Below are 55,530 nucleotides of genomic sequence, written 5' to 3'. Positions count from 1 at the left end.
GGAGACGGCCCGAACCAGGCCGATGTCCGGCTACGGGCAGAGCAAGCTCAGCGCGGAGAACTACCTGGCGCTCTACACCCGCCTGCACGGGCTCTCGACCGTCGCCCTCCGATTCGCGAACGTCTACGGCCCCCGTCAGCGGAGCTCCGGCGAGGGCGGCATCGTCGCCATCCTCTGCGAGCGCGCGCGCAACGGCGACCTCACGCGCGTCTTCGGGGACGGGTTGCAGACGCGCGACTTCGTGTACGTCTCCGACGTCGTCGACGCCGTCCTGGCGGCGACGACGAGCAGGGCGACCGGAGCGCTGAACATCGGCACCGGCACGGAGACGTCCGTCCGTCGCCTCGTCGACCTGCTCGGAGAGGTCACCGGCAAACCCGTCCGCACCCGTCGCGCGCCGGCGCGCCCGGGCGAGGTGCTGCGCTCCTGTCTCGACCCGTCGCGAGCGGGTCGGGTACTGGGGTGGGAGGCCAGGACTCCGCTGACCGAGGGAATCCGCCGCACCTACGAAGCCGCTGTCCCCGAGCTCACCGTCCCGGGGCCCGCCGTCACCGCGTCGACGGGGAGATGACGACGTGCCGCGGATCGGAGTCCTCACGACCGCGGTGCTGGCGGCCGCGTTCACCCTCGGCGTCTCGGTCGCGACGGTCTCGCACTTCGACCTCGAATCTCCGCCGGTCACCGAGGTCCTGGGCGTCGGTTCCCCGACGGAGACAGTGCCGGAGCGGTGGCCGAGCGCCCCCGCGGACGGGCTTCGACTGATCTTCGCCGACGAGTTCGACGGCCCCCGTCTCGACGGCAGCACCTGGCACACGTGCTTCTGGTGGGCGCCGACGACCTGCACCATCGAGACGCACGACGAACTCGGGCTCTACACCAGCGACAACGTCGAGGTCGCGAACGGCGTGCTGCGGCTGCAGGCCCGGCGCGAACGTGCGACCGGCTGGAACGGCCGTACCTTCGAGTACACCTCAGGTGCCGTGAGCACCGGCGGGAGCACCTACAGCGAGCCACCGAAGGAGCCCAGCTTCGTCTTCCGCTACGGCTATGTCGAAGCACGTATGAAGGTGCCCACCGGGCGGGGCCTGGTGTCGGCGTTCTGGTTGCCGACGGCCGATCACAGCTGGCCGCCCGAGATCGACGTCATGGAGATCCTCGGCAGCGACACCAGCCGGACCACCATGCACTACCACTACCTCCGGGCGAACGGCACGCACGTCAACGTCGGAGACGGCTGGCGCGGCCCCGACTTCTCGGCGGACTGGCACGTGTACGGCGTGGACTGGCGCCCGGGCTCGCTCGTCTGGTACGTCGACGGGGTGGAGCGGGCCCGCTACACCGGCCCGACGGTGACCGACAAACCGGCCTATCTGTTGTTCAACCTCGCCGTCGGCGGCACGTGGCCCGGGTCACCGAATGCGAAGACGCCGTTCCCGACCGAGCTGCTCGTGGACTGGGTTCGCGTGCACCAACGCCCCGCGGGCCCCTGATCCGACGGTAAAATCTCCCGCGCGATCCCCGTGATTTCGGGACCTAAGGCCCTGTCACTGGGCCCAAAGCCCTCAAGGCGGCCCGCGCAGCGCCGAGGTTCTCGGCATGAGAGGCCACCTCCGTCGTCGTATCGCCACCTCCGTGATCGGCGCTGCTGCCCTGATTGCCGCGACGGCGGCGCCGTTGGCCGGTCCGGCGTCCTCCGCCGCCGCGGCCGGACCGGTTGACGAGAGCTGGAACCTCGTCTTCGCCGACGAGTTCTCCGCCCCGGCACTCGACAGCTCGCGGTGGCACACGTGCTTCTTCTGGGCGCCGGACACCTGCACGATCGAGACGAACAACGAGCTGGAGCTCTACACACCGAACAACGTCTCGGTCGCGGGCGGCAGTCTGCGGCTGCAGGCCCGCAGGCAGGACGCCGTCGGGTGGAACGGCAAGACCTACCGATACACCTCGGGCATGGTCAGCACCGGCGGCAGCGAGTGGAGCGACCCCGCCAAGCCCGCCGGGTTCACCTTCACGTACGGATACGCCGAGGCGCGCGTGCGTGTGCCGGCCGGCAAGGGCCTGTGGCCGGCGTTCTGGTTGCTGCCGAACGACCACTCGTGGCCACCCGAGATCGACGTCATGGAGATCATCGGCGACCGGCCGACCGAGACCAACATGCACTATCACTACGTGAAGTCGGACGGATCGCACGGCGGCGTCGGCCGGGCGTGGACCGGCCCCGACTTCTCCGCCGGCTGGCACACGTTCGGCGTGAACTGGCAACCAGGTTCGTTGGTCTGGTACGTCGACGGCGTCGAGCGCGCCCGCTTCACCGGGCCCGAGGTCACCTCGAAGGAGTCCTACCTGCTGCTCAACCTCGCGGTGGGCGGGAACTGGCCCGGGGCACCGGACGCCTCCACGATCCTCCCCGCCGACTACCTCGTCGACTACGTGCGCGTCTACCAGCCCAACGGCGACACGGCCGCCCCGCCCGCGGTGGACTCCGCGGCACCTTCGGTGGAGGTCGGGCTGATCGGTTCTTCGCTCGGCGAGGTGGGCATCTCCGGCTCGGCGACGGACAACGTCGGCGTCACGCGCATGCAGGTGCTCATCGACGGCGCGGTGAAGGCGTCGTCGACGACCGACTCGCTGTACTACGCGTGGAACGCCCGCAAGGCCAAAAGGGGTAAGCACACGTTGGTCGTCCGGGCGTGGGACACGGCCGGAAACGTCGGGCAGCAGACCACCACCTACGTGCGCTGACCGTCGGTCAGAAACGCGCCGTTGTCAACGGGCGAACACCACCGGGCAGTGCGAGTGGCGTAGAGCGATCATCTCGACGAGCTCGGAGCCCGGGGGCTCGATGCCCGCCGGCGGCGCCGCCACGACCAGGAGGTCCGCCTGCGCCGAGGACCACAGCAGCGCGTCCCGCGGATCCGCGGGGAGCGAGACACGCCGGACCGGCACGTCCGGGTGCGTGGAGGCGAACCCGGCGAGCTGTTCCGCGACGAGCACGTCGCTCGCGCGCTGGTGCTGATCCTCGAGATTCCCGGCCAGTGCGCTGAAGTCCAGTCCGCGCTCGGGCTCTCGCCACGCGTGCACCACTTCGAGTTCGGACCTGGTGGCGGCCGCCTGGTCGAACGCGAACGCCAGGACCGACCGGTCGGCCGCGTCGCCTCGGACGTTCACCGCCACCCGCCCCGTCGGCTGGTTCGACTCCCCCGGCACGACAACGACTGGACAACGGGCGAAACGACTGACGTGAGCCCCGACCGAGTCGCCGTGCCTCCCGAGTCGCGCGCCGCCGGCGCGGGCTCCCACCACGAGCAGCGCGGCGCCCTCGGAGAGCTCGATCAGCACCGGCCCCGGCGGACGCGCGGTGACGGTCCACCGGACTCCACGGATCCCGTCCTCGCGCGCTCGGGCCGCGGCTTCCGCGAGCAGAGCATCGGCCGCCGCGCGATCCCGGCCGTCGTCCGGTGCATCCACCGGCGGCGCGGCCAGACCGTGCACCAGGTGCAACGACCAGCCGCGAGCTCGCGCCTCGCGGACCGCCCAGCGCAGGGCCGCCCCGGCCTCCGCTGTGGCGTCCAGGCCGACCACGATGACCTCGTTCGTACGCATCGCCGCTTCCTTCCTCAGCTGCTCGACAGAACCAGTCAACGAGACGCCCGTGGACCCCACCACGGTCGATGGGCCCGGTCCGTCGGGCCGACCGGCCCTGACCGTGCCTCAGGCCATCGCCAGCACGTGCACGGCCCGAGCGCCGGCCGGGTCGGGATACACGACGTCCTGACCCGGCCGGGCCCCGATCAGCGCGCGCCCCAGGCCCGAGTCGTGCGCGATCACCGGTAGCCCCCGCTCGTCCAGGGCAGCGAGCAGGAACCAGTGCGCACCGTCGCCCCGGTCGATCTGGACGCAGCAGCTCGGGCACACCGCGGAGTCGGGGTGCGGCTCGTGCACCGTGTCCAGCTCATGCGTGAGCGCGGCGATACGGTAGTTGAGAATCGCGATCGCGCGCCCCAGTGCCGGAAGCTCGCTCTCGGCAGCGGCGTCGAACTGCGCCAGAAGTTCCGGGCGCTCCACCTCCCGCAGCCGAGCATGCTCCTCCTCGACGCGGCTCCGGACCTCCCGGCGCAACGCGTCCCCGACGATCGACTCGGTGGTCAGCAGGGTCGTGACGGTCATCGCCGGCTCCCCTCGCCCACCGGGGCCGCGCCCAGGCGCTGAAGTTCGTCGGCGAAGCTCAGCATCACCAGGACCGCCTCCTCGTGACAGCGGGCCGCGTCCTCGTGCGAAGCAGCCTCGTGCCGGAGGCGGTGAGCGGCCCTCAGATCGGGAGCCGCCGCCCGGGACGGGAGTGTGGCGGCTCGCTGCTCGTGCTCCAGTGCAGCGTGCAGGGCGTCGGCAGCCCGCGCGCGGCAGACGGCGGCCGCGCCGGCCGCCTCGTCGATGAAGTCGTAACCAGTCCGACGAAGTCGGGCACTGGGTTCAGCCAGCATCACAGTCATGGCGGCAGATTCGGTCCGTGCGGTGGACCCCTGAAGGACCGAAGGTCCCGCGCGGGGGTGCTGATGGTCCGGAGTCCTTGCCAGGAGGGGTCTCGTGGGAGATCGAACGGGGTCATTGGTCCCTGGCCGCTCGGACCCGACCGCGGGAGCCTCGAAGCACGAAGGCATCCCTGACGTCCACTCAGCTAGGAGGAAACTCCGATGAACGCACCGCGCCTGATCACCGTCGGCGTCGACGGCTCCGCCGGCGGCCGCCGAGCCCTCGAATGGGCCGTCCACCTGGCCGCCGCGACCGGCGCCACCGTCGAGGTGGTGACCGCCTGGTCCTGGGACGGGATGGCCTTCAGCCCGGGCATGACGGCCGGGCCCGACCAGGAGCGCAACTACCTCGCCGAGCGGCAGGAGCTCGACGTCGACGCGGTCCTGAAGGACCTCGATGGCCCCGCCCCGACAATCGCCAAGCGCCTCGTCGAAGGCTCCCCCACGAAGGTGCTGATCGAGGCCGCCCGCAACGCGGACCTGCTGGTGCTCGGCAGCCACGGCCGTAGCCACCTGCACAACGCGCTGCTCGGTTCGGTCAGTGAGTCCTGTGTGCGCCACGGGTCCACGCCGGTCGTCGTCGTGCCCGCTCACGACCGTTCGGCACACCCAGGTGAAGCGCTCGTGCAGGCCTGACACGGGCCCGTAGAAGGAAGGTCGCGCGTCCGGACGGAGATCTGAGATGACGACAGCAGTTCACCTCGACACCCGCGCGGCCCTGTGGCGGGCAGCCAACCGCGCCCGCTGGGCCCCGTCGATCCACAACACTCAGCCGTGGCGACTGCGCCTGCATCGCGACGCGCTGGACCTGCACCTGGACCCGGAGCGGATCCTCCCCACCGTCGACCCGGACGGCCGCCAGGCGCTGATCAGTTGCGGCTGCGCGTTGTTCAACGCACGCGTCTCACTCGCGTGCGAGGAAGGCGCCGAGGTCACCGTCGCGCGGTTCCCCGAGGGCACCGACTCGACGCTGCTCGCTCGCCTGCACCTGGCGACGCGCTCGGCCGAGGACGCGTTCACCCGCGCCACACGCCTCGCACTGGCCGATCTGGACTTCGCGGTGGCGGTGCGGCGGACGAATCGGAACGCCTTCGAACAGACGTCAATACCGGCTCGATTTCTCGACCGGCTCACCGCGGCGGCGGCGGCGGAAGGCACCGTCCTGTTCGCCGTCCGACTCTCGCACCACCGTGCTGCGCTGGCCCGCCTCACACAGGTTGCAGCCGACGCGCTCGTCGACAATCCCGCGTACCGCGCCGAGGTGGAATCGGTGGACGGAAAGGCGCCGGTGGCGGTGTCCGCCGGTCACGCGCAGACGCTGCTCCTGCTCGGCACGGACACCGACCACCGGCGGGACTGGTTGCGCGCCGGGGAGGCGGTGGAGCGTGTCCTGCTCACGGCCGCGCTCTCGGGCTACGAGTACAGCCCGGTCATGCCGGCGCTCGAAGTTCCGGACGTCCGCGAGATGCTGCGATTCGAACTCGGCGTGACCGTCTATCCCCAGTTCCTGCTGCGCCTCGGACGGGGCGCCCCCGTCGCCTCGACCAGCCGGCGTCCCCTCACGGAGATCCTCACCGAGTCGTGAGGCTCTCCGTCAGTCGACCGGAACCTGCCAGCGAACCCGCGTGCCGAGGTCACGCCTCGCATCCTCGCGCGCCCGTCCGCTTCCCACTGATGTCACTACGTCGAGCTCGACCCAGCCGTAGGCCGGGTCCATCGTGACGGCGACGTCGGTGCTTGACACATCCGGATCGCCGGCCGCCGCGACGAGGGCTGCGCGAGTGGCCGTCAGCAGCTCGTTCACCAGATCGTCCGGGAGCGCGACTCGGGCTCGTCGGGGCCGTGCAGCATCGAGTAGGTCAACCGTGTGTGGAGCACCCGCCCGTCCGGTCGGAGGATGCGTCGATCCTGAGCCGGCGGTACCTCTCCGACCGTGACCAGCGATCGCGCTGCCGCCGCTTGCTGGGCGTCGGCGGGATGGACCAACGTGCGAGGGTCGCGGGCGACGATGTCGTCGTGATCGCGACCGAAGATCTCGACGGCCGCTGCGTTGGCCCGCAGTTCGCCCGGGTCGACGATGATCACGCGAAGTCTCCGATCCTCGGAGCGGCCCCGGGACACCCGACCGGGGCCGCCATCATCAGCATCGGCCGCGCGACGCCGGTTTCGTAGCGCCATCAGTCCCCGAAGGCCGGGACCATGTGCTCTGGCTGCACATACACCGAGGCGAGGACGCTGGTCTCATGAAGCAGATCAGCGCACGCATGAGCATGAACGAGATCCAGCTCGAGATGGAGATTCAGTCGCTGCGGGTCCGCGTGGCCGAGCTCGAAGCGGCCGTCCGCGAACTCCTCGCGGTCCGGGTCACGGCGGGAAGCTGAACGTGTCCCGGCTCTCGGGACTTTCGGCCCCTTGTGACCGCCGAGCGGACTGCCGATGACTTCGGCGTCCCCGTGGGATGCGAGGAGCGAGACATGGATGTCGCAGCGACCGAGCTCGAGAAGCGCGTGACCGAGTTGACGGCCGCGGTCCGGAACGAGCGCGCGGCTCGGCACACCGCCGAGGCCGAGCTGTCCGACCTGCGAGCGCGGGTGGACAACGCCCAACGGCTGGCCCACATGGGCGACTACGACTGGCACATCGCGACCGACACCAACCGGTGGTCGGACCAGTTGTTCCGGATCTACGGCTACGAACCGCAGGCGTTTCATCCGTCGTACGAGCGGTTCCTCGCCCATGTCCACCCGGACGACCGGGATCGAATCACCGCGGTCCACCAGCATGCGTACGAGACGGGTGAACCGTACGAGATGATCGAGCGCATCGTCCGACCGGACGGCGAAGTGCGCTTCCTGGCTTCGAACGGTCAAGTGGTCCGGGACGAGTGCGGTGTTCCCGTCCGGATGCGCGGCACCTGCCTCGACGTCACGGAACGGATCGTGGCGGAGCAGGCCCGCGAACGACTGGCCGCGCGGATCCATCGCCTGGTGGAGTCCAGTCCGGACGCGATCCTGCTCACCGATGCCGGCGGCTCCGTCGTGCTGGCGAACGTCGGCGCACACCGACTGCTCGGCGGCGACCCGGTCGGCACGCCGGCGGACCGGATCTCTCCGCGCCTGCTCGCCGGCGGCCACGAGATCCTGGCGAACGGTCTCGACGGTCGCCCTCTCGAGCTGGACGTGACCGTGGCCCGGCTCTGCGATGCCGACGGCGACGGCCTGGTTGCCGCCTACCTGCGCGACGCGACGGAGCGCCAGGCCGACGAGGCCCGCGCCGCGGCGCTGCGCGAGGCACAGGTCCGGCACCGCCAGGCGCAGGAGATCAACGACGACATCGTGCAGGGACTGACCGCCGCCGTGCTCGCGATGCAGCGACTGGATTCCGCCGACGCCCTCCACTACGTGGAGCAGACCCTCGCCGCCGCCCGACGCCTGATGAACGACTGGACGGGCGAGCCGTTCGCGGCCGACGAGCCGGTCCGACCGGGCGCACTCGTGCGCGCGTGCTCATCGACGACCGCACCACTCGAGGCGTGCCCTCCGAGAACCGGACAGCCGACGGCAGCGGACTTTCACCCGGATCGCCGAATCCTCGTCGTGGACGACAATGCGACGGTGCGTCACCTGCTGTGCGCCCAACTCGAACGTTCTGGGCGCGGCACGGTCGTCGGCGAGGCCGCGGACGGCGAGGAGGCGATCGAGCTCGCGACCGCGTTGCAGCCCGATCTCGTCCTGCTCGACCTCTCGATGCCGCGGATGGACGGTCTCCAGGCGCTTCCCCGAATCCTCGAGGCGGTCGCCGGCGTCAAGGTGATCGTGATGTCCGGATTCGACCAGCGCACCCTCGGCGAGCAGGTCCTCGCCGCGGGGGCCGCGACCTACGTCGAGAAGGGTCTGCAGATGAACCTTCCCGCAGTGATTGACGCCGTCTATCAGGCGGCTTGAGCCGAGGGTGGGCGATGGTCCCATGCCTTGCCCGTCCGTCCGTCCGCCGGCGTACCGGACGTGCGCCAGGACGTGATCGGCCTTGAAGATGATGCCGTTGTCCCCGGCGTCGAGGATGCAGTCCTGGGCGATGGACGCATGCGTGATCGCCTCGATGCCGAGCTGGTCGAAGTACTTTGCGGAGGCTCCAAAGCACGAACCGCCCTGGCCGCGGTGACCACGTGCTGGTCGACGTCGATCGCTGCCGCGGCGTCGTGCACGAACCGAATTTCTTTGCGTTCGTACAGCGGTGCCAGCGGGAACGTGATGTCTGAGGCGTCACGCACCGCGGGCGCGTCAGTGCCCGAAGCGGACGTCGGGGAGGATGCGGGCGAGCCAGCGCGGGGTCCACCAGGCGGCGGTACCCGTGAGCCGGAGCAGGATCGGGACGAGCAACAGGCGCACGAGCAGTGCATCGAGCAGGACCGCGATCCCGAGGATGATGCCCATCTCCTTCGGCGGGAGGGGCCCCGACAGGGCGAAGGTGAAGAACACGGCGACCATGACGGCGGCGGCGGCGAAGATCACCCGCCCGGAGTGGGCCAGCCCGCCGACCATGGCGCCCTTGGCGCCCTCACCGCGGTCCCAGTGTTCCTTGGCGCTGGAGAGCAGGAACACCGTGTAGTCCATCGCGATCGCGAAGATCATCGCGAAGAAGAACACCGGGCCCCACGCGTCCAGGAATCCCTGGGACTCGAAGCCGAGCAGGTCGGCCCCGTGGCCGTCCTGAAAGATGAGCTTCGCGACCCCGAACGCCGCGCCCGTCGCCAGCAGATTGGTGACCGTGCCGATCAACGCGACCAAGGGAGCTTGCAGGGCGACGAGGAGCAGCAGGAATCCGAGGGCGAGCACGACGCCGATCACCAGCGGGGTCTTGGCGGCCAGTTCGCTCTCCAGGTCGTGGTTCTCCGCCACCGCCCCACCGACGAGCACGCTTTCCGGCAGCGCCTCCCGCAGCCGATCGATGGTGTCCCCCGTCGCCGGGTCCGAGGGGTCCGAGGCAGGCACCGCCTGCACCAACGCCTGTCCGCCTCCACCGGGTTGCACCGGCATCACGGCCGCGATGCCCGGGTCCCGGGCGACGGTGGCAGCCGCGGCCTCGACCGCCACGGCCGGGCCGACGATCTGCAGAGCGCCCGGAGCGCCCGGCCCGAATGCCTGCTGGACCAGCACGTAGCCCTGCCGGCTGGAGTCGTCCTCGGGGACCACGGCGATCGAAGGCATCCCGGTGTCGAGAGAGAGCACGGGCACGGCCAGCGCTCCCAGACCGATCACGGCGGCGATCCCCGCCGCCCACGGCCGCCGCCACAACCGCTCACCCCACGCCGCGAACCGCGCCGAGCGGTGCTCGCCCGAGTGCGCCCACGGCAGGGCCAGCCTGTCCACGCGGGCCCCGAGTCGGCCCAGGATGGCCGGCAGCAGCGTCAGCGTCGCGGCCAGCACAAAGACGACCGAGAGCATGATGCCCACCGCCATCGACCGGAAGGCCGGAGAGTCGACCAGCATCACGGCGCTGAGCGAGATCAGCACCGTGACCCCACTGAACAGCACCGCCTTGCCGGCGGTGTCCATCGTCTCCTCGACTGCCCGGTGCACGTGCTTGCGCGAGCCGAACAGCGCCCCGCGGAAGCGGTAGACCACGAACAAGGCGTAGTCGATGCCCAACGCGAGGGCGAACATCAGCGCGAAGTTCATCGCCCAGATCGAGATCGGCGTCAGCTCGGTGAGCAGGAACAGTGACCCCGCCGACGCCACCAGTCCCAGGATCGTCAACAACAGCGGCAGGCCCGCGGCGACCAGCGACCCGAAGGCCAGCACGAGGATGCCCAGCGTCACCGGCCAGCTCATCAACTCCGACTTCATCATCGCGTCGCGGTTGGCCTCGTTGAAGTCCGACCACATCCCCGAGGCACCGGTCAACGCGATCTGCACCTGCGCGGTCCCCAGCGCGGTGATCGGCCCCTTGAGGTCGTCCGCGGCCCGCACCATCTCATTGGCGTCCGCTACGGCACCGGCCATCACGATCGCGGTGTGCCGGTCGGCACTGATCGTGGTCCCCGGCGTCGGCGGCACCACCGCCGCGACGCGATCGTCGGCCGCCAACTCGGTCGAGACCGCCGCGACCGCCCGCGCGAACTCCGGGGAGTCCACGGTCTGCTCCGCACTGTGCAGCACCACCATCAGCCCGGTGCTGTTCAACCCGCCGAACTGCGCCCCGACCAGCTCCCGCACCTGGACCGACTCGGACCCGTTCGCCTGCCACCCGGCACCGGAGAGCGCGTGCTCCACCTTGGGCGCGAACATTCCGAGCCCCACCGTGATCAGCAGCCAGGCCGTGAACACCAGCCGTGCGTGATCCGCCGCCCACCCTCCGAGCCGGCCGACCGGCCCGCTCGCGCCGGCCGCGCGCCCGTCACGGTCGGGCCGGCGGTGACGCGGCCCCGGCACCTGCGTGTTCGAGAAGCTGGTGGTGGTCATCGGATTCCCCGTTTCAGCCCGAACAGCCGGGACAGGACCAGCGAGGCCGGACAGTCGCCGACGAGGACGTAGAGCCACTGGTTGAGCCCGACGAAGGCCACCACCAGCAGGAACCACGAGCTGACGAAGGCGCTCAGCGCCGCCGCGATCAGCACGACGGTGCCCGCCAGCGCGAACAGGACTCGCTCGAGCGGCGCGGTGCGGGTCTCGGAAATGGTGCTCATGAGGTGCCCTCCATCACGGCATTGAGTTCGGAGAGCCGGCTCTGCAGCCCGCCGCAGACCTGCTCACACAGGGCGTAGACGTTCTGATCGGCGACGCGGTAGAAGGAGCTGGTGCCGTCCTTGCGCCGCGACACGATCCCCGCCTGCAGCAGGATTCCGAGGTGCTTGGACGCGTTCTGCTGACTGGTGTCCAGGCGTTCCGTGATTTCCGCGACCGACAGCTCGCCGGCCCGGAGGAGATCGAGAATCCGGATACGCATGGGATCACCGATGACGCGCAGGCGGGCCGCGATCATCTCGGCCAGGTCCACCGGGATCGGGTGCGGGAGAGCCATGGTTCCTCCAGGAACATCTTCACTCGTTCACAACTGTGTAGTGGTTATAGGATACCGAGGCGGCAGCTTGTGCCAACTGCACAACTGTGAAGTGGTGAATGATCCGGGTCACACTGTCAAGACCGGGCCTGCGGACGGTCCGCAGCGCTCAGCAGGGACATGTCGGTCTGGGCGGCTCGGAGCAGACGGTCCGCGAGTTGCCGGAGGGCTCGCGCGACGGCGATCTCGTCGCCGACGACCGGCGCCTCGGGATCGCTGTCCCGGCGCCCCGCCCGCCCGTCGGCGTTCAGCAACGGGCCGTCCCCGACGAGGTAGGCGTGCGCCGTCGTCTGTCCGTCCCGTTCGACGATCGCCAGGTCGACGTGCCAGTTCCGGCGCACGGTCGTGACGGGTGCCTCCGCGACGTCCTGGTTCATGGAAGTGCCTCTCTCCTCGTGCCCACGGCCGGCGCGACTGCGTCCGCCCACTCCGAGCCTGGCCGTGCCGTGGGGACGGCAGCAGGGCCGACGGTCCCGACTGCGACCCACACCGGACCCGAAGATCCCGGGGCGATCGGCTCTGCCGGCGAGCGCACGGTCGGGACGACCCTGAGGGGGAGCCACCGGAGCCGAAGGAGAGCCCGAGATGTCGACCTGCACCTGCACCAGCAAGGACGAGACGACCCGGCCGTGGGCTGGGGTCCAGGACGAGCTACGACGCCCCAGCGCGGAGCTCCGTCGACTGATCCCGGAGGTTTACGCCGGCTTCGCGGACCTGCACGCCAGCGCGCTGGCGCCGGGGAGCCTGGACACGAAGACAAAGGAGCTGATCGCCCTCGCGCTGGCCGTTTCGTCGCAGTGCGACGGCTGTATCGCGTCCCACGCCCGAGGCGCGGCTCGGTTGGGGGCGACCGATCGGGAGGTCGCGGAAACTCTGGGCGTCGTCCTGCTCATGACCGGCGGCCCGGGGACGGTGTACGGCCCCCGCGCGCTCTCGGCCTTCCGCGAGTTCCAGGCCGAGCTGAGCCCGCAGAACTGAGTAACCGTCAGGCGAAGCCTGGGCGATCGGTCAGTGCTGGTCCTTCTTGCGCATCTCGGCACCGAAGACCGCCGCCTGGGCCCGGCGCTCCATGCCGAGCTTGGTGAGCATGACGGAGACATAGTTCTTGACGGTCTTCTCGGCGAGGAAGAGTTGCTCGCCGATCTCCCGGTTCGTCATGCCCTCGGTGACGAGGTCGAGGATCTCGCGCTCGCGGGCGGTCAGCGCCTCCCACCTCGGATCAAGCTTGTCGCCTTCGCGCAGCCGGGTGAGGACCCGTTCGGTCACCGCCGGGTCGAGCAGCGAGTGGCCAGCGGCAACCTGCCGGATCGCGTCGATGAGATTGCTGCCCTTGATCTCCTTGAGCAGGTAGCCCGCAGCGCCGGCCATCACGGAGGCGAGGATCGCGTCGTCGTCGTCGTAGGACGTCAGGATGATGCAGCGCGTGGCGGGGACGGCGGACCGGACGTCGCGACAGACGTCGATGCCACTGCCGTCCGGGAGCCGGCCGTCGAGCACCGCGACCTTCGGCTGCAGCGCCTTGATGCGTGGCAACGCCTGCGCCGCCGTGCCGGCGTCACCGACGACCGTGATGTCCGGAGCAGCCTCGAGCAGATCGGCGATGCCCCGACGCACGATCTCGTGGTCGTCGAGCAGGAACACGGTGATGCGCTCGTCCGCCTCCGGGTTCACAGCGGAATCGTCCATCGCAGGTGTGTCCCTTCGCGGTTCGGTGTCGTGTGCTCGGTTGGGGCGGGTCCCACCTCGAGCGTGCCGCCGTACTGCTCGGCCCGGACGCGCATGTTGTCCAGCCCGCTGCGCCGGGTGATCTCACCCAGCCCGACGCCGTCGTCGACGACCTCCAGCGACAACGCGTCCGCCGCGACCGTCACCGACAGCTCCACCGTAGTCGCCTGCGCGTGCCGAGCGGCGTTGCTCAGCGCCTCCCGGGCGACGGCCACGAGGTCGTCGGCCAGGTCCGGCCCGACCATGGTGTCCACCGGCCCGCCGAACCGCACCCGCGGCTCGAAACCGAGCACCCTCCTGGCCTCACCGACCACTTCGAGCAGGCGGGCGCGGGGGGCGTTCGGCCGCTGCGCCACCGACCCACGCAGGCCGAAGATCGAGGTCCGGATCTGGGCGATGACGTCGTCGATGTCCGTCACCACCCGATCGATCCGCGCCGTCCGTTCGGCTTCTCGCAGCCCGGCCGCTCCTTGCAGCGTCATGCCCGCGGCGAAGAGCCGCTGGATGACGTGGTCGTGCAGATCACGGGCAATCCGGTCCCGGTCCTCCAGCAGGAGCACCCGTTCCTGGTCGTGCCGGGCGTCCGCCAGTTCGAGCGCCACCGCGGCATGGTTCGCGAACGCGAGCGCCATGTCGAGGTCGGCGTCGTCGAACCGGCGGCGCCCGCGCTGCCGTGCCACCGTCAGCGCGCCACGGGTCCCCTCCGCCCCGATGAGCGGGACGACCATGGTCGGCCCCACCTCGATCACGCGGGAGAGGTGCACCACGTGCCGGTCCTCCGCCGCCGCGTCCCCGAGCATGACCGGTTGTCCGGTCTGCAGCGCGAGTCCGACCATCGAGTCCTCGCGGGGATAGGTGTACCCGACGATCTCCGCCGAGTGGTCGCCCGAGGCGACCGCCACGTGCAGCACCTCCGGATCCACCGCCGGCAACACCACCGAGACCAGATCCGCTTCCGCCAGCAACCGAGCCTGACGGGCAATCAGCTTCAGCGGATCCTCGCCGCCCGGCGCCATCAGCCGCTGCTGAATCTGCATCGACGCCTGCAACCAGTCCTGCCGACGCTTGGACTGCTCGAACAGGCGTGCGTTCTCGATGACGACACCGGCGGTCGCGGCGAGGGCGATGACGACGCGTTCGTCGTCCTCGGAGAACCGACCGGACGCCGATTCGGAAAGATAGAGGTTGCCGAACACCTCGTCGCGAACGCGGATCGGCACACCGAGGAAGCTGGCCATCGGCGGATGGTTCGCGGGAAACCCGACCGAACGCGCATCGTCTCCGATGTTGCGGAGCCGGATCGGCTGCGGGTCGTCGATGAGCGCGCCGAGCAGGCCCTTGCCCGCCGGAAGGTGGCCGATGCGCTCGACCGCGTCGTCGTCCATGCCGACGTGGATGAACTCCTCAAGACCGCCGACCGGTGCAAGGACACCGAGCGCCCCGTACCGGGCGTTGACCAGGTCGCACGCCACCTCGACGATGCGCCGGAGCACGACCGGCAGTGCCAGGTTGCCGATGATCGCGGTGTTGGCCGCGAGCAGGCCACGGAGGCGGCTCTGGGTTCCCATCAGTTCCTGCGCGCGGTCGACCAACTGCAACAGCAGCTGGTCGAACTCGAGCAGGGGTGCTTGCGGCAGCGGGGAAGACGGGTCGGCACCGGTCACCTGCCCAGCATGCCGGACCGGTCGGCCCCTGGGCCAGGGACCACCGGCCCCGCGCGTCCCGGCCGAGCGACCCTGTTCCCGACCGCCCAACAGGGGCAGTCTCGAGGTGAGCCGCGCGACACACGAGGAGGCGGGCGTGTCCGAGGAGAGCTTCACCCCGTACGCACAGGTCCACGAGACCCACACCGGTGTGGTGATGCTCGTCGGCGACCGTGCCTACAAGGTGAAGAAGCCGGTTGACCTGGGATTCTGTGACTTCACCTCGGTGGCCGAACGAGCCCGCGTCTGTCGCCGCGAGGTCGAGCTCAATCGGCGCCTCGCGCCCGATGCCTACCTCGGCGTCGCCGAACTGCACCTGCCCGACGGGCAGCAGTGCGAACCGGTGATTGTGATGAATCGCATGCCACCGGAGGCCCGACTGGCGACCCTCGTGCGCCAGGGCCAGGCCGGCGGCCCGGAGATCGCCGAGATCGCGCGCCGGATCGCGGACTTCCACGCCGACTGCGACCGGCGGCCCGACATCGACGCCGACGCGACCGCGGCCGCCGTCCGGGCGCACTGGGCGGCCGGCTTCACCGAGCTGCGCGCCCTGCTCGCGGCCTGGCCCGACGCTCCCCTCGGGGCCGACGTCATCGATGCCGTCGAGGACGCCGCCCTTCGGTACCTGAACGGTCGCGCGCCGCTGTTCGATGCGCGCATCGCCGCCGGTCGCGTCGTCGACGGGCACGGCGACCTGCTCGCCGACGACATCTTCCTGCTGCCCGAAGGGCCGCAGATCCTCGACTGCCTGGAGTTCGACGACCACCTGCGGCACGTCGACCGGATCGACGACATCGCGTTCCTCGCGATGGATCTCGAGCGCCTCGGTGCCCCCGACCTGAGCAGGTCCCTGCTCACCGAGTACCGCCGTCACACCGGCGACGACGCCCCGGCGTCGCTCGTGCACCACTACCAGGCGTACCGGGCGTTCGTCCGCGCGAAGGTCACCTGCGTGCGCGCCCGGCAGGGCGACCCGGAGGCACCCGCCGCCGCGCGAGCCCTCGCACAGTTGTGCCTCGACCACCTGGCGGCGGCCACCGTCCGTCTCATCCTCGTCGGCGGCCTCCCCGGGACGGGTAAGTCGACGCTCGCGCACTCCATCGCCGCCGACCTCGACTGCGCCGTGATCAGCACCGACCGCGTCCGCAAGGAGATCGCCGGGCTCGACCCCGACACCCCCGCCCCCGCCGGCTACGGCGACGGGCTCTACACGCCGGAGCACATCGCGGCGACCTACGCGGCCGTTCTGGACCGCGCCGAGGCGCTGCTCGCGCACGGCCGGTCGGTGATCCTCGACGGGTCGTGGACCTCGGCGGCTCCACGGGACCGGGCCCGCGAACTCGCGGAACGGGCGGCCGCCGTCCTCGTCGGGCTGCAGTGCGTCGCCCCCGCCGAGGTCGCGGACGCGCGGATGGTCGGCCGTCGCGGACCGTCCGACGCGAACGCCGAGATCGCCGCCGCCATGCGCGCGCACGCCGACTCCTGGCCCGACGCGGTCGCCGTCGACACCGGCGGCGAGCTCGCCGACGCCCACAAACATGCCGTCGACGTCGTCCTCGGACGCCTGCGGTGACGCCCCATCAGACCGAAGGAGTTCCGATGACTGCCGCCACGTCCCACCACGCACGCATGGCTCTGCGCCGCGCCGCGGACCGCGCCCGGATGGCCCCCTCGATCCACAACACCCAGCCGTGGCGGATGGAGATCGACGGCGACGCCCTGGTGCTCTCCCTCGACCCGGAGCGCCTCGTGCCGGCGATCGATCCCCACGCGCGGCAGTCCTGGATCAGCTGCGGTTGTGCCCTGTTCAACGCCCGCGCCTCGCTCGCCGGTGAGGACACCGGCTACCGGATCTCGCGGTTCCCGGAGGGCGAGAACTCGCTCGTGTTCGCACGGTTGGAGGTCCTGGGCGCTCTCGACCTCGACGAGGACGAGCGTGCCGCCCGGGGCACACTGCGCGAGATCGCTGCGACGATCCCGCTACGCCGCACCAACCGAACCCGCTTCACCGAGGACGAGATCTCGACCGGCTTCCTCGCGCGGCTCTCCGCTGCCGCCCTGGTCGAGGGCGCGATCCTCACTGCCGTCCACCGCGAGGAGCACCGCGAGGTCGTGGCCCGCCTGACGCGCCGTGCCGACGCCCGCCAGTTCGGGAACCCCGCCTTCCGCGCCGAGCTTCGGAACTGGAGCACCGACGACCCCGACCGCCCCGACGGCGTTCCCGCGATCGCGGTGCCGAAGGTCGACGGAAGCACCGTCGACGAGATCCCGCTCCGGGACTTCGACTCGCACGGCCACGGGCGGCTCCCCGCCGACGTGCACTCCACCCGCCACCAAACGATGATGCTGCTCGGGACCGATGGCGACTCCCGCTCCGACTGGCTCCGAGCCGGCGAGGCCCTGGAGCACGTGTTCCTGGAGATCGCCCGGTTCGGCTACGCGACCAGCCCGATCATGCAGGCACTCGAACTCCCCGAGACGCGCAGTGAGTTCCGGCGCGAACTCGGGCTGAACTTCTACCCACAGTTCCTCTTCCGGATCGGACGGGCGGGAGCCACCGCACCGGTCCCCCGACGTGACCTGCAGGACTTTCTGCACGAGGATCACCTCACCGGGCACTGAGGGTCGTGCCCCAGCCCAGGGAGACACCATGGAACGGCTCGTCGTCGGCGTGGACGGTTCGGCCGGCGGACGCCGGGCTCTGGACTGGGCCGTCCGCCACGCCCTCGGGGCGGGCTCGAAGCTGGACGTGGTCCTCGCCTACCAGCCCGAGCCGCTCTCCTTCGCCGCCGGCGGCACCGACGGCCGGGACCTCGCTGAGGAGACCGCGACCGCGCAACTGCGCCACGACCTCCAGGATGTCCTGATGCACCATCAGGAAACTCAGCCGACCATCACCAGCCGCGTGGTCCCCGGCAAGCCGGCCGACGTCCTCCTCGACGCGGCCCGGGACGCCGATCTCCTCGTCGTCGGCAGCCACGGCAAGGGCGGGCTCGCCACCACCCTCCTCGGTTCGGTCAGCGAGGCCTGCGTCCGCCGCGGCACCACCCCGGTCGTCATCGTCCCCGCGCGCTGAACCCCCGCACCTGAACTCCCCGGCGCCCCGACGTCAGACGCGATGGGCGGCCCGGGTGACCGGGACGACCATGAGCACCAGGCCACCGATCAGCAGGACGCCGCCCAGGCCGAGGGCGCCACCAGCGAGCCAGGGCAGGGCCGGGACCTCCGCGCCGGCGCGGACCGTGAGACCGAACCCGGCGTTGCCGTCGGGGGGCATCAGCACGACCGACCAGTCGCCGCCCTCGGAGTCCCACGTCAGCGCCTGCGGAGGCGACCCGGCCGTCGAGGCGACCCAGATGCCGGCCGATGCGGGGTCCGCGGGGACCCGGTCGCCGGGAACCAGGACAGGCGCCGCGTCGCGCGAGAGGTCCGAGATCCTCGCATGAGCAACCCCGTTCAGGAATGTCTCGACGTCGTCGGTGCGCGCAATCCCGACGAAGACCGGCTGTGCAGCAGAGGTCGGTACCTCGACGCGGACGGTGCCGAGCAGGGAATCCGGGCCGAAGCGTCCGAGGTCGAGGTCGGGAAGGTCGATCTCCTCGCTCACGAGGGCGTAGCTGGACGTGTCGTAGTGCCGGTGCGGCGTCATCAGCAGGCCGTCGGTCCGCTGGGTGCGGTCCGCCCAGAGCATCGCTCCGCCCGCGGCGGCCAGACCGCTACCGGTCAACGCGAGCACCGCACCCGCGACGACGGAGGTCACCCGCCGCGCCGTCCATCCGGTTCCGGTGGCGGCCGCCTCCGGAGCGATGCTCGGCGCCGGCGTGTCGACCTCGACCGTTCCCGGATCCGCCCCGCCGGTGTCGAGGCGGAAGGGCGGGTACGCATCGGTCATCAACCCGGCGTAGGCCGCGACCCGGAGCGCCCATCGGTCCATGCCGACCGCGAGGTCGTACAGGGGCTCGGGGTAACGGCCCGTGAAGAGCAGAACGACGCCGGCTGCGAGGACCAGGACCCCGACGAGCCCGGTGAAGATCCAGGGGAAGGATCCGTCGCCGTCGAAGAGCGGGCCGAAGCCGCCGACGAACAGCGCGACGATCACGTAGTGCGGGATCGCCAGCAGCCACCACTTCACGAGCACCAGGCCGCGGGACAGTCGCTCGGGCCGGTCGATCTCCAGCCGGGCCGGGTAGTCCGGCACATCGGCGAGGGTGAAGGGCGGGTACCGGTCGGTCCCGAGCGCACCGTAGGAATAGTGCTGCACCCGCCAGGTCCAGCGCAGGACCCCGACGTTGAAGTCGAAGATCGCCGCGGGGTAACGCCCCGTCAGGAGGATCGCGACGCCGGCGACGGCGGTGAGGACGACGAACGCCAGCCAGAGGAACGCGAGGATGACGAAGTGCGGCAGCGCGGCCGCCCACTTCACCAGCCACAGCCAGCGCGAGAGCTCGGGGTCACGTCGGCCGCTCACCCGCACCGGGTAGGGCCGTGCGGTGACCCGCTCCATCGTGTCCATCCTCGACTCCTCTCCTCCTGCGCGCGCAGCGCTCACTGCGGCGCGTCGTCGTAGCGCTCGGCGATCTCGGCGAGAATCCGGTCGCGGGCTCGCTCCACGTCGTGAGCCCGGCGCGCAAGCAGATCTCGTTCCACCGCTGCGACGGCGGCGCCGAGCTCGCGGTCCTGGAGGGTGCCGACAACCCAGCGGGAGAAATCGCCCCGGCCGAGGTGGTGCTCCGCCGAGGTGGCCTCGACGTCGTGCAGCATTTTGGCGAACTCGCGCAGATCACGGGCGGCCGTCAGCTCCGTCCCGGTCGGGGACCGGAACCGGAACCACTGGTGCCCGGGCAACGGCTGGGTGACGTACTTGTGCCAGTGGCGACGATGGGGTGTCCGCCGCGGCGTCAGGGCGAACTCGCGTTCGGGACCGCCGCCCTCGCGAAGCAGGGCCGTCCCCGTCCCGGCAACCCCTGGCAGGGGCGCACCCGTCACCCGGATCGTCAGGTCGATCGCCGCCAGCGCGGTCTCGCTCAACTGCTCCGGAACGTAGGTGATCAGGCAGTACCCGAGGTCGGCGGGGCGGAAGATCGCCGTCGCCGCGCCCGCGCCCCCGAGCGTCTGGTGCGCCTCGTCGATGACGATCCAGTGCGGCACCCCGGTCACCGCGCGCTCGGCCTCCACAACACTCGCGACGTCGTGGAGGTAGGCAACACGGTGAGCGGGCGAGGTGCCCGACAGGTCGAGGACGACGCTCGAGCGTTGGGCGCGGAGCACGCTGATCAGTTCGTGGGGGGTGGGCAACTGGGCACCGTCGCCCAGCACCGCGGTGTTGCGGAGGTGACCGAGCCCGATGTGGTCGCCCTCGACGTCCACCACGAGCACGGAGTAGCCCGCGGTGACCCACTGCTCGATGAGCAGGCCCGCCATGTGCGACTTCCCGGCGCCGGACCCGCCGCAGACGAGGATGTTCGACTGCGCACCCGGCACGCTCGCCACCCCTCCGTCGAGGAAGTGCCCGATCGACAGGCGGCGCCGCTCGGGACGGACCGGGCAGGTGCCGCGGACCAGGGGGCCGGCGAGGAAGTCCGCCACACCGTCGCCCGCGGCGCCCGCGGCGCCCGCGAGGACGAGGTCGGCGTGCTGCTGGAGCGACGGCACCGCGTTGGCCACCGCCACTCCGAGCTCAGCCACCTCGAAGAGAGCGAGGTCGTTCTCGGCATCGCCGACGGCGACGGTGTTGTGCGGCGAGATGCCGAGCTCGTCCAGCGCCGCGACCAGACCGGTGCCCTTCGACACTGCAGACGGCAGGACCATGAGTTCGCTGCGGTTACGCAGGAGCTGGCAGTCCAAACCGAGCCGCGCCACCTCGGCGACCACGACATCCGTGTCGTTCGCCGAACCGGCGAGCAGGACCTCTCCGGACCGGACCGAGACGCCGGCCGTACGGAGCGCGACGGCGAGCGTCTCGTCGACGGGGCGGGCCAAGGTCCGTCCCCCGTCAGGACCCAGCAGCACCGCGCCGTTCTCGGCGACCACCAGGTCGAAGGCGTCCGCCAGCCCGGGGAACTCGGCGTCCATCTCGGCTCGGATCCGTCCCGTCACCAGGATGGCCGCCACGCCCTCGGTGCGCGCTTCCTCGATGGCCGCCATCGCGCCCTCCGACAGGTCGGAACCGCTCGTCAGGGTCCCGTCCAGGTCCAGGGCGACCGCCCGCACGAAACCGGCCACGGGTCACCGCAGCGAGTCGTGGCCGGAGGCGCTCCACGAACGTCCGATCTGCATCGCGATCTCGGCGCTGATCTCGCGCGCCCAGGCGCGGATCCGGTCCCAGTCCCGATGCTCGCCCGCCGACTTGGTTCGGGCCATCAGCCGCGGCAACAGACCACGGGCGGTCTCCGGCAGCAGCGCGCCGGCGAAGGTCACCGGACGGGAGACACCGATCTCCGCCGCGAGGGTCGCGACGTCCGGGGGCGTCGGATCCTTCCACGGGCCGGGGCCGGTGACCGACAGGCCGCTCTGGAACAGCCACACGCGACGGGCCATCAGCGCCTTGCGCTCCCGCCGGAGCAGACGCATCGCCGGTCGCCGCCAGCGGCCGGCGTAGATCGCGCTGCCGAGGATCACGAACTCGTACGGGTGCACGGACATGACGACATCCGCCGGGCGCACGTCGACGTCCAGCCGGTGGAGCCGGAGCTCCATCGCGATCGCCTCGGCGATCTCCTTCGTGCTCCCGCACTTCGATCCGTACGCCACCAGCACGCGCCCGTCCATCTCCTCGCTCCCTCGCGTCGCGGCGCGGTCCGGTGATCCCGGCGGCCGTCGCCTCCACTTCAGCCTGCGCTGCGCCGGGGGGGAGTCCCAGAGGCCCTCGACTCACCCACTTCGGGCCAAAGGTCCATGCCGGGTCCCAACCACCGCCCCTGCAGCCGAGACGGCTCACACGGCGAGGGTGAGGACAGATCGATCTCTGCCGACCCGTCCGACCGGAGGAACCGTGGACGCGCTCGACCTCGCGCGGTGGCAATTCGGAATCACCACCGTCTACCACTTCCTGTTCGTGCCGATCACCCTCGGCCTCTCGATGCTCGTCGCCGGTCTGCAGACGGCCTGGCACCGCACCGGGAAGGACGCGTACCTCCGGGCCACGAAGTTCTGGGGGAAGCTCCTCGTCATCAACTTCGCCATGGGCGTGGTGACGGGCATCGTCCAGGAGTTCCAGTTCGGCATGAACTGGAGCGACTACTCGCGCTTCGTCGGCGACATCTTCGGCGCCCCGCTCGCGATCGAGGGCCTGCTCGCGTTCTTCCTCGAGTCGACCTTCCTCGGGCTGTGGCTCTTCGGCTGGGACCGGCTGCCCAAGCGCGTGCACCTGGCCTGCGTCTGGCTGTTCGCCATCGGGACCTGGCTGTCCGCCTACTTCATCCTCGCCGCGAACTCCTTCATGCAGCACCCGGTCGGCTACGAGATGAACGGCGAGCGGGGGCGCGCCGAGTTGCACGACTTCGGCGCCGTGCTCACCCAGAACACGGCCGTCGTGACCTTTGCCCACACGATCCTCGCCGCCCTGATGACGGCCGGCGCGTTCATGCTCACGATCGCGGCCTGGCACGTGCGCCGGGCGTCCTCGCCCGAGGTCTTCCGACCGAGCATGCGGCTCGCGATGTGGGTCCTGCTGATCGCCGGCATCGGTACTGCGGTCAGCGGTGACGTCCAGGCCCGCATCATGACCGAGCAGCAGCCGATGAAGATGGCTGCTGCGGAGGCGATGTACGACACCACGGACAAGGCCGGCTTCTCCCTGTTCACGATCGGTTCGCTCGACGGCGACGAGGAGATCGCCAGTCTCCGGGTTCCCGGCCTGCTCTCGTTCATGGCGACCAACGACGTCAACGGCACCGTCGAGGGCATCAACGACATCCAGGAGCAGTACGAGGCCACCTACGGACCCGGCGACTACAAGCCCAACATCCCCGTCACCTACTGGTCCTTCCGTCTGATGATCGGGTTCGGCACGCTCGCGATCCTGATCGCCCTGGTCGGGCTCTGGGTCACCCGACGCGGCCGGGTCCCCCGCAGCCGCCTGTTCTACCTGGGCACGGCGTCAGCCGTGACGCTGCCGTTGCTCGCCAACACCTTCGGCTGGATCTTCACCGAGATGGGCCGCCAGCCCTGGACCGTCTTCGGCGTCCTGCAGACCGAGGACAGCGTCTCCCCCACGGTCTCGACCTTCGACGTCGCGACCTCGCTGACCGTGCTGACGCTCCTCTACGGGGTGCTCGCCGCCGTCGAACTGAAGCTGCTGTTCACCTACGCCCGTTCGGAGCCTCCGCAAGTCACGTCGCACAGCGACGACGACGAGTCCGACCGACCGCTCGCCTTCGCCTACTGACCGCCCACCGATCCCGACGGACTGCCGAGAAGAGAATTCGATGGAACTCACGACACTCTGGTTCCTGTTGATCGCGACCCTGTGGTGCGGGTACTTCCTGCTGGAGGGGTTCGACTTCGGCGCCGCGATGCTGATGCCGGTGCTGGCCCGCAACGACCGCGAGCGGCGGGTCGTCCTCAACACGTTCGGCCCGGTGTGGGACGGCAACGAGGTCTGGTTGCTGGTCGCCGGCGGCGCGACCTTCGCCGCCTTCCCTGAGTGGTACGCCACTTTGTTCAGCGGCTTCTACCTGCCGCTCCTGCTGATCCTCGTCGCTCTCATCGTCCGCGGGGTCGCGTTCGAGTACCGCGGCAAGATGGATGACGACACCTGGCGCCGGCGCTGGGACCTGTGCATCGTGATCGGCAGCGCACTGCCGGCCGTGCTCTGGGGTGTCGCGTTCGGCAACATCGTCCGCGGCGTCCCCCTCTCGGCCGACCACGAGTACTCCGGCAGCTTCTTCACCCTGCTCAACCCGTACGCGCTGCTCGGCGGCGCCGTGACGCTGACGCTCTTCCTGCTCCACGGAGCCGTCTTTCTAACGCTGCGGACGACCGGCGAGGTCCGGGACCGCGCCCAGCAGGCGACCCAGAACATCGCCCCGGTGGCGATCGCGGCCGCAGTCGCGTTCCTCACCTGGACGGCGGTCGACCAGCGGGACGTGGCGGCCATCGCCATCTCCGTGCTCGCCGCTCTCACCCTCGTCGCGGCCCTCGGTCTCACCGCCGCCTCGCGGGACGGATGGGCGTTCGTCGCCACCGGCGCGACGATCGTCCTCGCCACCGTCTCCCTGTTCGTCGCGCTCTACCCGAACGTGCTCCCGGCGACGGACCCAGCGAACTCACTGACCGTCACGAACGCCTCGTCCACCGGCTACACGCTCACCGTCATGACCTGGGTCGCGCTGATCCTGACCCCGATGGTCGTCGCCTACCAGGCCTGGACGTACTGGGTGTTCCGCGCCCGCGTCGGGGTCGAGCACATCCCGGCCCTGGCGATGCCCAAGGCCGTGTCGGCGGCCCTGGCGGCGCCGGCACTGGAGCCGGAAGCCCCGCGGGAGACGCTGCAGGGCATGCAGTGAAGCCGGTCGATCCTCGCCTGGCGCGCCGCACCCGCAGTGTCCGTCGCCACCTGGCGGCCTGCGGGGTGCTGGCGGCGGTCGGCGCCGGCCTCACGCTGGCGCAAGCGGTACTGCTCGCCACCGCGATCGCCCGTGCTTTCACGGGCCGGTCCGATCTGGCGGAGCTCGAAGGCGTTCTCGCCGCGCTCGCGGCGGTGCTGGTCGCTCGCGCCGGTCTCGCGGGACTCGAGGACCTCCTCGGCCGCCGCGCGGCCGGGCGGGTGAAGGCGGAACTGCGGGCTCAGACCCTCGCCGCGGTCGCGGCCGGGGCCGGCCAGGGTCGTCCCCCGGGCGAGATCGCGACGCTGACGTCCACCGGTCTGGACGCGCTCGACGGCTACGTCGGCCGCTACCTCCCGGCGCTGACCCAGGTCGCCGTCGTGCCGCTCCTGGTGCTGGGCGGGCTGGCGGTCACCGACCTGACCGCCGCGGCGACCGTCGCGATCACCCTTCCGCTGATTCCGCTGTTCCTCGCGCTGGTCGGCCTGTCCACCGCTTCCTACACACGGCGTCAGATGCGCCTGCTGACCCGGCTCGGCGGCCACTTCGCCGACGTCGTGCGCGGCCTTCCCACCCTGAAGGCGTTCCGCCGGTCTCGCGCCCAGGTCGCCACGATCGCCGAGATCAGCAACCGCTACCGCGTCGCGACCCTGCGGACCCTGCGTCTGGCGTTCCTCTCTTCGCTCGTGCTCGAGTTGGTAGCGACGTTGTCCGTCGCGCTGGTGGCCGTCGGGGTCGGCCTCCGTCTCGTCGAGGGCCACCTGTCGCTGCAGACCGCGCTCACCGTGCTGATCCTCGCGCCCGAGGCCTACCTCCCGTTGCGCCGCCTCGGCGCCCTCCACCACACGAGCGAGGAGGGAATCACGGCCGCCGCCGACGCCCTCGACCTGATCGACTCCACTCCGCTCCCGGGCGGTCGTCAGGCGGCACCGGACCCCGCGAGCCTCACTCTGACAGTTCGCGACCTGACGATCGATCACCCCGACCGGGACCGTCCCGCACCCGTCGACCTCACGATGAGCGTCCGTCCCGGTGAACTGCTCGCGGTCACCGGCTCGAGCGGCAGCGGGAAGTCCACGCTGCTGCGCGTGCTCGCCGCGCTGACCCCCGCACCGGCCGGGCACATCGAGATCGGCGGGACCGACCTCGCGGAGATCGACGCCGAGGCCTGGCGGTCGCGCGTCGCGTGGGTCGGGCAGCAGCCGTTCCTGTTCGCCGGGTCGCTCGCGGACAACATCCGCCTGGGCCGTCCGGCCGCGACCGACCTTGAGGTCGCGCAGGCGGCGGAGCTCTCCGCCCTCGGCGACCTGCTCGCGCGGCTGCCCGCCGGACTCGACGCCGAGATCGGCGAGGGCGGCGCCGGACTGTCCGCCGGCGAGCGCCGCCGCGTCACGCTGGCCCGGGCGTTCCTGCGCGACGCCCCGCTCCTCCTGCTCGACGAACCGACCGCGGACCTCGACGCCGAGACCGAACGTCGCGTCGCCGCGGCGATCCGCGCGCAGGCGCCCGAGCGGACAATCGTCGTCGTCACCCATCGGCCCGCGCTCCGGGACCTCGCCGACCGCGTGGTGGACCTCGACCACGTCGCCGACGTCGGCGTTGTGCTGGTGGACGCGGAGGTGGCGGCATGACGGGCCCGGTGCTGCGCCTGCTCCGGCTCGCCCGGCCCGCCGCGCCGCGGCTCGCCCTGGCCGCGTTGCTGGGCTGTCTCGCGTCGCTCGCCGCGGTGGGCCTGACGGCCGTCTCCGCCTGGTTGATCTCCCGGGCCGCGCAGCATCCACCCGTCCTGATGCTGATGGTCGCGATCGTCGCCGTCCGGACCTTCGGCATCGGACGCGGGGTGCTCCGGTACGCCGAGCGCCTGGTCGCCCACGACGCCGCGCTGCGCCTGCTCGCCGACGTGCGGGTCCGGTGCTTCGAGGCGGCCGAGCGCATCGCGCCCGCGGGGTTACGCGGCTTCAACCGCGGGGACCTCACCGCCCGCTTCGCGGCCGACGTCGACGCCGTGCCGGACGTGCTCGTCCGCGGGCTGCTGCCCCTGGCGGTGGCGTCCGGAACCGGTCTTGCGGCCGTGGTCCTGCTCGGTGCCATCGCCCTGCCGGCCGGGCTGATCCTGCTCGCCGGGCTGGTCATGGTGGGCGTCGTTGTCCCCCTGCTGCAGAGCGCCCTGGCGGCGGAGGCCGAGCGCGCTCCCGCCGCGCTGCGTGGCCGGCTCGCCGGTCAGACCGTCGACCTCGTCGACGGCCTCGACACCTACCGCGCGTACGGCGCGGTCCCGGACCGTCTCGCCGCGATCGCCGAGACCGAACGAGCGCTGGCGCGGGCGGACCGGCGTTCTACCTTCGTGCAGGCCGCGGCCGCGACCGCGATGGCGCTCGTCGTGGGCGCCGTCGTGTGGACGCTGCTGGCGTTCGGCACCCACCAGGTGCACGCGGGTGGCTTGGATCCGGTGCTGCTCGCCGTCGTCGTCCTGACACCGATCGCCGTGTTCGAGGTGGTCGGCCAGGTCCCGGAGGCGGTCCGACGGCTCGATGCCGCCCGCGGTGGGCTCACGCGGGTGTTCGAGGTGCTCGATGCGCCGGCGCCCGTGGCCGAGCCGGCCACGCCCGCGACGCTCCGGCCGGGCCCGCACACCCTGCGCGTCGAACACCTGCGGGCCGGGTGGCCGGACGGGCCGGACGTGCTGCACGACGTCTGTCTGGAGCTGCGGCCCGGACACCGCGTCGCGGTCGTCGGCGAGAGCGGGTCGGGCAAGTCGACCCTGGCCGCCGCGATCCTGCGGTTCGTCGAACCGCGTGGTGGAGCGGTGCTGCTCGACGGCGTCGACACCCGCACGCTCGCCGCCGACGACGTCCGCCGCGTCGTCGCGACCTGTGGTCAGGACGCGTACCTGTTCGACTCCACGATTCGGGCCAATCTCGTGCTCGCCCGACCCGACGCGTCGGACCACGAACTCTGGGCCGCACTCGACGCCGCCCGGCTCGGCGACTGGCTGCGGAAGCAGCCCCGAGGCCTCGACACGGCCGTCGGCCCGGCGGGGTCGGCCCTCTCCGGTGGCCAGGCTCGACGTCTCGCACTCGCGCGCGCCCTGCTCACCGACGCCGAGATCCTGATCCTCGACGAACCCACCGAGCACCTCGATCCCGCGACCGCCGCGGAGCTCATGCGGGACCTGCTCGACGTCACCGCCGGGCGGACCACCCTCCTCATCACCCACGACCGCGCCGCCCTCAGGGGCGTCGACGCGGTGGTCGAACTCGTCCATGGACGCTCGCACACCTGGACCGCAGCGGCGGGCTGAGTGTCCGTCAGGATGCCTACGACACAACATGTTGCGGTCATTCTGCCGGTCGCCCCCAGGGATAGTTTTGTCGGTGGTGGGCGCTAGGTTCCGGGGTATGGAGCTGAGCGGGCTGACCGGCGCGGAGTGTGTCGCGCACGCGGTTGCGGCTCAGCGCACCCTGAACATCGCCGCCGCCGCGCGCCTGGCGGCGGTGGCCGAGGTCGCCGCCTGCGCGCCGGACTCCGGGGCCCGGGTGGCGCGGATGGCCGAACCGGAGCGGTACTCGGTCGATGAGGTCCGGGCCATGTACTCCCTCTCGGTCCCGGCCGCCGCCGCGCTGGTGGATCTGGCCTGGACGGTGTGCCGGCGCCTGCCCGAACTGCACGCCGCGATGGCCACCGGGGACCTGGACGAACGCCAGGCCGCCGCGATCGTGTTCTGGGTCAAGGACCTCTCCGACGCCCACGCCCACCAGATCTGCGCCGAGGTCCTGCCGCACTGCGGCCTGTCGGCCGAGCAGCCCTGGGTGACCGGCAAGCTCGTCGCCCGGATCAAGAAACGCGCGATCGCGCTCGACCCGACCTGGGCCGAACGCCGCTACACCGACGCAGTCCGCAAACGCCGCGTCATCTCCTGGCAGAACCCGGACGGGACCGCGGACCTGGCCGGACAGCAACTCGAGGTCGACCGGGTCGCCGCCGCCAAGGGCCGCATCCACGCCCTGGCCGACGCCGCCAAACGCGACGGTGACCCCCGCGGGATCGACGCCACCCGCTCCGACCTCTACCTCGGCTGCCTCGACGGCACCTGGACCGGCTTCTCCGACGCCGAAATCCTCGCCGACTACGCCAAGACCCGCCCCGAACCGATCCCGGACAGCGGAGACGGCCAGGACGAGAACAGCGAGGACGAGAACAGCGCCGGGACCGACGGCGAGACCGAGTCCACAACGAGCGCGGCTGAGCCGGCCCGGCACGTGGATGACCCGCTCCCGGCCGGGGTGCGCGCCGGGTTGGCGCACAGCGCCCGGTACTCCCCCTACATCGGGGTCGTGCTGCGGGTGAAGTTCTCCACCCTGCTCGGGTTCGACGAACACCCCGCCGAGTTGGCCGGGGCCGGACCGATCAGCCCGGCCAGCGCCCGCCGGATCGCCCAACGCATGGCCCTGGGAACCTGGCGGGTCGCGTTCATCGACGACGAAGGCCGCCTCGCCCACACCGCCCTGGCCGGGCCCCGCCCCACCGGCTGGGCCCAACCGAGCGGCGAACTGGTCCCCAAGGGCGTGCTCGACCTGCTCGTCCCCATCGACCTGCTCGACCAACTCGCCCTACGCGCCCACTCCCCCGACGTCCCACCCGTGGACCCGATCTGGATCCCGGTCATCGAACACCTCCAACGCAGCCTGGGCCGCCAGGAACGCATCGCCGAAGACCGCTACTGGCGCGAATGGGCCGAACGCGACGAAGCCGAACAATCCGGTGACCCCGCCCGCCTCGCCGAGGTCATCGCCCGCCAAGAACGCGCCCACCGACGCCGCTACCCCACCCTCACCCAACGCCGCCGCCTCCAACTCGCCATCCCCGACTGCATCGGCGTCGCCTGCAACCGGGCCTCCCACCGCGCCCAGATCGACCACATCCACGACCACGCCCTCGGCGGCCCCACCATCGAGGACAACCTCGCCCCCGAATGCGCCCACGACCACGACCTCAAAACCAACGGCGGCTGGACCCTCGAACGCATCGAGGAACACCGCTGGTGCTGGACCACCCGCCTCGGCATCCACTACCCCGTCACCAACCCACCCCTGCTGGACCACCACCCCGAACCCGACCAGCAGCAGGAACAACAGGACCAGCGACATCAACCCCGCCCCGACACCGACGCCGCCTGAACGACGTCGGACGATCCGGGCTGCCTGGGGCGGCCCGCCCCGGGGTCTCGTCGACGCCGACGGGGTTCGGCAGGGTCGGCGAGCGGCCGAGCACGGCGGCGACGTCGAGTCCCACGCCTCCGCTGCCGCGATGACCCCACACTCCGAACAGGCGCTCGTACGAAGACGTCACCCGCGCGAACTCGTCGGCCGGCCATTGCGCCCGCTCGAAGGATCGGACCGCGTCGATCAGGGCGGCGTCGTCGGAGCGCTCTACGACGAACTGCACGAACCCGCGGGCGAAGAGTTCGTCGTCCGCGATGGCGTAACGGGCCCAAGCATCTCCGTTGAGCGAGTCGGCGATCAGGCCCCGCACGGTCGGCGTCCTCCGCAGCGCGGCGACCACCGGGCTGGTGTCCAGCTCACCGGAGTCGTCGAGCACGTGGCCGATCTCGTGGAGCACGGTCCGGGCCTGCGAGGCCTCGTCCGCGTTGGTGTTGATCCAGATCGTCCGGTTGAGCACCTGGCCCTGGGCTTGGAGCGCAGGGTCCTCGATCACCGTGATCGGGGGAACGGGCGGCAACGGCAGCCTGGCCGCCGCGGCGACGGCCCGCTGCACCGCCGGCATCGCAGTCGGGGTCGACACCAGCGCGGTGGCGTCGGCGGGCGCTGCCGCCATCGCTGCACCCGCCACCGCGAGGGCGAGGACCAGACGGAGGGGCGATCCCATATCGCCATCGTCGTCCGAATCAGACCGATCCGCCCGAGGCGTTCGTCCCGAAATCCCAGGTCGTTCGGCCTTCTGCCGGCGAGGCCGCGAGCAGCACGTCCTCTGACACATCTCACTCGTCGGCGGAGAGGACCCGCCCGAAGATGTGACGTGGGGTCAGACAGACCACTCGCGGCCGTTCGCCCGGAGCCCAGGGGTCAGGCTGAATGGGGAGAGCGGCGACCTCCTCTGCACTGAGCGTCCGCGCCGGTCCCTGGACGGTGACGGTCCACCCGGTGCGGGTTCCCGTGTTGATGCGGTCGCACTGGAGGGCGAACACCCCGCCCCGGCCGAGCGCGGCGAGTTTGGCACTCACACCGATTCGGAAGATGACGTCCCCGTCGACCACGACGAAGTTCACGACCTCGATGTGCGGTCCGCCGTGCATGCAGAAGGCCAGCCGGCCCACCTGTTCGCGGGCCAGCAACGTCATCGCCGTCTTCTCGTCGAGCGGGTCCAGGTGCCGAACCACGGATCCGGGCAGAGACATCAGAACTCCCCTCGACCAGAGCTTTCGCGGACCACGATGACCGGACACCGGGCGTGGCTCGCAACGAGCAACTCCTTGCGCCCCATCCCGTGGGCCCGCCCGCCCATCCCGAGCACGACCAGGTCGGCCGAGTTGGACAGCTCGGTCAGCACGGTCGAGAAGTGTCCGGTCTGAACGCTGGTCCGCACCTGGACTCCGGGATAGGCCTGCCCCACCTCCGCCACCGCAGCGGGCAGGTGCAGCGCTTCCGCGTGGTCCTGCTCGTCCGGGGCGTGGAACGCCGGCTCCAGGTCGTGGGTGCCACGGGCCGCGTCACGAATGACCGTCACCAACAGGTGCGCTCCGCGGCGATGCGCTTCGGCGAAGCCCACCGACAGCGCGTCGGCGGCGTGCCAGGAGTCGTGCAGTCCGACCACGACCCGGCCGCGAGCCGGCGGCTCGGCCGGGGGAACGACCACGGTGGTGCGTGAGGTCCCCGACAGCACCTTCTCCGCCACGGGGCCGAGGCCGTTGTCGGTCTCGCCGCCGCGCCCGACGACCACCAGCTCGGCGCGATCGGCACGTTCGGCCAGGCGTGGAGCCGGTTGGCCGGTGACGGCCGTGGCACGGATACGGTCCGCGCCCAGGTCGGTCAACGCCAACTGAATCCCCTCGGACAGCGTCCCGTCGGCGCGCACGCTCGGCTCGGCGCTCGCACGGGCGTGGAGGACCCGGAGCGGCCGGGCCCGGAGCGCGGCCTCCTTCGCTGCCCACGCGACCGCGGTCCGAGAGGACGGGCTGCCGTCGAACCCGACCAGCACCTCGGCGGCTGGAACTCCGTACGCACCGGCGGGGAGGGCCGGTCCCGGCTCGATCGGTTCGGTGGCGATGACGTAGGCCTCGCACGACCCGCTCGGCGTGACATAGGTGACGGTCTGACCGGCGACCGCGTCGCAGAGTGCCTTGCCCAACGGCGCGTCGGCCGCGACGACTCGTTCGTCGACGACCGGAAGCTCGGACACCAGCAGGTACTCGGGACCGTCTCCTCGATCCACCAGCAGCACGCGACCCGCGGACGTGAGGTCGGTCGAGGTCCGGTGCAGGAAGTGGTCGAGCGCGGCAATGCGCTCGTCGACCACCTCGAGCTCGGCGGTGGTCACGTCGGGATCCTCGCCGGCTTCCGCCCCGGCCACCCCGCGCAGGAGCAGAGCGGGCCGGTCGATCGTGCGGAGCCGGAGGTACTCCTCCTCCGCAACGACGCGGAGCTGCTGGCGCAGGGTGTCCGCCGCCGCGCGGGGAATCTGGGTCGTCACAGCGCCGCTGCTCATGAGAGAGCTCCTGTCGTGGTGCGGGGGGCCGGGTCCAGGTCGGTTCGCCGACCCGAGGGAACGATGAGAACGGGGCAGGAGGCGCCGACCGAACAGGCCGAGGCCACCGAGCCGAGCCGGAGGCCGAGGAAGCCGCCGGTTCCCCGGTCGGCGAGAACGAGAACATCGGCACCGTGGGCGTGGGCGATCAAGCACTCCGCGGGATCACCTTCGATCACGAAGGTTCGCACGATCTCGGGAACCGGCTCAGTCACCGTGTCCAGCAGCCGGGCAAGGAGTAGGTGCCCGGCCAGACCGGACTCCTGGGCCCACCCGTGAATCGGCGGAGTGCCCAGCCACCCGAAGTCGATCGCGGGACTGCGGACGAGCACCACGTCGAGCCAGCTGTCGGTCTGCTGGGCGGCGTCGAGCGCCCAACGCACCGCGGCGACGGAAGCATGGGACCCGTCGGTCCCGACGACGATCCGTCCGCGCGACTCACGGTGGCTCTTCCTGGTCCGCATTGCGTTCCTCTGCTCGTTCTTCCTCTTATCTCTCAAGAGTCCGTCGTCGAGGCGGCCCAGAGGCAGAGGAAGCGGTCCTCACTGGCGTGGGACCCTCGACCCTTTCGAGTCGGGACCGCCCGGCGGCGGGACGGGGAGAGGCGGGACGAGGAGGGGCGGCACGAGCAGCACGAGGCTGTGCGCGTGGTGCAGGACTGCCTGACTGACCGAGCCGAGCACGAGGCCGGCGCGCGTCCCCCGGCCTCGGGTGCCGAGGACGATCAGGGACGCCCCGCGCGCCGCCTCCAGCAGCGCGGCGGCCGCCGCGCCGGGACGCACCTCGGTGCGCACCTCGACGTCGGGGTGGCGTTCGATCCAGCGCCGGGCGTGTGCCCGGAGATCGGGGCCGTGATCGGTCCCGCCCACGGTCAGCGTCGCCAAGGCCGCCAGCGCGAGACGTCGCACCGGCACCCCGCGGCTCACGCCGTGGGCCAGGACGACGGGCACCCCGCGCAGCGTGGCCTCGGCGAACGCGACGTCGAGGACAGGTTCGTCGCGCGTCGGATCCCCGCGCAGCGCTGCCACGACAGGTCCCCCCGGCCGGTGCCGCTCCGCCCCCGGTCGGACGACCAGGACCGGACACGGCGCCGCCGCGGCGAGGGCGACGGCGTGCGACCCCAGGGCCGCGTCACGCACCGCGCCGTGTCCACGACTGCCCACGACGAGCAGGTCGTGGTCCCGGGCGAGTTCGACGAGCACGTCGTCGATCGGCCCGGTCCGGCCGAGCGCGCGGATCTCGACACCCGGGCCCGCGGTGTGCGCGGCCGCGACGGCGTCCGGGAGCGGGTCCGGCCCGTGCGGCCGGCCGATCAACGCGGGCTCGACGACGTGAACGACCGTCAGAGCCTCCGCCGCTCGGGCCGCGTGTTCGGCCGCGACCGTCACCGCGGCCGCGGCGGACGCGGATCCGTCGACCGCGACGAGGATCCCGCTCACTCCGCGGGGACGTCGTCGTCGGCGTGGACGATCAGCACCGGACACTTCGCGTGCGCGGCGCACTTCGAACTCACAGAACCGAGCAGCAGGCCGAGGAAGCCCCCGCGGCCGCGGTTGCCGACCACGAGCATCTGGGCACCCTTGGCGTGCTCGACCAGGCAGTGGGCCGGGTCGCCCTCGAGCGCGAACGTGCGCAGGTTCGCCGGTCGCTCGGATCCGAAGACCCGGTCGAGGGAGGCCTGCAGCGACTTCTCGGCGTCACCCTGCCAGTCGATGCCGTAGGCGCCGACGTCCCAGCTGAAGGCGGCCGGCAAGGACCAGGCCGTCACGACGTCGAGCGTCGCGCCGTTGCGCTGCGCCGCGGCGTTCGCCCAGCGCAGAGCGGCCTCTGCCTCCGGGGACCCGTCCACCCCGACGACGATCCGGTCGTTGGTGCCACTCATGTCGTCCTCCTCCGGTCTCGCTCCTCCCCTCGAGGCTGCCCCCTGAGGCGGCGGCGTATCAGGTCCGATCCGCCCCGATTGCGGGAGCCGAAGGTCCCGGGCCATCGACAACTCCTGGCCCTGCCGTCGCGCGGCAGGCACGAGCACGCTGGACGCAGGACAGTGAGAAGGGACGCGCGATGAGCAGCCAGCACCTGGTGAGCGACCGACCGCCCGGGGCGATCGGCACAGCGCCGGGACCGGTGGAGGACCGCCGAGCGGGCGCCGTCCGGATCGCTTTCGGGCTGCTGTTCCTGTGGGCGAGCGGTGTCCACGTCGGAATCGTCTCCGGCGACCCGGCGATCTACGGCCCGGTGGCCGACGGCAGCTGGGTGCCCGGCATCCTCTCCGCCTGGCAGGACATCTTCATGGCGCACCCGGCTTTCTGGGGTCTGATGATCGCCCTGGGCGAATTCGCGATCGGCGCCGCCCTCCTGACCGGTGGGCCGCTCACCCCCTTCGGCGTCGCGGGCGCCGCACTGTTCCACGTCGGACTGATGACGCTGGGTTGGGGCTACTGGCTGTGGGCCGTCCCCGCCCTGCTGATCCTGCTGATTCTCGGAAGGGACCGATCATGACCGGACAGATCGTCGTCGGCGTCGACGGGACGGACGGCGGACGCCGTGCCCTGACCTGGGCCCTGCGCCACGCAGGAACCAACGGCGCGCGCGTCCTCGCCGCGGCCGTCTACTACGACCCGGCTGCGCTGAACCCCGCCGCGGACCCCGGCCGTGCCCCCTCGCCGCGCGCGCAGGCCGCACGCCGCGACGCGGAACGGCACCTCGCCAACGACGTCGCCGCCGTACGGGCGTGGGTCCCCGAAGCACCACCGGTCGACACGATCGTCGTTCCCGGCGACGTCATCGCCCACGCGCTCACCGCTCTCGCCGAGGGGGCCGACCTACTGGTCGTCGGCAGCCACGGCCACGGCGTCGTCACCAGTCGCGTCCTCGGCACCGTGTCCATGGGGTGCGTCACCAGCGCCCCCTGCCCCGTCCTCGTCGTGCCGGCGAGAGACCGGCACGTCCCGGCCGACGAGACCGCGACGGACCGCCCGCTCCTGGCGGACCGGCGATGAGCGCGGCGACGCCCGACGTCCGGGCCGGGGCGAGGACGCTGCGGGCGCGGGTCCGCGAGCTGCTCGAGGAGGAGTACCGCCGCCTCCGCGAGCTGGACCGCGAGAGCCGTTCTCCGGCGGAACTCGAACTGATCGATCGCCGCATCCGGGACGTCCACGACTACCTGGGTACGGTCGTGGACCGCGCGGCCGGGGTCGGGATCGGGGTCGGCACGACGGTGGTCATCGACGACGGCAAGGGCCCGCGCACGGTGCTCGTCAGCCCGCTCGAGGTCTACGACCCCGACGCGCTCAGCGCCGAGGACGGACTCGGCCGGGCGCTGATCGGCGCGCGTCCCGGCGACCGCGTGCGCTACGCCACCCCGGACGGACCCACGATGGTGCGCGTCGTCGCGGTCGGAAGCTGACGCGGGGTCACCCAGCGCGGCGCCGCCGCGGAACGACCTGTTCCTCGGGGTACTGCTCGTGCATGTCGGTCAGCAGGCCGGCCTGGCCGCTCAGGACCGAGGTCAGGATGCCGCGGGCGACGACAAGCAGTTCGGCCACCTTCGGGCTGACGAGGGCGTAACGGACGTTCGACCCCTCGCGCCGCGACGTGACCAGGCCGGCGCGGCGCAGGACAGCGAGCTGCTGCGAGAGGTTCGACGCCTCGACGTTCACCTCGGGCAGCATCTCGGCGACCGTCTGCTCGCGCTCGCTGAGCAGTTCCAGGACCCGGATGCGCACCGGGTGGCCGAGCGTCTTGAAGAACTCGGCCTTCAGTTGGTGCAGCGGTGTCGTCACCGGACTCCCGTCCTCGGGGTCTTCACATACCGTCAATCCAGTATATGATGAGTTGAAGAATCTTGCAACTCATCACCTCGCAAGGAATCTCTGCCATGACGTCCTCGCTCGCGCACCGCCCGGCCCCCGCCCGGTTCCGCCCGTCCCAGGAGGTCAGCGTGATCGACCTGCCCTGGCGCGCGGAGGCTCTGCTGAACGACGGGTTCCGGCTGGCCCTCGTCACCGCGATTCCCGAGGACGACGAGTCGCACCGCATCGTGTACCTGTTCACGGCTGCTCATCCGGATCGGCGCGTCGAACTCGTGGCGCGCACCGAACCCGGCGGCGACACCGTCCCGAGCCTGGCCCTGCTCAGCTTCCCCGCCGGCCGGTTCGAACGCGAGCTCTACGAGACCCACGGCCTGTTGGCCAGTTCGGCTCCGCCGCGACCCGGCCGGCTGGGCGCCGCCGCGGGCCCCACGCGGCGGTCCTGGGAGACCGACGCGGTGGGTCAGCGACCCGTCGAGGCGCTTCCTCGTGTCGAACAGGCCCAGCCGTGTTCCGCGTTCGCGCACGCCGTCGCGTTCTGCCTCGCCGTCGAGGACGCGTTCGACTTCGCCGTGCCCTCGCCGGTGGCCGCTGCGCGGGCCGTTCTCGTGGAACTGGAACGTGCGGCGAGCCACCTCCGCTCGATCGGCGCGATGTGCGGGGACGCGGGGCTGACGCGGTGGTCCGCCGAAGCCCTCGGCCTCCACCACGAGTTCCTCGCGCTGAGCGAGGAGATCACCGGACACCGTTCGCTCCGCGGCGCGGTCGTGCCCGGCGGGGTCGTCCTGCGCGGCCTGCCCGATTCCCGTCGGCTGCGTGCCCTGGAGCACGTCGCGGCCGAGCTCCGGGAGAAGGCGCTGTCCAGTCCCGCCCTGGCCGCGACGTACCGGCACCGTTGGATCCTGACGAACCGTCACGCCGCGATGACCGGAGCCCTCGGCCCCGTGGCCCGCGCCAGTGGCGTCGACGTCGACGCCCGGCGCGACCATCCGTTCCACCCGGCGACCGCCGGGGTCAACCCGGTCACCTCGCGTCGCGGGGACGCGCTCGCCCGGCTGGAGCTCCGGGTCGGCGAACTGGGGACCGGGCTCCGCCTGCTGCGCGACCTCCTCCCGGCGGCCCAGCGGGCGGTCGGCACGCCCGCCCCCGCGGCCTTCGGGGCCACCGCCCGGCACACGCACGGCATCGGCCTGGTCGAGGGCCCGCAGGGCACGGTGGCAGCGCGCGTCGAGATCGATCCGGACGGCCGGGTCGGGAACCTGCGCGTGGTGGACCCGTGCTTCCTGACCCGCTCGGCGTTCACGCTCTCGCAGCGAGGTCCGCACGACGAGAACGGTTCGTCGGTGGACCCGGGTTTCGACCTGCCCGACCCTGCACCCGGGCACTGATCTCGATCGCGACGCAGCCGACGGCACCGACGGAGAGCGCCGTCGTGGTCGCGCCCACGTGGTCGGGGTACAGCGCCCAGAAGTCCTGCAGCGACGGGACGAGCAGGCACATCAGGAAGCTTCCGCACGCGGCGGCAACGACCAGCAGCTTCCACCACGTCAGCGGCCGCGCCACGACGACGAGCACCCAGACCGACACGACGAACAACGCGAGGACCGCGGCGGTGCTGTGCTGGTCCTCGGTCGCGGAGTCCATCTCGCGCACGAGCAGGTAGGTGCCGACACTGCACACGCCGGCCACCACCCCGGCCGGGACCGCCAGCCGCAGCACCCGCCGGACGAAGCCGGGCCGTGCCCGCTCGGTGTTGGGCGCGAGCGCGAGGAAGAACGCCGGGATCCCGATCGTCAACGAACCGACCAGCGTGAGGTGCCGCGGCAGGAACGGGAACGGGATTCCCATCACGCCGATGACGATCGCCAGCAGGACCGAGTAGACGGTCTTGGTGAGGAACAGGTTCGCGACCCGTTCGATGTTGCCGATCACCCGCCGGCCCTCCGCGACGACGTGCGGCAGCGTCGCGAAGGAGTTGTCGAGCAGCACGATCTGCGCGACTGCGCGGCTGGCGGCGCTGCCCGAGCCCATCGCGACGCCGATGTCGGCGTCCTTGAGCGCGAGCACGTCGTTGACGCCGTCGCCGGTCATCGCGACCGTGTGGCCGCGGGAGTGCAAGGCACCCACCATCTCGCGCTTCTGAGTGGGCGTCACGCGCCCGAAGACGCTCGTGTTCTCGACGGCCTCGGCGAACGCCTCCGGCTCGGCCGGCAGCTGCCGGGCGTCCAGCGGATGGTCCGCGCCGTCGAGCTCCAGCGCGGCGGCGACCGCCCCGACCGAGACCGCGTTGTCGCCGGAGACAACCTTCAGCGTCACGTCCTGCGACTCGAAGTACCGCAGCGCCGGACCGGCCTCCGGCCGGATGCGCTGCTCCAGGACGACGAGGGCGGCGGCCTCGATGGAGCCCGGGCCGTCCGGGCCGTCGACCGCGCCGGCCGCGCGGCCGAGCAGCAGGACGCGCAGGCCCTGAGCCCCGGCCCCCTCGGCCTCGACCCGGGCCGGGTCCGCCGCGTCGAGCAGGACGTCGGGGGCACCGAGGACCCAGTCCCCCGCCGCGGCGGTCGAGTCGAACCCGACGCCGCTCCACTTGCGCGCCGAGGAGAACGGCATCACTCGCGCGGCTGCCGGGACCTCCGCGCCCGGCGGGTACGCCTCGGCGATCGCGAGCATGCTGGCGTTGGGCCGCGGGTCGGCGGCCGCCATCGCGGTGAGCACCGCGGCCGACTCGTCGTGGCCGTTGCACACCCGCAGCTCGGCCAGGCGCATGCCGTTCTCGGTGAGCGTGCCGGTCTTGTCCGTGCACACGACGTCAACCCGCGCAAGGCCCTCGATGGCGGGCAGTTCCTGGACCAGGCACTGCCGCCGCCCGAGCCGGACGACCCCGACGGCGAACGCCAGGCTGGTCAGCAGGACCAGGCCCTCGGGGACCATCGGCACCAGGGCCGCGACCGTGCCCCGCAGCGCGTCCCGGGTCGGCTCGTCGTCGATCGTGAGCTGGCTGATCACGATGAGCACCGCGGCCGGGATCATCAGGTAGGTGATGATGCGCAGGATCGCGTCGACGCCGTGGCGCAGCTCCGACGCGGTCAGGGTGAACCGGCTGGCCTCCTCGGCGAGCTGCGCGGCGTACGCCTCCCGCCCGACACGGGTGGCGCGGTAGACACCGCTCCCGGCGACGACGAACGAGCCCGAGAGCACGTGCTCCCCGACGACGCGGTGCACGGCGTCGGACTCCCCGGTCAGCAGGGACTCGTCGACCTCCAGCGCATCGGCGGCCACGATCTCGCCGTCGACGACGATCTCGTCGCCCGCCCCGAGCTCCACGAGGTCGTCGAGGACGAGCTCGCGCGGCGCGACCTCGACGACACGTCCGTCGCGGCGCACGCGCGGACGGGACTCCCCCACGATCGCCAGGCGCTCCAGGGTCCGCTTCGCGCGGACCTCCTGCACGATCCCGATGCCGGTGTTGACGACGATGACGAACCCGAACAGGGCGTCCTGCGGCGGACCGATGACGATCATCAGGACCGCCAGCGTCCCGATCACCGCGTTGAACCGGGTGAAGACGTTCGACCGGACGATGTCGCGGATCGAGCGCGCGGCCACCACCGGCACGTCGTTGGAGCGGCCGTCAGCGACGCGCTCGGCCACCTCGGCCGCGGTCAGTCCGTCCAACGCCATGACGCCCATCGTTCAACACACGGGCGATCGGACGGCGACCGGCCACGCCTCAGCGCGTGGCGTGCTCCTCCGCGCGGCGCTGCGTCCCGATGGTCGCCGCCCCGCCGAGCGGCGCGCCCTCACGCTGGGCCGCCGCACGCTCGGCCGCCTCGCGGCGGGCCCGCTCGGGGCAGATGGCGTGCTTGACCGACCGGATGGCCAGGCTCGGGATGAGGACGAGTCCCATCAGGCCGAACGCGGCGGCGATGGGCACGACGACGGCCGCGGTCTGCGAGGTCTGGTCCATGGTGTGCTCCTTCACTGGATGTCGCGTCGGTGGAACGCCAGGGTTCCCCCGACCGCCGCGACCACGCCGGCCGCGACGAGGATCAGGGCGGGCAGGACGCGCAGCGGTTCGACCGGCACGTAGCCCAGGTGGTGGAACGGCGAGACGGCGACCACCGCGTTCGGAACCCCCAACGCCGGGCCGAGCATCTGCAGCAGGTAGGCGACGACCACCAGCGCCGCGGGGAGTGTCGTCGTCAGGCGGGGCGCGAGCCCGAGGAGCAGAAGTGCGAGCCCACCGAACGTCAGAACGAGAGGCAGCTGGGCCGCGAGCGCGGCGGCGCCGTCACCAGGGCCGACGTCGGCTCCGACGAGCGCGGCCGAGATCCAGATAGCCGCCGCAGCCCCGACCGCGAGCACGAGTGCGCCGACGCCGGCGAGCAGCGCGTGACCCGCGATCCACCGCCCGCGGGCCACCGGTTGGGCGAGCAGAACGTCCAGGTGCCCGACGGCTTCCTCGACGTGCGCGGCGCCGATGCGCCAACAGACGTAGAGGGCGAGGACCAGACCGAGCATCGGTCCGAGCAGCGCGACGAAACCGCGCTCGGTCAGCACCATTTCCATGCCGAAGCGCTCGAGCATCTTCTGGGTGTCCGGGTCGTCGCTGCCGAACTCGGTGGCCACCGGGGAGAGCGCCCCGACCATGGCCGCATAGGCGACGGTGCCGACGAGCCAGCCCGTCAGGACACCGACGTTGAGCCGCCACGAGAGCGCGATCGGCCCGGAGAGGAACCGCAGGCGGGCCTGGGTGCGCTCGCGGCCGGCGAGCAGGCCGACACCGGCGTCCCGGCGTTCCCGCAGGAAGGCGGCGAGCACCGCGAGGCCGACCGCCGTGACCGCCGGCAGCGCCAGCGCGGCCCAGTGGTTGGCGTCGAAGGGGCGGAGCTCGTCGGCCCACCCGTAGGGAGTGGCGAACCGCAACCACGCGCGGGACTCACCGCTGTAGGCGACCATCCGCAGGGCGAAGGCGGCCCCGAGTACGCCGGCTGCCATTCCCAGGGCCCGGCGGCGGTCCCCCGCGAGCTGCGACGTCACCGCAGCGACACCGACAAAGACGGCGGCGGAGCCGACGAGGCCCGCACCGAACAGCAGCGAGCCCGCCAGACCGGTCCCGGTGGCCACAAGGGCCGCGGCGCTCAGGCCCCCGACCAGGACGGACGACCCGAACAGGACTCCGAGTTGCGCGGTGAGCGCACGGCCCGCCGCGACGGGAGCGGACAGGACCAGGGCGACCCGGTCGGTGTCCTCCTCGGCGCGAAGCAGCCGGGTCGTCAGCACAATCGCCCACAGCGCGACGATGGAGTGGATCATCCAGCCGGCGTCCCACACCACGTAGGCGCCGGTGTCGTCGATGCCGTGCGGGACCCCCTGCAGCATGCGGACGGCGGCGTTGTCGGCCATCCGCAGGAGCGAGTCACGCGCTCCGGCATCGGGGTAGGCCGCTCGGAACGCGAGGACCTCGACGACGAGGTAGACCACCATCGCGGTTCCGGTGAGCAGCGCACTGCGCCGGACCAGCCGGAGGTACAACCGCGCGACGGCCGCTGCCCGCGGAGCCGGCAGCGTCGGCGCGGCCGCCTGCGGGCGCGGTGCGACAGCTGCCACCGCGGTCACGTCGTCACCGGATCGGCGTAGTAGCCGAGGAAGATCTCCTCCAGCGAGGGCTCATGGCTGCGCAGGCGGCTGACGCCGGCCTCCGCGAGCCGGGCGAGGACCGGGGCGGGCGAGCCGGCGACGTGCATCCGCAGCCCGCCCGGGATTGCCTCGACCCGGCTGACGCCGGCGAGGTCGTCGAGTCGGGGCGGTGCCCCGTCGAAGGTCGCCTCGAGCACGGTCGAGCCCAGTCCCTGCAGAGTCGCGAGCTCGGCGAGCTCGACCAGTCGCCCGCGGCGGAGGATCGCGACCCGGGAGCAGACGTCCTCGACCTCGGAGAGCAGGTGGGAGGAGAGGAACACCGTCTGCCCGCGCGCGGCGGCCTCGCGAGCAAGCTGCTGGAACTGCTCCTCCATCAGCGGGTCGAGCCCGGCGGTCGGTTCGTCGAGCAGCAGGACGTCGGGCCGGGTCATGAACGCGGCCACCAGGGCGACCTTCTGCCGGTTCCCCTTGGAGTACGAGCGGACGCGCTGGTCGAGATTGAGGCGGAGGCGGGCGACGAGCTCGTCGCGGAAGGCGGTGTCGACCCGGCCGCTCAGGTTGCCCAGCAGCTCCAGCGTCTCGCGGCCGGTCAGCTGCGGCCACAGCGCGACGTCGCCCGGGACGTACGCGACGTGCTGGTGCGCCGCGGTCACGTCCGTACTGGGCACGCCCAGAATCAGCGCGGTCCCCGCGTCGGCCCGGAGCAGGTTCAGGAGCATCCGGATCGTCGTCGACTTCCCGGCGCCGTTCGGCCCGAGGAACCCGAAGATCTCGCCCTGGTTGACGGTCAGGGTGAGCCGGTCGACGGCGGTCACCGAGCCGAACCGCTTGGTCAGGCCCCGCAGCTCCAGCGCCGGAACCGACATCGCGTACTCCTCCACCGGGCGCCGCCTGCGCCCACGGTTCGAGGATCCGTCGAAAGCCGGCGAGGTGCAGGAGGCGGGCGACCTCGGCCGGGCGGGCCGATCGGCCCGCAATCCCGGGGACCGTCCCAGAGTCCCGTCCGGGAGGGGCCGATCGGCGGGCCGTCCGGTGCCGTTCGGCATCTGGGGCGGGACCCCCGCCCCGCCGATGCTGGTAGTAGGCCCGGACGACACGGGCGAATACCGGACCGGCGCGAAAACCGGTCATTCTCGAGGGGGAACACCATCATGCGTCGCACGGCTTTCGACAAGATCGTCAGCACCGTCGGTCTCATGCTCGCGGGCATCCTGCTGCTCGGCGGCGGGCTGCTGACCTCGGCCCACAACTTCGTCAACGACGAGGTCAAGACCCAGCTGTCCCAGCAGCAGATCTTCTTCCCGGAGAAGGGCCCGGCCACGGCCGACCCGAAGATCGGGCCGTACATCGACAAGTACGCCGGCCAGCAGCTCACCACCGGCGAGCAGGCCAAGGCCTTCGCGGACCACTACATCGCCGTTCACCTGGAGAAGAGCACCGGCGGCAAGACCTACTCGCAGCTGAGCACCGAGTCCCGCGCGAACCCGACCGACACCGCGCTGGCCGAGCAGGTCCAGACCGCCTTCCGCGGTGAGACCCTCCGCGGTCTGCTGCTCAACGCCTACGCCTTCGGCAAGATGGGGACGCTCGCGCTCTACGGCGCCTGGGTCGCCTTCGCCGGTGCGGCGGTGCTCGGGGTCCTCAGCATCCTCGGCTTCGCCCACACCCGGCGCGTCGCCCCGGACGCGGAGGTGCTGGTCGGTCGCCAGCGCACCCGCGAGGCGGTCACCGTCTGAGGAACCGTCTGACGATCCACCTGAACTCCGAGAAGCCCCGGCGGCCACGCCGGGGCTTCTCGGTTGCTCGGAAGATCACACTCGCAGGGGCAGACCGCCCGGGGTGGTCGCCGCGCTGCCCGGGCACCGGCACACCCGATCCGCGCCGGTCGGGGTCCGGAGCCGAAACCAGACGTCCTTGCCGACGGCACGCGAACTGATGCCCCACTCGTCGGCGATGGCGTCGACGATCAACATCCCGCGGCCGGCCGTGATGCTGCCGGCCTCGCCGATCAGCCACTGCGCACCGGGTTCGTCCAGCTGATCCCGCGAGAGCGCCACCGCCTGATCGATGTCCTCGTCCAGACTCAGGCGTACCGGGCGCACGACCGGAGGGCGCGGACTGGAGTCCCCGACGGCGACCTCGACGACGTCTCCGGTCAGGCTCAGGGTCAGGCGAACAGCGCTGCGGCCGTGCACGACCGCGTTGGCCACCAGCTCGCTGACGGCGAGAACGCCGTCCTCGACGAGCAGCGGCAGACCCCAGCGATCACATTGCGCGGCCACGAACCGTCGTGCATCCCCGGCGGACCGAGGGGTGGCAGGAAGGTCCAGCCGCGCCTGCTCACACACCGTCTCCGCCGGCTGGGCGGGCACCCGACGGAGTCCCGAACCGCACACGTCCTGACTCCCGAGCCAGCAGCGCCGACACCCGCTGGTGGCTGACGCCCAGGTGCGTGGCGATCTGCCGCCGGGACATTCCCTGAGCAGCCAGGGCAGCCGCCCAGGTCCGCCGCAAACTTCCCGCAGCGGCCGTGAAGCGGTCAGCCTGGGCGGCGACTGCCGCGAGAACCCGTCGGACAGCGTCGCGCTGCGACGGACGGTGCTCGCCTCGCTGTTCGCGCGCCGCTGCCCGAGCGGCGGCCGCCAGCCGCGACTGCTCGCGGGCCCCGTCCTCGGCCGCCGTGGCGACATCCTCCAGCACCGTGACCAGATCCGAATCGCCCGGTGTGACCTCAGGTGCCATCTGGGGGCCTCTCCGCGATCGGCAGTCGGCAACAGGGGTTGCCGCCGGACCTACCCTGCCCACCGATGTCAGAAACTCGTGCGGCGGGTCAGGTCACCACCGTGCGCACCCAGCGGGCGATCTCGACCAGCGAGCGGGTGGCCTCGGGGACCACCGGGCCGAAGGCCTGGAACACGTGCAACTGGTTCGGCCAGACGGAGAGGGTGCACGGGACCCCGGCCTCCGTCAGCCGCTCGGCCAGCTGCTCCGAGTCGCAGTAGATGACCTCGCTCGAGCTGACGACGAGCAGCGTCCTCGGCAGGCCGGTGAGGTCCGCTCGGAGCGGGGAGATCTTGCCGTCGGTGGGGTCGGCGCCGGCGAGGACGACGCGCATCATCCACTCCAACGCGGCGAGCGCGCCCGTCCGGTCGGCGGCGTGGTTCGCGTGCGCCTTCTTGTGCTCCGTCGTCATGTCGTAGACGCCGGAGATGCCGACCAGCCCGGCCGGCATCGGCAGACCCTCGTCCCGCGCGTGGAGCGCGGTGGCGAAGGTGAGGTGGCCGCCGGCGGAGTCGCCCATGATGACGACGTTCTCGGGCTTGACGCCCTGCTCGAGCAGCCAGCGGTAGCCGGCGACGCAGTCGGCGATCTCCTGCTCGAACGTCACGGCCGGCACGAGCCGGTAGTCCAGGGCGAGCACCGGCAGACCGGCGGACCGCGACAGCTTGCTGATCATCCGCCGGTGCGAACCGACGTTGCCGAACAGCCAGCCACCGCCGTGGAGGTAGAGGATCACCCGGTCCCGGGAGTCCGGCGCACCCCCCGGCACGCCAGGGCCGTGCACCCACTCGGCCTCGAAGTCGCCGATCGTGAAGCGTTCGGTCCGCGAGCCCCGTAGTGCCGGGACGCGGGCGGAGACCTTGTCCAGCCGGGCGAACCGCGCCGCGATCTCCGGCGTGATCTCGTCACCGGTCAGCTTCGCCAGGTGCGGCGCCGTCGCCCTGCCGAACGCGGCGACGACCGCGCGCGAGCGGAGGGTGGCCTTGGTCCGCCGACGGATCTGGGGCCGGATCTGACGTTCCGTCATCCGCGCAGCACCGGCTTGCCGGAACCCGGGTGCAGGTCGAGGATCTCGACGAAGCCCTCGACCAGGCACTCGAGGAACAGCTTCGGCTCGGTGATCGCGGCCGGGTCGAACCCGACGCCGACGCTCGCGAGGTCGCCGGAGGTGATGAAGGTGATCAGCGCGGCGGCACCGGAGCGGCCGTAGCCGAAGAAGCGCAGCACCTCGGCGCCGGCGAGGTAGTGGCCGCGGCCGATGCCGGGCACGTTGCTCGCCATCAGCTGCAGACGGGCGGTCAACGGGCCGACCGCGGCGGCGAGCACCGGGGCGGGCAGCCGGGCCAGCGCCGGCGAGGCGACGCCCATGACGTCGACGGCCGGCTCGTTGCGGGCCGCCTGGGTCAGCTCGCGGATGCGCGCGATGCGCTGAACCGGGTCGGCCTCGGCGACCGGACCCGGGATGCGGGCGGCGGCGATGCGGTTGCCGCCGCTCGCGGCCTCGTCGGCCGTCCGGAGCGAGATCGGGAAGCCGGTCGGGATGCTCTCGGGCGGCTCGACGCCCATCGCCTCGTGATAGCGCCGGTACCCGCCGTACAGGGCGGCCAGGTAGGCGTCGTTGACCGACCCGCCCGCAGCCTTGGCCGCCGCGCGGAAGTCGGAGAACGGCACGTCGATCAGCGAGAGGCGCATGCTCATGCTGCGCCCGGCGAGCAGCTCCGAGCCGGAGCCGACCGGCGGTGCGACGACACGCTTGAGCGACGCCGCGTACCGCGCGGTCGCTTTGAGTCCACCGACCGGGTTGGTCACGGTCCGCAACGCGGCCGAGCCGAGCTTCGTGGCGACCGACGGCACGATCGACGCGTCGTCGAGCAGCTGGCGGCGCAACGCGTCGATCTCATTGAGCTCGGGCGCCGGCAACTCACCCGGCGACGGCTTGTCGGGCGAGGGCTCCCGGGTGCGGGAGTGCAGCCGCGAGAGCAGGTGCATGACGGCGAAACCGTCACCCATCGAGTGGTGCATCTTGAGCGCGTAGACCGCGCGGCCCTCCGGCAGCCCGGAGTACAGGACGATCTCCCACAGCGGCCGGCTGCGGTCGAGCGGAGTCGTGAAGAACTGGCTGAGCGCCTCGAACAACTCGGGCCAGCCACCACCCTCCGGCAGCCGCTGGCGCCGGATGTGGAAGGACAGGTCGAAGTGCGGGTCGACCGTCCACCGCGGGGTGCCCAACCCGAACGGGGGCTCGACGACCTTGAGGCGGAACTGCGGCGCCATCCGCACGGCCCACTCGTGCGCGGCGAGGAAACGGTCCCAGTCCGGGACCGAGTCCAGCTCCTCGCACGAGAGGGTCGGCACCCGCAGCATCGGCGCCGCGTCGAGCCGCCACATCACCGACTCGAAGGGATTCATGCCCGCGGTCGTGGGCCACACCGGGTCGATGGCGTCACTCATCTCGCTACCTCCGTCGGGACGACGAAGTCAGCCTATCTATAGGCTGTAGGTTTCGCTACGTGCGCTGGGCAACAGCGTCGGCCGCGACACCCTCTGCCGCCAGGCCCTCCGCCGCCGCGACGACGTCGGCCGACCGCGCGACCGGCTCGAGCCGGACGGGGATCCCGTTCAGCACCGAGATGCCCGACAGCTGCTCGACCCGGGAGGCGAGGAAGTTCGACGTCGACCCGCCGGCCGCGTTCGCCCGCTGCCAGCCACCCGAGTGACCCCAGCCGTGCGGCAGCGCGACGGTCCCGCGGATCATCTCCGGGTTCACCGTCACCTGCACCTCGATCTCCCCGCCCTCGGAGGCGAGGTTGGCGAGGTCGTCCTCGGCCAGCCCGAGCACGGCCGCGTCCTCGGGGTTGAGATGCAGGTGGTGTCGACGCTTGTCCGGCATCAGCCGCGGCGAGTTGTGCATCCACGAGTTGTGGGAGTTCATCTCGCGCAGGCCGATCATGCGCAGCGGGTACTCGGCGATCTCGACCGGCGTCGCCTCGAGCCGCTCGAGCTCGGCGACGAACCGCGGGTCGGCCATGGCGATCTTGCGGTCCTTGGTCCGGATGACGCTCTTCACCGAGCGGATCGGCTGCTCCTCGTGGAACACGACGCCGCGCGGAGCCTTCTCCACGTACTTCTTCCACGACCAGCCCGAGCGGCGCAGGCCGAACAGGTCGCCACCCTTGCCGGTGCGGATGAGCAGGTCCGCCATGTGACGGGGCTTCATCTCGAGACCGCGCTTGGCGAACCAGCGCTCGATGCCGAACATGTGCGCGCCACCGAGACCCATGCGCTTGCAGACGTCGTCGAGGACCTCCCACTCCTCGCGGGCCTGCCCCATCGGCTCGATGACCTTCTCGGTGACCCGGAAGGACGGCCGCATGTAGCGGTTCGCGAACTGGATCGGGGCGTCCTCGCGCTCGTACATCGTCGTCGCGGGAAGCAGGTAGTGGGCGTACTTGTTGGTCTCGTTCATGTAGAGGTCGATCGCCGCGAAGATCTCCAGCGACTCAAGTGCCTTCCGCAGCTGCTGTCCCTGCGGACCGGTCACGACCGGGTTCGAGCCGAGCATCATCATGCCGCGGATCTGGCCCTCGCCCGGCGTCAGGATCTCCTCCGGCAGGGCCGACGACGGCAGGAAACCGTAGGAGTCCGGTAGGTTGCGGATCCGCGTGCGCACCTTGCCGAACGAGGCGAAGTTCAACTTCTCCGCGAGGTAGGCGGTCTCGACCGGCGACCAGGCCCAGACCCAGCCACCCTCACGCTGGAAGTTGCCGGTGACGATGTTGACGAAGTCCTGCAGGACATTGGTCAGCGTCCCGAACTCCTGCGTGCAGGTGCCGGTGCGGCCGTAGACCACGGCGCGGCGGGCGTTGCCGATCGTGCGCGCGATCTCGCGGACAACCTCGGGCGCGACGCCGGTGCGCTCCTCGGTCACCTCCGGCGGGAAGCGCTTGACGATCTGGCGCCAGACCTCGAAGCCGGTCGTCCAACGCGCGACGAACTCCTCGTCGTACCGGCCCTCTCCGAGGATCACGTGCAGCAGCGAGAGCAGGAACCACGCGTCCTGGCCGGCGCGGATCGGGACGTGCTCGAAGACCTTCGCGGTCTGCGTCTCGCGGGGGTCGACGACGAAGACACGGCCGCCGCGCTCGACGACGCCGGTCATGTGCTCACGGATGCGCGGGTCGTGGACGAAGCTCATCTTCGAGACCCACGGGTTCGCGCCGAGCATCAGCAGCACGTCGGTGCGCGGGATGTCCGGGATCGGCATGTGGGCGCAGTGTCCGTAGAGCATCTTGAAGGCCGCGACGCGGGACGCGCCGTCCTCGGAGTTGATGCCGTAGAACCAGGGCGTGCCCAGGGCGCTGGCGAAATTCTTGCCCCAGAACGCGGCAGCGTAGGAGAAGTACGGCGGGTTGCCCTCGTGCACGGCGATCGACTTCTTGCCGTGCTGCTGCCGCAGTCGGTTGAACCGCGCCGCAATGTCGTTCAGCGCCTCGTCCCAGGTGCAGGGCTCGAACTTCCCGGGGCCGCCGACGCGCTTCATCGGCGTCAGCAGACGGTCCGGGTCGTTGACCACCTCCGCCATCGCGACACCCTTGGTGCAGAAGAACCCCTTGCTGTGGGGGTCGTCCTTGTCGGCGCGGAGCTTGACGAGCCGGCCGTCCTCAACGGTGGCGATCAGCCCGCACTGCGGCTCGCAGATGCGGCAGTACGTGCTCTTCTCGACGGTGCTCATGAGGGGGCGGCCTCCCGGGGCGGTGGGTGGACGACGAACATGTCTATCCTCACCGCAACGCCGCCTAATGGCTATAGATAAACCGCAGAAATTTCCACCAGTTTCAGGGAGCGCCCGTGCCGGACGTCAGCTCGTTCACCGAGATCCGCTACGAGGTCGCCGACCGGATCGCGACCATCACGCTGCACCGGCCGGACCGGCTGAACGCGTTCACGCTGACGATGTGTCGGGAACTCGTCGCCGCCGCGGACGCCGCCGACGCCGACGACGACGTGCGGGTCGTGATCCTCACCGGCGAGGGCCGCGGGTTCTGCGCGGGCGCCGACCTGGAGAAGGGCGCGGCAACCTTCGACGAGGACGCCAACCGCGAGCCCGGCGACGACCTCGGCTCGATCGGCGGCGTCGCCCGCGACTGGGGCGGTGTCGTCACGCTGCGGTTCGCCGCGCTCCGCAAGCCGCTGATCGCCGCCGTCAACGGCGTCGCCGTCGGCGTGGGCGCGACGATGACGCTGCCCGCCGACGTCCGCATCGCCTCCGAGGCGGCGCGCTTCGGCTTCGTCTTCGCCCGCCGCGGCATCGTGTACGACGGCGCCGCGAGCTGGTTCCTCCCCCGCGTCGTCGGTGTCTCGCAGGCGTCGGAGTGGGTGCTGACCGGTCGCGTCTTCGACTCCGCCGAGGCGCTGGCCGGCCGCCTGGTCTCACGCGTCGTCCCGGCCGACGAGCTGCTCCCGACCGCGCGCGCCCTCGCCGCCGAGATCGCGGAGAACACCTCGGGCGTCTCGGTCGCCCTGTGCCGCCGCCTCACCTGGTCGATGCTCGACGCCCCGTCACCGTGGGAGGCCCACCGCATCGAGACCGCCGCCCTGGCGGCGACGGGCAAGGGGCCCGACGCCGCCGAGGGCGTGATGTCGTTCCTGGAGAAGCGGCCGGCCGCGTTCTCCGCCCGGGTCGCCGAGTGGGACCACCTCGTCCCCGACTGGCCGGTCCCCCCGGCCGACCACCGCCCCCCGGCTGGGTAGCGCTCGGCCGACGTGCGCTGAGTGCGCAGATCAGCACGGGTTCCCGCCCGCCGGGCGGTGCTTGTCTGCGCACTCAGCGCAGATGCGCACCCGGCCGACGGGCGCCCCGGTGCTGTAGTGCGCTTTCGGGAGTCGACAGCACCGGGACGGGAACGCCCGGCGCGACTCCTCGATGCCGCCGCGGTCCGAAATGCGCTAGGAGATCTTGTCGTAGTCGTCGGGTCCGGACATCGGTTTGCCGCCCTTGGCGCACCGGAGTGCCGGGCCCGGGGCGGGGACGAACTTCCCGCCCCGAATGATCGTGGTGCCGAAGCACAACTGACGGTCCATGACCTGCCCTCGCCGGATGGTGATCGGGTAGGTCATGCCCTTCATGTCGTTGTTCTTGATGGCGTAGACGCCGTCCTCGAGATCCTGGTACGTCGGGTTGTCCGGGAGATTCTTCGCGGTCTGGGCGAAGAACTCACCGACGAGCCAGCCGTAGGCGTAACCACCGGTCACGATCTGACCGGGAGCGAACTTGGCGAAGGCGGCGTGAGCCTCCTTCATGCCCGGGGCATCCATGCTCGGGAACGGCACCATCTTCCCGCCGACGACGAGGCCGTCGACGTTCGGATCCTTGAGGAGGTCGTTGGTGATGACGAGGTCCGCGGACGACAGCACCGGCCGGTAGTTCTGCCGCGCGCAGTCACCGGCGAAGCGGCGGATCGCCGCACCGTCGAGGGCGACGAGGATCGCCGTCGCCCCGTTCTGCTTCGCCGCGAGGCACTGGGACGTGTAGTCCGGCTGCGTCAGCGACGGGCGTCCGCGGGCGACGAGTTCGAAGCCCGCCTTCTTCAGGACGTTCGGGTCGCTCCAGCGTTTGTCGAAGTTGTCGCAGAGGCTGAAGTCACTGCAGGCGTACGCCGCCATCTTGACCCCGCCCTTGGCGCCGATGCCGTTGCCGAACGCGAGGATCATCGCGTCGGCGTAACTCAGACCCGACGGGGACGGGGTGAGGACGTACGGGTCGTTGTACGTCAGCTCGAGCGAACCGGTCTCGGAGTAGGTGAAGATCTTCTTCGAGTGCAGGTACTTGTTGTTGCCGTTCGGGGCGAACGCGAGTGTGTTGAACAGGAACGCCAGCACGCCGTCCTTCTCGACGAACTGCTGGACGATCGAGTTGAACCGCGCGGGGTCGCCGCCGTCGTCGCCGACCTGGATCGAGATCGGGTGGCCGTTGACGCCGCCCTTCTCGTTCACGGCCTGCGCCCAGATCCGGATGCCGGTGACAGTGTCCTTCACCAGCGATCCGACCGGCCCGGAGAACGTCCCGACCGAGCCGAGCTTGATCAGCGACTTCTTCGTGACGACGCCGGGCGCACCGGCACCCGGAGCCGCGGCGGCACCGGACTTGGCGGTGTTGGCCTTCGCGGTTCCGTCAGCACCCGTTGACGTCCCGGGCCGGGCCGGACCGCCGGCGGCGGCCGGACCGGAGTCGGTCGCGACGTTCGCGGGCGCCGGCGCGCCGGGTTGGGCAGCGACCGGGCCGGCGGCCGGGTCCGCGGCGACGCCGGGCACCGGCGCGTCCGCGGCGACCGGACGGATCCCGGCGGCGGCCTCGATGGCCTCGTCGCTCTGGCGGGTGCCGCCGCACGCGGAGAGCGCGAGGGTCAGGACGAGAGTGCCGATTCCCGCTCTCGTCGCACTGCTTCTGGGCAGCGTGGATCGACGTGTGTACATCGGGCTTCCTTCGACGGTGGTGGGCCCCCCCAGCCCCGTGATCAGGACAGCAGCTTGCGAATCTCCCGGTGGAAGATCTGGTTCACGACCTCGTTGCGCCCGAGGACCATGCCGGCCATGTCGGCGCTGGAGACGGCGAGCTGGGAATCACGCAGCAGCGGGAAGTCCTCCTGGTGCAGGACCTGCAGGAGGATCTCCCAGTTCTTCTCCCAGACCCGTTCCCACTTGGCCTGCGGCATACCGCTGGCCTCGATGGAAGGCACCAACAGACGCATCTCCATCCGGCACCAACCCGGGTCGGTCGGGTGGGGGCGGAAGGTGAGGAGCTCGTAGTGGTCGTCCGGCTGGCGCAGCAGGGTGCTGTTCGGCAGCAGGAAGTGACCATCCGTCACGTAAGGACTCAGGTCGGTCTCGCCCGGGTCCTCCTCGAGCCACTTGTCGATCGTCTTGCGCGCGGAAGTCATCCGTGCGTGGCGACCGAAGTCCTCGACGGTCTGAACGTTGGTGTGAACGTGCTTCGCCGCGGTGTTCGGGTGCGCGTACTGGATGTGGTAGTTGTCGATGAACGCGTCCTGCATGATCTTCCAGTTCACCGGCTCGTCGAAGCCCTCGGCGCGGAAGGTCACCAGTTGATCCAGGCCGTAGCTCGCGAGCTCGGCGTCCATCTCCGGGCCCAGCCAGTCGGCGACGTCGATCGGTGCACCGACCCGGTCGACCATCCAGACCAGGCCGTGGCGCTCCTCGACGGGCAGCTCGATCAGCCCGTACTTGCTCTTGTCGAAGTCCCCGAAGCTCTCGGTGCGCGTGACGGTCCGGAGCGAGCCGTCCGGGTCGTACGACCAACGGTGGTAGCCGCAGGAGAACAGCCGGCACCGGCCGCTCTCGCGCTCCTCGATCGCCGCTCCGCGGTGACGGCACGCGTTGAGGAAGGCCTTGACCGACCCGTCCTCCTGCCGGATCACCACGACACGGTTGCGCGGCATCTGACGAGTGATGAAGTCGTGCGGCTCGGGCAGTTCGCCGCTGGACGCCACGACCGACGGGACCCGACCGAAGATCTCCTCGCGCTCGCGGCGAGCGATCTCCGGGTCGGTGAAGTCGGCCGGCCCGAAGGGCAGGACGTCCCCGACCTCGTCGGTCGTGCCGTGCCGGAGGTGCTCCAGCGTTCGGCGGATACGCAGCTGCCGGTCGATGCCGACGGTCGTCAAGACCTCACCGCTTCCTTCTGCTGTTCGAGGTAGTTCTCCCGGATCTTGCGGCGCGGGATCTTCCCGCTGGCCATGCGCTCGAGCGGGGCGGGCGTCAGGACGACCTCGCGCGGCTGCTTGTAGCCGGCGAGCTTCTCCTTGCAGCGCACCAGCACGGCCTCGACGGTCACCGACTCGTCGCCATGCACGATCGCCACCGCCGCCTCGCCGAACTTCGGGTCGTCGGCGGAGATCACGCAGACCTCGCGGACGCCGGGCACGTCGGCGATGACGGCCTCGATCTCCGACGGCGCGATGTTGTAGCCGCCGGAGATGATCATGTCCTTGAGACGGTCGACGATCTGGATGTAGCCGTCCTCGTCGCGGACGCCGACGTCGCCGCTGTGGAACCAGCCGTCCTTCATCGCCTCGGCGTACGCGTCCTCGTTGCGCCAGTAGCCCGGCGTGATGCCCGGGCCGGCGACAATGATCTCGCCGGGCTCGCCCGGGTCGCAGTCGGTGCCGTCGGGGCGCACGACGCGGTGCCGGTTGAACACGGTGCCGCGGCCGATCTGCTCCGGGTGGTCGAGCGCGCGCTCGGCCGGGTTGATCGTCGACAAACCACCGAGCTCGGTCATGCCGTAGGCCTGCCGGATCAGCACGCCCTTGGCCAGCCAGCCCTGCAGCGTCGCAACCTGGACGCGGGCGGCGGCCACGGTGACGAGCTCGAGCGAGGACAGGTCGGCGTCGGCGAACTCGGGCCGCGCCATCATCTGCTCGAAGAGCACGGGCACGCCGCAGAAGACCTGGATCTTCTCCTCGGCGAGGCGCCGCAGCGTCTTCTCCGGGTCGAAGGCCTTCTCGTAGAACTGCGTCATGCCGCGGGTCAGCGGGTGCAGGAAGTGCCAGAGCAGACCCGGGGCGCCCGACATCGAGAGCAGGTAGATCATCCGCGCACCGGGGCGCAGCGCCGGCTCGGCGAACGCCATCTCGGCGATCAGGTTGAACGTCGAGCGGTGCGTGAAGATGACGCCCTTCGGCCGCGCCGACGTGCCCGAGGTGTAGACGATCTGGGCGATGTCGTCGGGGCCGGCGGTGGGCCGCGCGACCGGGCCGGGGGTCTGCCCGCGGAGTCCGGTGAACCCGCTCAGGGCGAACTGCTTCACACCCAGCGCGCCGGGTCCACCGGCGAGGGCCTGTGCCATCGGCTCCGCGTGTGCGTCGTCGGCGAGGACGTACCGGGGCTCGGAGTTCTCGACGAGGTACTGCAGCTCGTCGGGCGTGAAGCGGTTGTTGAGCGGGACCACGACGCCGCCGAGCTTGAGCGCGCCGATCGCGGAGACGACCCACTCAAGGCTGTTGCCGCCGATGATGCCGATGCGCTCGCCCGGCTGCAGGCCCTGGGCGAGATGCCAGTGCGCCGCCGCGTCGGTCCACGCGTCGAGCTCGGCGTAGGTGACGCGGTCCGTGCCGTCGAAGACGATCGCGAGCCGGTCCGGCGCCTGCCGGGCCCAGTACGAGATGCCGTCGGTGCAGAGCTCGGTCATGCCGACGCCCCTGCGGGGACCTGCTCCGGCGTGAACAGCACCGGCAGCGTCACGACGCCGCGGACTTGACCGGCGTTGAAGACGCTCGGCTTGCTCGGGTCGATGCGGTAGTCCGGGATGCGGCGGTGCAGTTCCTCGAGCGCGATGCGGATCTCGACGCGGGCGAGGTGCGAGCCCAGGCAACGGTGCGGGCCCGCGCCGAAGGAGAGGTGGCGGTTCGGCTCGCGGGTGATGCGGACGACGTCGGGGGCGTCGAACTCCGAGTCGTCGCGGTTCGCCGCGGACAGGACGACGAGGACGCGGTCGCCCTCCTGGATCGGGATGCCCCCGATCTCGGTGTCCTTGGTCGCGCGGCGCCCGGCGGAGACGGCGCCCTCCATGCGGAGCATTTCCTCGACCGCGGCCGGGATCAGCGACGGGTCCTCGACGAGCTTCTTGCGCTCGTCGGGGTTCTCCGACAGGTGCATCATCGACCAGCCCAGCGTGCCCTGCACGGTGTGCAGACCCGCGATGCAGAGCAGGAAGAACATGTTCGCGAGCTCTTCGTCGGTGAGCGCGCGCTCCTCGTCACCGGTGCCGATCGTCTGGTGGACGATCTGCGAGGTGATGTCGTCGGCCTCGGGGCCACGGGCACGACGGTCCGCGACGACCTTCGAGTAGTACGTGAACATGTCGACGCCGGCCTGCATGCGCGCGGCGTGCGACTCCTCCTCGGTCCCGCCCGGGACGCCGTGCAGCGTCACGTCGGTCGCGTGGGTGAAGAAGTCGGCG

56 protein-coding genes (2 of these 56 cut by a window edge) are annotated in these 55,530 nt (G+C 71.4%); 22 read left to right on the top strand and 34 right to left on the bottom strand.

Annotated elements, in window-relative coordinates; all coding sequences use genetic code 11:
* The 3 genes from SPOPO_RS0113195 to SPOPO_RS29435 all read left to right on the top strand — a co-directional run.
* Positions 1-571, top strand: partial view of a GDP-mannose 4,6-dehydratase gene (locus tag SPOPO_RS0113195; RefSeq protein ID WP_019875285.1) — the 3' portion only. It extends 404 nt beyond the left edge of the window; the window shows 571 of its 975 coding nt (coding positions 405-975); the start codon falls outside the window, past its left edge; its stop codon occupies positions 569-571.
* Between the two features lie 4 nt (positions 572-575).
* The gene (locus tag SPOPO_RS32820; protein WP_019875284.1) at positions 576-1,490 is read left to right on the top strand and encodes a glycoside hydrolase family 16 protein; all 915 of its coding nucleotides are present in this window, start codon (positions 576-578) and stop codon (positions 1,488-1,490) included.
* A gap of 106 nt (positions 1,491-1,596) precedes the next feature.
* A complete protein-coding gene (locus tag SPOPO_RS29435; protein WP_084671065.1) occupies positions 1,597-2,742 on the top strand; it encodes a family 16 glycosylhydrolase in 1,146 nt (381 codons plus the stop codon).
* 24 nt (positions 2,743-2,766) lie between these two features.
* Here the strand turns inward: SPOPO_RS29435 and SPOPO_RS0113180 are convergent, their stop codons facing one another.
* The 3 genes from SPOPO_RS0113180 to SPOPO_RS0113170 all read right to left on the bottom strand — a co-directional run bounded on the left by SPOPO_RS0113180 (position 2,767) and on the right by SPOPO_RS0113170 (position 4,490).
* On the bottom strand, positions 2,767-3,603 hold the full coding sequence (locus SPOPO_RS0113180) for a universal stress protein (RefSeq protein WP_019875281.1): 837 nt from the start codon (positions 3,601-3,603) through the stop codon (positions 2,767-2,769).
* 108 nt (positions 3,604-3,711) lie between these two features.
* On the bottom strand, positions 3,712-4,167 hold the full coding sequence (locus SPOPO_RS0113175) for a GreA/GreB family elongation factor (protein WP_019875280.1): 456 nt from the start codon (positions 4,165-4,167) through the stop codon (positions 3,712-3,714).
* Entirely contained in the window at positions 4,164-4,490 is a 327-nt protein-coding gene (locus SPOPO_RS0113170; RefSeq protein WP_019875279.1) for a hypothetical protein, read from the bottom strand. Before SPOPO_RS0113170 ends, SPOPO_RS0113175 begins: the two co-directional genes overlap by 4 nt.
* A 201-nt stretch (positions 4,491-4,691) precedes the next feature.
* On the opposite strand from SPOPO_RS0113170, the gene SPOPO_RS0113165 reads away from it, so the two are divergent.
* Together SPOPO_RS0113165 and SPOPO_RS0113160 are read left to right on the top strand one after the other, a co-directional pair.
* Positions 4,692-5,165: a universal stress protein gene (locus SPOPO_RS0113165; RefSeq protein WP_019875278.1), complete on the top strand. Its 474-nt coding sequence runs from the start codon at positions 4,692-4,694 to the stop codon at positions 5,163-5,165.
* A gap of 46 nt (positions 5,166-5,211) precedes the next feature.
* The gene (locus tag SPOPO_RS0113160) at positions 5,212-6,114 is read left to right on the top strand and encodes a nitroreductase family protein (protein WP_019875277.1); all 903 of its coding nucleotides are present in this window, start codon (positions 5,212-5,214) and stop codon (positions 6,112-6,114) included.
* Positions 6,115-6,123: 9 nt separating this feature from the next.
* Here SPOPO_RS0113160 and SPOPO_RS0113155 read toward each other — a convergent pair whose 3' ends face one another.
* Entirely contained in the window at positions 6,124-6,333 is a 210-nt protein-coding gene (locus SPOPO_RS0113155; RefSeq protein ID WP_019875276.1) for a hypothetical protein, read from the bottom strand.
* Positions 6,330-6,614, bottom strand: a complete 285-nt coding sequence (locus SPOPO_RS0113150; RefSeq protein WP_019875275.1) for a PAS domain-containing protein — start codon at positions 6,612-6,614, stop codon at positions 6,330-6,332. Before SPOPO_RS0113150 ends, SPOPO_RS0113155 begins: the two co-directional genes overlap by 4 nt.
* Before the next feature lie 158 nt (positions 6,615-6,772).
* Here SPOPO_RS0113150 and SPOPO_RS34370 point away from each other — a divergent pair, with 158 nt between their 5' ends.
* The gene (locus tag SPOPO_RS34370; protein WP_019875274.1) at positions 6,773-6,910 is read left to right on the top strand and encodes a hypothetical protein; all 138 of its coding nucleotides are present in this window, start codon (positions 6,773-6,775) and stop codon (positions 6,908-6,910) included.
* Positions 6,911-7,003: 93 nt separating this feature from the next.
* Positions 7,004-8,473: a response regulator gene (locus tag SPOPO_RS0113140; protein WP_019875273.1), complete on the top strand. Its 1,470-nt coding sequence runs from the start codon at positions 7,004-7,006 to the stop codon at positions 8,471-8,473.
* Between the two features lie 336 nt (positions 8,474-8,809).
* Here SPOPO_RS0113140 and SPOPO_RS0113135 read toward each other — a convergent pair whose 3' ends face one another.
* The 4 genes from SPOPO_RS0113135 to SPOPO_RS29430 form a co-directional block, all read right to left on the bottom strand.
* Complete coding sequence (locus SPOPO_RS0113135) at positions 8,810-10,990, bottom strand: MMPL family transporter (RefSeq protein WP_019875272.1); 2,181 nt, start codon at positions 10,988-10,990, stop codon at positions 8,810-8,812.
* Entirely contained in the window at positions 10,987-11,214 is a 228-nt protein-coding gene (locus tag SPOPO_RS0113130; protein ID WP_019875271.1) for a hypothetical protein, read from the bottom strand. The genes SPOPO_RS0113135 and SPOPO_RS0113130 overlap by 4 nt, the downstream gene beginning before the upstream one ends.
* Positions 11,211-11,525: an ArsR/SmtB family transcription factor gene (locus SPOPO_RS0113125; RefSeq protein ID WP_211210897.1), complete on the bottom strand. Its 315-nt coding sequence runs from the start codon at positions 11,523-11,525 to the stop codon at positions 11,211-11,213. Before SPOPO_RS0113125 ends, SPOPO_RS0113130 begins: the two co-directional genes overlap by 4 nt.
* Before the next feature lie 140 nt (positions 11,526-11,665).
* A complete protein-coding gene (locus SPOPO_RS29430; protein WP_019875269.1) occupies positions 11,666-11,965 on the bottom strand; it encodes a dsRBD fold-containing protein in 300 nt (99 codons plus the stop codon).
* 208 nt (positions 11,966-12,173) lie between these two features.
* Between SPOPO_RS29430 and SPOPO_RS0113115 the strand changes: the two genes are divergently transcribed.
* Positions 12,174-12,566, top strand: coding sequence for a carboxymuconolactone decarboxylase family protein (locus SPOPO_RS0113115; protein ID WP_019875267.1), 393 nt, complete (start codon positions 12,174-12,176; stop codon positions 12,564-12,566).
* Between the two features lie 30 nt (positions 12,567-12,596).
* Here the strand turns inward: SPOPO_RS0113115 and SPOPO_RS0113110 are convergent, their stop codons facing one another.
* Together SPOPO_RS0113110 and SPOPO_RS0113105 are read right to left on the bottom strand one after the other, a co-directional pair.
* Positions 12,597-13,274: a response regulator gene (locus SPOPO_RS0113110; protein ID WP_028984746.1), complete on the bottom strand. Its 678-nt coding sequence runs from the start codon at positions 13,272-13,274 to the stop codon at positions 12,597-12,599.
* Complete coding sequence (locus SPOPO_RS0113105) at positions 13,256-14,977, bottom strand: sensor histidine kinase (RefSeq protein ID WP_019875265.1); 1,722 nt, start codon at positions 14,975-14,977, stop codon at positions 13,256-13,258. Before SPOPO_RS0113105 ends, SPOPO_RS0113110 begins: the two co-directional genes overlap by 19 nt.
* A gap of 136 nt (positions 14,978-15,113) precedes the next feature.
* Here SPOPO_RS0113105 and SPOPO_RS0113100 point away from each other — a divergent pair, with 136 nt between their 5' ends.
* The 3 genes from SPOPO_RS0113100 to SPOPO_RS0113090 are packed head-to-tail and all read left to right on the top strand — an operon-like array spanning position 15,114 to position 18,092.
* On the top strand, positions 15,114-16,589 hold the full coding sequence (locus SPOPO_RS0113100; protein ID WP_019875264.1) for a bifunctional aminoglycoside phosphotransferase/ATP-binding protein: 1,476 nt from the start codon (positions 15,114-15,116) through the stop codon (positions 16,587-16,589).
* Between the two features lie 26 nt (positions 16,590-16,615).
* Positions 16,616-17,638, top strand: a complete 1,023-nt coding sequence (locus SPOPO_RS0113095; protein WP_019875263.1) for an Acg family FMN-binding oxidoreductase — start codon at positions 16,616-16,618, stop codon at positions 17,636-17,638.
* 28 nt (positions 17,639-17,666) lie between these two features.
* Complete coding sequence (locus tag SPOPO_RS0113090; RefSeq protein WP_019875262.1) at positions 17,667-18,092, top strand: universal stress protein; 426 nt, start codon at positions 17,667-17,669, stop codon at positions 18,090-18,092.
* Between the two features lie 33 nt (positions 18,093-18,125).
* On the opposite strand, the gene SPOPO_RS0113085 is transcribed toward SPOPO_RS0113090, so the two are convergent.
* From SPOPO_RS0113085 to SPOPO_RS29425, 3 genes are read right to left on the bottom strand one after another with little or no spacing between them, the layout of a single operon-like run.
* Positions 18,126-19,529 carry a DUF4389 domain-containing protein gene (locus SPOPO_RS0113085; RefSeq protein ID WP_019875261.1) on the bottom strand — a complete coding sequence of 468 codons (1,404 nt, stop codon included), beginning with the start codon at positions 19,527-19,529 and terminating at the stop codon, positions 18,126-18,128.
* Between the two features lie 32 nt (positions 19,530-19,561).
* Positions 19,562-21,238: an HAD hydrolase family protein gene (locus SPOPO_RS0113080; RefSeq protein ID WP_019875260.1), complete on the bottom strand. Its 1,677-nt coding sequence runs from the start codon at positions 21,236-21,238 to the stop codon at positions 19,562-19,564.
* 3 nt (positions 21,239-21,241) lie between these two features.
* Positions 21,242-21,784 carry a flavodoxin domain-containing protein gene (locus tag SPOPO_RS29425; protein WP_019875259.1) on the bottom strand — a complete coding sequence of 181 codons (543 nt, stop codon included), beginning with the start codon at positions 21,782-21,784 and terminating at the stop codon, positions 21,242-21,244.
* 223 nt (positions 21,785-22,007) lie between these two features.
* Between SPOPO_RS29425 and SPOPO_RS0113070 the strand changes: the two genes are divergently transcribed.
* The 5 genes from SPOPO_RS0113070 to SPOPO_RS0113050 all read left to right on the top strand — a co-directional run bounded on the left by SPOPO_RS0113070 (position 22,008) and on the right by SPOPO_RS0113050 (position 29,738).
* Positions 22,008-23,402: a cytochrome ubiquinol oxidase subunit I gene (locus SPOPO_RS0113070; RefSeq protein WP_019875258.1), complete on the top strand. Its 1,395-nt coding sequence runs from the start codon at positions 22,008-22,010 to the stop codon at positions 23,400-23,402.
* A 40-nt stretch (positions 23,403-23,442) separates the two neighbouring features.
* On the top strand, positions 23,443-24,522 hold the full coding sequence (gene cydB, locus SPOPO_RS0113065; RefSeq protein ID WP_019875257.1) for a cytochrome d ubiquinol oxidase subunit II: 1,080 nt from the start codon (positions 23,443-23,445) through the stop codon (positions 24,520-24,522).
* The gene (gene cydD, locus SPOPO_RS32815; protein ID WP_019875256.1) at positions 24,519-26,192 is read left to right on the top strand and encodes a thiol reductant ABC exporter subunit CydD; all 1,674 of its coding nucleotides are present in this window, start codon (positions 24,519-24,521) and stop codon (positions 26,190-26,192) included. The genes cydB and cydD overlap by 4 nt, the downstream gene beginning before the upstream one ends.
* The gene (cydC, locus tag SPOPO_RS32810) at positions 26,189-27,862 is read left to right on the top strand and encodes a thiol reductant ABC exporter subunit CydC (protein ID WP_019875255.1); all 1,674 of its coding nucleotides are present in this window, start codon (positions 26,189-26,191) and stop codon (positions 27,860-27,862) included. Before cydD ends, cydC begins: the two co-directional genes overlap by 4 nt.
* 97 nt (positions 27,863-27,959) lie before the next feature.
* On the top strand, positions 27,960-29,738 hold the full coding sequence (locus SPOPO_RS0113050; protein ID WP_020629230.1) for an HNH endonuclease signature motif containing protein: 1,779 nt from the start codon (positions 27,960-27,962) through the stop codon (positions 29,736-29,738).
* Here the strand turns inward: SPOPO_RS0113050 and SPOPO_RS0113045 are convergent.
* The 6 genes from SPOPO_RS0113045 to SPOPO_RS0113020 all read right to left on the bottom strand — a co-directional run bounded on the left by SPOPO_RS0113045 (position 29,638) and on the right by SPOPO_RS0113020 (position 34,204).
* Positions 29,638-30,447, bottom strand: coding sequence for a hypothetical protein (locus tag SPOPO_RS0113045; RefSeq protein ID WP_019875253.1), 810 nt, complete (start codon positions 30,445-30,447; stop codon positions 29,638-29,640). The two genes, SPOPO_RS0113050 and SPOPO_RS0113045, sit on opposite strands and share 101 nt — an antisense overlap.
* Positions 30,448-30,559: 112 nt before the next feature.
* Entirely contained in the window at positions 30,560-30,976 is a 417-nt protein-coding gene (locus SPOPO_RS29415) for a pyridoxamine 5'-phosphate oxidase family protein (RefSeq protein WP_019875252.1), read from the bottom strand.
* On the bottom strand, positions 30,976-32,283 hold the full coding sequence (locus tag SPOPO_RS0113035) for a universal stress protein (protein ID WP_019875251.1): 1,308 nt from the start codon (positions 32,281-32,283) through the stop codon (positions 30,976-30,978). The genes SPOPO_RS29415 and SPOPO_RS0113035 overlap by 1 nt, the downstream gene beginning before the upstream one ends.
* Positions 32,280-32,786: a universal stress protein gene (locus tag SPOPO_RS29410; RefSeq protein WP_019875250.1), complete on the bottom strand. Its 507-nt coding sequence runs from the start codon at positions 32,784-32,786 to the stop codon at positions 32,280-32,282. Before SPOPO_RS29410 ends, SPOPO_RS0113035 begins: the two co-directional genes overlap by 4 nt.
* A 78-nt stretch (positions 32,787-32,864) precedes the next feature.
* Positions 32,865-33,761 carry a universal stress protein gene (locus tag SPOPO_RS29405; protein WP_019875249.1) on the bottom strand — a complete coding sequence of 299 codons (897 nt, stop codon included), beginning with the start codon at positions 33,759-33,761 and terminating at the stop codon, positions 32,865-32,867.
* On the bottom strand, positions 33,758-34,204 hold the full coding sequence (locus SPOPO_RS0113020; RefSeq protein WP_019875248.1) for a universal stress protein: 447 nt from the start codon (positions 34,202-34,204) through the stop codon (positions 33,758-33,760). Before SPOPO_RS0113020 ends, SPOPO_RS29405 begins: the two co-directional genes overlap by 4 nt.
* 179 nt (positions 34,205-34,383) lie before the next feature.
* Between SPOPO_RS0113020 and SPOPO_RS0113015 the strand changes: the two genes are divergently transcribed.
* The 3 genes from SPOPO_RS0113015 to SPOPO_RS29395 are packed head-to-tail and all read left to right on the top strand — an operon-like array spanning position 34,384 to position 35,728.
* Complete coding sequence (locus tag SPOPO_RS0113015; protein ID WP_019875247.1) at positions 34,384-34,821, top strand: hypothetical protein; 438 nt, start codon at positions 34,384-34,386, stop codon at positions 34,819-34,821.
* Entirely contained in the window at positions 34,818-35,321 is a 504-nt protein-coding gene (locus SPOPO_RS29400) for a universal stress protein (protein ID WP_019875246.1), read from the top strand. Before SPOPO_RS0113015 ends, SPOPO_RS29400 begins: the two co-directional genes overlap by 4 nt.
* Complete coding sequence (locus SPOPO_RS29395) at positions 35,318-35,728, top strand: GreA/GreB family elongation factor (RefSeq protein WP_019875245.1); 411 nt, start codon at positions 35,318-35,320, stop codon at positions 35,726-35,728. Before SPOPO_RS29400 ends, SPOPO_RS29395 begins: the two co-directional genes overlap by 4 nt.
* Positions 35,729-35,735: 7 nt before the next feature.
* Here the strand turns inward: SPOPO_RS29395 and SPOPO_RS0113000 are convergent, their stop codons facing one another.
* Positions 35,736-36,104, bottom strand: coding sequence for an ArsR/SmtB family transcription factor (locus SPOPO_RS0113000; RefSeq protein ID WP_019875244.1), 369 nt, complete (start codon positions 36,102-36,104; stop codon positions 35,736-35,738).
* Between the two features lie 95 nt (positions 36,105-36,199).
* Here SPOPO_RS0113000 and SPOPO_RS32805 point away from each other — a divergent pair, with 95 nt between their 5' ends.
* A complete protein-coding gene (locus tag SPOPO_RS32805) occupies positions 36,200-37,519 on the top strand; it encodes an NADH-quinone oxidoreductase subunit D-related protein (RefSeq protein ID WP_019875243.1) in 1,320 nt (439 codons plus the stop codon).
* Here the strand turns inward: SPOPO_RS32805 and SPOPO_RS29385 are convergent.
* The 4 genes from SPOPO_RS29385 to SPOPO_RS0112975 are packed head-to-tail and all read right to left on the bottom strand — an operon-like array spanning position 37,431 to position 42,637.
* The gene (locus tag SPOPO_RS29385; RefSeq protein ID WP_019875242.1) at positions 37,431-39,812 is read right to left on the bottom strand and encodes an HAD-IC family P-type ATPase; all 2,382 of its coding nucleotides are present in this window, start codon (positions 39,810-39,812) and stop codon (positions 37,431-37,433) included. The two genes, SPOPO_RS32805 and SPOPO_RS29385, sit on opposite strands and share 89 nt — an antisense overlap.
* A gap of 49 nt (positions 39,813-39,861) precedes the next feature.
* Complete coding sequence (locus SPOPO_RS0112985) at positions 39,862-40,098, bottom strand: hypothetical protein (RefSeq protein ID WP_019875240.1); 237 nt, start codon at positions 40,096-40,098, stop codon at positions 39,862-39,864.
* A gap of 11 nt (positions 40,099-40,109) precedes the next feature.
* Positions 40,110-41,741, bottom strand: coding sequence for a hypothetical protein (locus SPOPO_RS0112980; RefSeq protein ID WP_156869857.1), 1,632 nt, complete (start codon positions 41,739-41,741; stop codon positions 40,110-40,112).
* Between the two features lie 5 nt (positions 41,742-41,746).
* Positions 41,747-42,637 carry an ABC transporter ATP-binding protein gene (locus SPOPO_RS0112975; protein WP_084671745.1) on the bottom strand — a complete coding sequence of 297 codons (891 nt, stop codon included), beginning with the start codon at positions 42,635-42,637 and terminating at the stop codon, positions 41,747-41,749.
* A gap of 285 nt (positions 42,638-42,922) precedes the next feature.
* Here SPOPO_RS0112975 and SPOPO_RS0112970 point away from each other — a divergent pair, with 285 nt between their 5' ends.
* Entirely contained in the window at positions 42,923-43,507 is a 585-nt protein-coding gene (locus SPOPO_RS0112970) for a hypothetical protein (RefSeq protein ID WP_019875237.1), read from the top strand.
* Positions 43,508-43,582: 75 nt separating this feature from the next.
* Here the strand turns inward: SPOPO_RS0112970 and SPOPO_RS36165 are convergent, their stop codons facing one another.
* From SPOPO_RS36165 to SPOPO_RS29370, 5 genes are all read right to left on the bottom strand, one after another.
* Positions 43,583-44,119, bottom strand: a complete 537-nt coding sequence (locus SPOPO_RS36165) for an ATP-binding protein (protein ID WP_425424156.1) — start codon at positions 44,117-44,119, stop codon at positions 43,583-43,585.
* Complete coding sequence (locus tag SPOPO_RS36160) at positions 44,112-44,513, bottom strand: helix-turn-helix domain-containing protein (protein WP_019875235.1); 402 nt, start codon at positions 44,511-44,513, stop codon at positions 44,112-44,114. The genes SPOPO_RS36165 and SPOPO_RS36160 overlap by 8 nt, the downstream gene beginning before the upstream one ends.
* Positions 44,514-44,601: 88 nt before the next feature.
* Complete coding sequence (locus tag SPOPO_RS0112955; RefSeq protein WP_019875234.1) at positions 44,602-45,579, bottom strand: alpha/beta hydrolase; 978 nt, start codon at positions 45,577-45,579, stop codon at positions 44,602-44,604.
* Positions 45,576-47,003: a wax ester/triacylglycerol synthase domain-containing protein gene (locus tag SPOPO_RS0112950; protein WP_019875233.1), complete on the bottom strand. Its 1,428-nt coding sequence runs from the start codon at positions 47,001-47,003 to the stop codon at positions 45,576-45,578. Before SPOPO_RS0112950 ends, SPOPO_RS0112955 begins: the two co-directional genes overlap by 4 nt.
* 55 nt (positions 47,004-47,058) lie before the next feature.
* A complete protein-coding gene (locus SPOPO_RS29370) occupies positions 47,059-49,284 on the bottom strand; it encodes a molybdopterin-containing oxidoreductase family protein (protein WP_019875232.1) in 2,226 nt (741 codons plus the stop codon).
* 116 nt (positions 49,285-49,400) lie between these two features.
* Here SPOPO_RS29370 and SPOPO_RS0112940 point away from each other — a divergent pair, with 116 nt between their 5' ends.
* On the top strand, positions 49,401-50,303 hold the full coding sequence (locus SPOPO_RS0112940) for an enoyl-CoA hydratase-related protein (RefSeq protein ID WP_019875231.1): 903 nt from the start codon (positions 49,401-49,403) through the stop codon (positions 50,301-50,303).
* A 195-nt stretch (positions 50,304-50,498) separates the two neighbouring features.
* Here SPOPO_RS0112940 and SPOPO_RS0112935 read toward each other — a convergent pair whose 3' ends face one another.
* The 4 genes in view from SPOPO_RS0112935 to SPOPO_RS0112920 are tightly spaced (at most 41 nt apart) and all read right to left on the bottom strand, a layout consistent with a single transcriptional unit that may run on beyond the window.
* Positions 50,499-52,025, bottom strand: a complete 1,527-nt coding sequence (locus tag SPOPO_RS0112935; protein WP_019875230.1) for an ABC transporter substrate-binding protein — start codon at positions 52,023-52,025, stop codon at positions 50,499-50,501.
* A gap of 41 nt (positions 52,026-52,066) precedes the next feature.
* Entirely contained in the window at positions 52,067-53,233 is a 1,167-nt protein-coding gene (locus tag SPOPO_RS0112930; protein WP_019875229.1) for an aromatic ring-hydroxylating oxygenase subunit alpha, read from the bottom strand.
* Positions 53,230-54,759, bottom strand: coding sequence for a class I adenylate-forming enzyme family protein (locus tag SPOPO_RS0112925; protein WP_019875228.1), 1,530 nt, complete (start codon positions 54,757-54,759; stop codon positions 53,230-53,232). The genes SPOPO_RS0112930 and SPOPO_RS0112925 overlap by 4 nt, the downstream gene beginning before the upstream one ends.
* Positions 54,756-55,530, bottom strand: the 3' portion of a protein-coding gene (locus tag SPOPO_RS0112920; RefSeq protein WP_019875227.1) for a cytochrome P450. The gene runs 482 nt beyond the window's last position; only the last 775 of its 1,257 coding nucleotides appear in the window; the start codon falls outside the window, past its right edge — the gene reads right to left on this strand; it ends in the stop codon at positions 54,756-54,758. Before SPOPO_RS0112920 ends, SPOPO_RS0112925 begins: the two co-directional genes overlap by 4 nt.

The organism is Sporichthya polymorpha DSM 43042 (assembly GCF_000384115.1).
GTDB lineage: Bacteria > Actinomycetota > Actinomycetes > Sporichthyales > Sporichthyaceae > Sporichthya > Sporichthya polymorpha.
Note: the sequence above shows the minus strand (reverse complement) of the source record. Positions and strands in the feature narration are given on the sequence as shown.

Bases quoted from the DNA above. Each gene is read 5' to 3' on its own strand.
- SPOPO_RS32805 (WP_019875243.1), top strand. From the start codon at position 36,200: ATGACGTCCTCGCTCGCGCACCGCCCGGCCCCCGCCCGGTTCCGCCCG.
- SPOPO_RS0113045 (WP_019875253.1), bottom strand. From the start codon at position 30,447: ATGGGATCGCCCCTCCGTCTGGTCCTCGCCCTCGCGGTGGCGGGTGCA.
- SPOPO_RS0113050 (WP_020629230.1), top strand. From the start codon at position 27,960: ATGGAGCTGAGCGGGCTGACCGGCGCGGAGTGTGTCGCGCACGCGGTT.
- SPOPO_RS0112935 (WP_019875230.1), bottom strand. From the start codon at position 52,025: ATGTACACACGTCGATCCACGCTGCCCAGAAGCAGTGCGACGAGAGCG.
- SPOPO_RS0113165 (WP_019875278.1), top strand. From the start codon at position 4,692: ATGAACGCACCGCGCCTGATCACCGTCGGCGTCGACGGCTCCGCCGGC.
- SPOPO_RS0112950 (WP_019875233.1), bottom strand. From the start codon at position 47,003: ATGAGTGACGCCATCGACCCGGTGTGGCCCACGACCGCGGGCATGAAT.
- SPOPO_RS0113035 (WP_019875251.1), bottom strand. From the start codon at position 32,283: ATGAGCAGCGGCGCTGTGACGACCCAGATTCCCCGCGCGGCGGCGGAC.
- SPOPO_RS0113180 (WP_019875281.1), bottom strand. From the start codon at position 3,603: ATGCGTACGAACGAGGTCATCGTGGTCGGCCTGGACGCCACAGCGGAG.
- SPOPO_RS29370 (WP_019875232.1), bottom strand. From the start codon at position 49,284: ATGAGCACCGTCGAGAAGAGCACGTACTGCCGCATCTGCGAGCCGCAG.
- SPOPO_RS29410 (WP_019875250.1), bottom strand. From the start codon at position 32,786: ATGCGGACCAGGAAGAGCCACCGTGAGTCGCGCGGACGGATCGTCGTC.
- SPOPO_RS34370 (WP_019875274.1), top strand. From the start codon at position 6,773: ATGAAGCAGATCAGCGCACGCATGAGCATGAACGAGATCCAGCTCGAG.
- SPOPO_RS29395 (WP_019875245.1), top strand. From the start codon at position 35,318: ATGAGCGCGGCGACGCCCGACGTCCGGGCCGGGGCGAGGACGCTGCGG.
- SPOPO_RS0113020 (WP_019875248.1), bottom strand. From the start codon at position 34,204: ATGAGTGGCACCAACGACCGGATCGTCGTCGGGGTGGACGGGTCCCCG.
- cydC (WP_019875255.1), top strand. From the start codon at position 26,189: ATGACGGGCCCGGTGCTGCGCCTGCTCCGGCTCGCCCGGCCCGCCGCG.
- SPOPO_RS0113130 (WP_019875271.1), bottom strand. From the start codon at position 11,214: ATGAGCACCATTTCCGAGACCCGCACCGCGCCGCTCGAGCGAGTCCTG.
- SPOPO_RS29425 (WP_019875259.1), bottom strand. From the start codon at position 21,784: ATGGACGGGCGCGTGCTGGTGGCGTACGGATCGAAGTGCGGGAGCACG.
- SPOPO_RS0112970 (WP_019875237.1), top strand. From the start codon at position 42,923: ATGCGTCGCACGGCTTTCGACAAGATCGTCAGCACCGTCGGTCTCATG.
- SPOPO_RS0113175 (WP_019875280.1), bottom strand. From the start codon at position 4,167: ATGACCGTCACGACCCTGCTGACCACCGAGTCGATCGTCGGGGACGCG.
- SPOPO_RS0113160 (WP_019875277.1), top strand. From the start codon at position 5,212: ATGACGACAGCAGTTCACCTCGACACCCGCGCGGCCCTGTGGCGGGCA.
- SPOPO_RS29435 (WP_084671065.1), top strand. From the start codon at position 1,597: ATGAGAGGCCACCTCCGTCGTCGTATCGCCACCTCCGTGATCGGCGCT.
- SPOPO_RS0113170 (WP_019875279.1), bottom strand. From the start codon at position 4,490: ATGACTGTGATGCTGGCTGAACCCAGTGCCCGACTTCGTCGGACTGGT.
- SPOPO_RS29385 (WP_019875242.1), bottom strand. From the start codon at position 39,812: ATGGCGTTGGACGGACTGACCGCGGCCGAGGTGGCCGAGCGCGTCGCT.
- SPOPO_RS0113135 (WP_019875272.1), bottom strand. From the start codon at position 10,990: ATGACCACCACCAGCTTCTCGAACACGCAGGTGCCGGGGCCGCGTCAC.
- SPOPO_RS0113140 (WP_019875273.1), top strand. From the start codon at position 7,004: ATGGATGTCGCAGCGACCGAGCTCGAGAAGCGCGTGACCGAGTTGACG.
- SPOPO_RS0113095 (WP_019875263.1), top strand. From the start codon at position 16,616: ATGACTGCCGCCACGTCCCACCACGCACGCATGGCTCTGCGCCGCGCC.
- SPOPO_RS0112925 (WP_019875228.1), bottom strand. From the start codon at position 54,759: ATGACCGAGCTCTGCACCGACGGCATCTCGTACTGGGCCCGGCAGGCG.
- SPOPO_RS36160 (WP_019875235.1), bottom strand. From the start codon at position 44,513: ATGGCACCTGAGGTCACACCGGGCGATTCGGATCTGGTCACGGTGCTG.
- SPOPO_RS29415 (WP_019875252.1), bottom strand. From the start codon at position 30,976: ATGTCTCTGCCCGGATCCGTGGTTCGGCACCTGGACCCGCTCGACGAG.
- cydB (WP_019875257.1), top strand. From the start codon at position 23,443: ATGGAACTCACGACACTCTGGTTCCTGTTGATCGCGACCCTGTGGTGC.
- SPOPO_RS29430 (WP_019875269.1), bottom strand. From the start codon at position 11,965: ATGAACCAGGACGTCGCGGAGGCACCCGTCACGACCGTGCGCCGGAAC.
- SPOPO_RS0113115 (WP_019875267.1), top strand. From the start codon at position 12,174: ATGTCGACCTGCACCTGCACCAGCAAGGACGAGACGACCCGGCCGTGG.
- SPOPO_RS0112975 (WP_084671745.1), bottom strand. From the start codon at position 42,637: ATGTCGGTTCCGGCGCTGGAGCTGCGGGGCCTGACCAAGCGGTTCGGC.
- SPOPO_RS29400 (WP_019875246.1), top strand. From the start codon at position 34,818: ATGACCGGACAGATCGTCGTCGGCGTCGACGGGACGGACGGCGGACGC.
- SPOPO_RS0112985 (WP_019875240.1), bottom strand. From the start codon at position 40,098: ATGGACCAGACCTCGCAGACCGCGGCCGTCGTCGTGCCCATCGCCGCC.
- SPOPO_RS0113085 (WP_019875261.1), bottom strand. From the start codon at position 19,529: ATGGACACGATGGAGCGGGTCACCGCACGGCCCTACCCGGTGCGGGTG.
- SPOPO_RS0112955 (WP_019875234.1), bottom strand. From the start codon at position 45,579: ATGACGGAACGTCAGATCCGGCCCCAGATCCGTCGGCGGACCAAGGCC.
- SPOPO_RS0113090 (WP_019875262.1), top strand. From the start codon at position 17,667: ATGGAACGGCTCGTCGTCGGCGTGGACGGTTCGGCCGGCGGACGCCGG.
- SPOPO_RS0113110 (WP_028984746.1), bottom strand. From the start codon at position 13,274: ATGGACGATTCCGCTGTGAACCCGGAGGCGGACGAGCGCATCACCGTG.
- SPOPO_RS0113015 (WP_019875247.1), top strand. From the start codon at position 34,384: ATGAGCAGCCAGCACCTGGTGAGCGACCGACCGCCCGGGGCGATCGGC.